47 protein-coding genes and 5 tRNA genes (1 of these 52 running past the window's edge) are annotated in these 57,671 nt (G+C 63.3%); 15 read left to right on the top strand and 37 right to left on the bottom strand.

Annotation, left to right across the window (positions count from 1 at the left end; genetic code table 11):
- Positions 1–187 carry the beginning of an ABC transporter ATP-binding protein gene (locus HMPREF1136_RS08245; protein WP_009648883.1) on the bottom strand. 602 nt of this gene lie to the left of the window's left edge, so the window shows 187 of its 789 coding nt (coding positions 1–187); its start codon is at positions 185–187; the stop codon falls past the left edge of the window.
- A 36-nt stretch (positions 188–223) separates the two neighbouring features.
- Positions 224–1,447 (bottom strand): glycogen synthase, encoded by a 1,224-nt coding sequence (gene glgA / locus HMPREF1136_RS08240; protein ID WP_009648892.1) that lies wholly within the window; start codon positions 1,445–1,447, stop codon positions 224–226.
- A 171-nt stretch (positions 1,448–1,618) separates the two neighbouring features.
- On the opposite strand from glgA, the gene HMPREF1136_RS08235 reads away from it, so the two are divergent.
- Both HMPREF1136_RS08235 and serB read left to right on the top strand, forming a co-directional pair.
- Entirely contained in the window at positions 1,619–2,854 is a 1,236-nt protein-coding gene (locus tag HMPREF1136_RS08235) for a glucose-1-phosphate adenylyltransferase (RefSeq protein WP_009648848.1), read from the top strand.
- A gap of 2 nt (positions 2,855–2,856) precedes the next feature.
- Positions 2,857–3,546, top strand: coding sequence for a phosphoserine phosphatase SerB (serB, locus tag HMPREF1136_RS08230; RefSeq protein WP_009648845.1), 690 nt, complete (start codon positions 2,857–2,859; stop codon positions 3,544–3,546).
- Between the two features lie 6 nt (positions 3,547–3,552).
- On the opposite strand, the gene HMPREF1136_RS08225 is transcribed toward serB, so the two are convergent.
- From HMPREF1136_RS08225 to HMPREF1136_RS08165, 12 genes are all read right to left on the bottom strand, one after another.
- Complete coding sequence (locus tag HMPREF1136_RS08225; RefSeq protein WP_009648870.1) at positions 3,553–4,080, bottom strand: NUDIX hydrolase; 528 nt, start codon at positions 4,078–4,080, stop codon at positions 3,553–3,555.
- Positions 4,077–4,925 (bottom strand): PrsW family intramembrane metalloprotease, encoded by an 849-nt coding sequence (locus tag HMPREF1136_RS08220; RefSeq protein WP_009648867.1) that lies wholly within the window; start codon positions 4,923–4,925, stop codon positions 4,077–4,079. Before HMPREF1136_RS08220 ends, HMPREF1136_RS08225 begins: the two co-directional genes overlap by 4 nt.
- Positions 4,926–5,013: 88 nt before the next feature.
- Complete coding sequence (locus tag HMPREF1136_RS10730; protein ID WP_083836277.1) at positions 5,014–7,374, bottom strand: PrsW family intramembrane metalloprotease; 2,361 nt, start codon at positions 7,372–7,374, stop codon at positions 5,014–5,016.
- A gap of 17 nt (positions 7,375–7,391) precedes the next feature.
- Positions 7,392–8,690 carry a PrsW family intramembrane metalloprotease gene (locus tag HMPREF1136_RS08205; protein WP_009648841.1) on the bottom strand — a complete coding sequence of 433 codons (1,299 nt, stop codon included), beginning with the start codon at positions 8,688–8,690 and terminating at the stop codon, positions 7,392–7,394.
- A gap of 1 nt (position 8,691) precedes the next feature.
- Positions 8,692–9,315, bottom strand: a complete 624-nt coding sequence (locus HMPREF1136_RS08200; protein WP_009648886.1) for a hypothetical protein — start codon at positions 9,313–9,315, stop codon at positions 8,692–8,694.
- Positions 9,312–10,493, bottom strand: coding sequence for a glycosyltransferase family 4 protein (locus tag HMPREF1136_RS08195; protein ID WP_009648893.1), 1,182 nt, complete (start codon positions 10,491–10,493; stop codon positions 9,312–9,314). The genes HMPREF1136_RS08200 and HMPREF1136_RS08195 overlap by 4 nt, the downstream gene beginning before the upstream one ends.
- Entirely contained in the window at positions 10,490–11,416 is a 927-nt protein-coding gene (locus HMPREF1136_RS08190) for a phosphatidylinositol mannoside acyltransferase (RefSeq protein WP_009648865.1), read from the bottom strand. Before HMPREF1136_RS08190 ends, HMPREF1136_RS08195 begins: the two co-directional genes overlap by 4 nt.
- Positions 11,413–12,039, bottom strand: coding sequence for a phosphatidylinositol phosphate synthase (gene pgsA, locus HMPREF1136_RS08185; protein WP_009648882.1), 627 nt, complete (start codon positions 12,037–12,039; stop codon positions 11,413–11,415). The genes HMPREF1136_RS08190 and pgsA overlap by 4 nt, the downstream gene beginning before the upstream one ends.
- Positions 12,039–12,614 carry an HIT family protein gene (locus HMPREF1136_RS08180; RefSeq protein ID WP_009648878.1) on the bottom strand — a complete coding sequence of 192 codons (576 nt, stop codon included), beginning with the start codon at positions 12,612–12,614 and terminating at the stop codon, positions 12,039–12,041. The genes pgsA and HMPREF1136_RS08180 overlap by 1 nt, the downstream gene beginning before the upstream one ends.
- Before the next feature lie 5 nt (positions 12,615–12,619).
- Entirely contained in the window at positions 12,620–14,653 is a 2,034-nt protein-coding gene (gene thrS, locus HMPREF1136_RS08175) for a threonine--tRNA ligase (protein ID WP_009648873.1), read from the bottom strand.
- A 71-nt stretch (positions 14,654–14,724) separates the two neighbouring features.
- Positions 14,725–15,750, bottom strand: a complete 1,026-nt coding sequence (locus tag HMPREF1136_RS08170; RefSeq protein ID WP_009648887.1) for a lipid II:glycine glycyltransferase FemX — start codon at positions 15,748–15,750, stop codon at positions 14,725–14,727.
- Between the two features lie 126 nt (positions 15,751–15,876).
- Complete coding sequence (locus HMPREF1136_RS08165) at positions 15,877–17,154, bottom strand: carboxylate--amine ligase (RefSeq protein ID WP_009648856.1); 1,278 nt, start codon at positions 17,152–17,154, stop codon at positions 15,877–15,879.
- Positions 17,155–17,225: 71 nt separating this feature from the next.
- Between HMPREF1136_RS08165 and HMPREF1136_RS11065 the strand changes: the two genes are divergently transcribed.
- Positions 17,226–17,810, top strand: a complete 585-nt coding sequence (locus HMPREF1136_RS11065; RefSeq protein ID WP_198002828.1) for a hypothetical protein — start codon at positions 17,226–17,228, stop codon at positions 17,808–17,810.
- Entirely contained in the window at positions 17,794–19,548 is a 1,755-nt protein-coding gene (locus HMPREF1136_RS08150; protein WP_009648880.1) for an alpha-glucosidase, read from the top strand. The genes HMPREF1136_RS11065 and HMPREF1136_RS08150 overlap by 17 nt, the downstream gene beginning before the upstream one ends.
- 91 nt (positions 19,549–19,639) lie before the next feature.
- Here HMPREF1136_RS08150 and HMPREF1136_RS08145 read toward each other — a convergent pair whose 3' ends face one another.
- From HMPREF1136_RS08145 to HMPREF1136_RS08120, 6 genes are all read right to left on the bottom strand, one after another.
- The gene (locus HMPREF1136_RS08145; RefSeq protein ID WP_034505476.1) at positions 19,640–21,304 is read right to left on the bottom strand and encodes a DUF5979 domain-containing protein; all 1,665 of its coding nucleotides are present in this window, start codon (positions 21,302–21,304) and stop codon (positions 19,640–19,642) included.
- Between the two features lie 1,610 nt (positions 21,305–22,914).
- Positions 22,915–22,989, bottom strand: a tRNA-Val gene (locus HMPREF1136_RS08140).
- Position 22,990: 1 nt separating this feature from the next.
- Positions 22,991–23,061, bottom strand: a tRNA-Cys gene (locus HMPREF1136_RS08135).
- A gap of 34 nt (positions 23,062–23,095) precedes the next feature.
- Positions 23,096–23,168 (bottom strand) — tRNA-Gly (locus tag HMPREF1136_RS08130).
- 52 nt (positions 23,169–23,220) lie between these two features.
- A tRNA-Val gene (locus HMPREF1136_RS08125) sits at positions 23,221–23,292 on the bottom strand.
- 1 nt (position 23,293) lies between these two features.
- Positions 23,294–23,366 (bottom strand) — tRNA-Gly (locus HMPREF1136_RS08120).
- Between the two features lie 154 nt (positions 23,367–23,520).
- Here HMPREF1136_RS08120 and glgX point away from each other — a divergent pair.
- The 3 genes from glgX to HMPREF1136_RS08105 all read left to right on the top strand — a co-directional run bounded on the left by glgX (position 23,521) and on the right by HMPREF1136_RS08105 (position 27,546).
- Complete coding sequence (glgX, locus tag HMPREF1136_RS08115) at positions 23,521–25,632, top strand: glycogen debranching protein GlgX (protein WP_009648842.1); 2,112 nt, start codon at positions 23,521–23,523, stop codon at positions 25,630–25,632.
- 129 nt (positions 25,633–25,761) lie between these two features.
- The gene (locus HMPREF1136_RS08110; RefSeq protein ID WP_009648858.1) at positions 25,762–26,301 is read left to right on the top strand and encodes a DUF3000 family protein; all 540 of its coding nucleotides are present in this window, start codon (positions 25,762–25,764) and stop codon (positions 26,299–26,301) included.
- Entirely contained in the window at positions 26,302–27,546 is a 1,245-nt protein-coding gene (locus tag HMPREF1136_RS08105; protein ID WP_009648853.1) for an HRDC domain-containing protein, read from the top strand.
- Positions 27,547–27,643: 97 nt separating this feature from the next.
- On the opposite strand, the gene dxs is transcribed toward HMPREF1136_RS08105, so the two are convergent.
- Positions 27,644–29,545 (bottom strand): 1-deoxy-D-xylulose-5-phosphate synthase, encoded by a 1,902-nt coding sequence (gene dxs / locus HMPREF1136_RS08100; RefSeq protein ID WP_009648850.1) that lies wholly within the window; start codon positions 29,543–29,545, stop codon positions 27,644–27,646.
- Between the two features lie 132 nt (positions 29,546–29,677).
- Here dxs and HMPREF1136_RS08095 point away from each other — a divergent pair, with 132 nt between their 5' ends.
- Positions 29,678–31,678 carry an alpha/beta hydrolase family protein gene (locus HMPREF1136_RS08095; RefSeq protein ID WP_009648863.1) on the top strand — a complete coding sequence of 667 codons (2,001 nt, stop codon included), beginning with the start codon at positions 29,678–29,680 and terminating at the stop codon, positions 31,676–31,678.
- Positions 31,675–33,516 carry a chloride channel protein gene (locus HMPREF1136_RS08090; RefSeq protein ID WP_009648875.1) on the top strand — a complete coding sequence of 614 codons (1,842 nt, stop codon included), beginning with the start codon at positions 31,675–31,677 and terminating at the stop codon, positions 33,514–33,516. The genes HMPREF1136_RS08095 and HMPREF1136_RS08090 overlap by 4 nt, the downstream gene beginning before the upstream one ends.
- Here HMPREF1136_RS08090 and HMPREF1136_RS08085 read toward each other — a convergent pair.
- Both HMPREF1136_RS08085 and HMPREF1136_RS08080 read right to left on the bottom strand, forming a co-directional pair.
- A complete protein-coding gene (locus HMPREF1136_RS08085) occupies positions 33,513–34,862 on the bottom strand; it encodes a class I SAM-dependent RNA methyltransferase (RefSeq protein WP_009648846.1) in 1,350 nt (449 codons plus the stop codon). The two genes, HMPREF1136_RS08090 and HMPREF1136_RS08085, sit on opposite strands and share 4 nt — an antisense overlap.
- Complete coding sequence (locus tag HMPREF1136_RS08080; protein WP_232204198.1) at positions 34,859–36,928, bottom strand: APC family permease; 2,070 nt, start codon at positions 36,926–36,928, stop codon at positions 34,859–34,861. The genes HMPREF1136_RS08085 and HMPREF1136_RS08080 overlap by 4 nt, the downstream gene beginning before the upstream one ends.
- Before the next feature lie 109 nt (positions 36,929–37,037).
- Between HMPREF1136_RS08080 and HMPREF1136_RS08075 the strand changes: the two genes are divergently transcribed.
- Together HMPREF1136_RS08075 and HMPREF1136_RS08070 are read left to right on the top strand one after the other, a co-directional pair.
- A complete protein-coding gene (locus tag HMPREF1136_RS08075; RefSeq protein ID WP_156791870.1) occupies positions 37,038–37,688 on the top strand; it encodes a potassium channel family protein in 651 nt (216 codons plus the stop codon).
- A 2-nt stretch (positions 37,689–37,690) separates the two neighbouring features.
- Positions 37,691–38,389 (top strand): potassium channel family protein, encoded by a 699-nt coding sequence (locus tag HMPREF1136_RS08070; protein WP_034505466.1) that lies wholly within the window; start codon positions 37,691–37,693, stop codon positions 38,387–38,389.
- Here the strand turns inward: HMPREF1136_RS08070 and HMPREF1136_RS08065 are convergent.
- The 4 genes from HMPREF1136_RS08065 to HMPREF1136_RS08050 are packed head-to-tail and all read right to left on the bottom strand — an operon-like array spanning position 38,329 to position 40,332.
- Positions 38,329–39,006, bottom strand: a complete 678-nt coding sequence (locus HMPREF1136_RS08065; protein WP_034505464.1) for a DUF3159 domain-containing protein — start codon at positions 39,004–39,006, stop codon at positions 38,329–38,331. The genes HMPREF1136_RS08070 and HMPREF1136_RS08065 overlap by 61 nt on opposite strands.
- A complete protein-coding gene (locus HMPREF1136_RS08060) occupies positions 39,006–39,386 on the bottom strand; it encodes an OB-fold nucleic acid binding domain-containing protein (RefSeq protein WP_009648891.1) in 381 nt (126 codons plus the stop codon). Before HMPREF1136_RS08060 ends, HMPREF1136_RS08065 begins: the two co-directional genes overlap by 1 nt.
- Position 39,387: 1 nt before the next feature.
- Positions 39,388–40,020 (bottom strand): DUF3710 domain-containing protein, encoded by a 633-nt coding sequence (locus HMPREF1136_RS08055; protein ID WP_009648872.1) that lies wholly within the window; start codon positions 40,018–40,020, stop codon positions 39,388–39,390.
- Between the two features lie 9 nt (positions 40,021–40,029).
- Positions 40,030–40,332: a DUF4193 domain-containing protein gene (locus tag HMPREF1136_RS08050; protein WP_009648860.1), complete on the bottom strand. Its 303-nt coding sequence runs from the start codon at positions 40,330–40,332 to the stop codon at positions 40,030–40,032.
- A gap of 164 nt (positions 40,333–40,496) precedes the next feature.
- Here HMPREF1136_RS08050 and sepH point away from each other — a divergent pair, with 164 nt between their 5' ends.
- Positions 40,497–41,759 carry a septation protein SepH gene (gene sepH / locus HMPREF1136_RS08045; RefSeq protein ID WP_034505461.1) on the top strand — a complete coding sequence of 421 codons (1,263 nt, stop codon included), beginning with the start codon at positions 40,497–40,499 and terminating at the stop codon, positions 41,757–41,759.
- Positions 41,760–41,795: 36 nt separating this feature from the next.
- Here the strand turns inward: sepH and HMPREF1136_RS08040 are convergent, their stop codons facing one another.
- Both HMPREF1136_RS08040 and HMPREF1136_RS08035 read right to left on the bottom strand, forming a co-directional pair.
- Positions 41,796–42,944: an alkaline phosphatase family protein gene (locus tag HMPREF1136_RS08040; RefSeq protein ID WP_034505458.1), complete on the bottom strand. Its 1,149-nt coding sequence runs from the start codon at positions 42,942–42,944 to the stop codon at positions 41,796–41,798.
- Positions 42,937–43,473, bottom strand: a complete 537-nt coding sequence (locus HMPREF1136_RS08035; protein ID WP_034505455.1) for a DUF5998 family protein — start codon at positions 43,471–43,473, stop codon at positions 42,937–42,939. Before HMPREF1136_RS08035 ends, HMPREF1136_RS08040 begins: the two co-directional genes overlap by 8 nt.
- A 67-nt stretch (positions 43,474–43,540) precedes the next feature.
- On the opposite strand from HMPREF1136_RS08035, the gene HMPREF1136_RS08030 reads away from it, so the two are divergent.
- Positions 43,541–46,015, top strand: coding sequence for a DNA gyrase/topoisomerase IV subunit A (locus HMPREF1136_RS08030; protein ID WP_009648894.1), 2,475 nt, complete (start codon positions 43,541–43,543; stop codon positions 46,013–46,015).
- A 139-nt stretch (positions 46,016–46,154) separates the two neighbouring features.
- Here the strand turns inward: HMPREF1136_RS08030 and HMPREF1136_RS08025 are convergent, their stop codons facing one another.
- The 5 genes from HMPREF1136_RS08025 to HMPREF1136_RS08005 form a co-directional block, all read right to left on the bottom strand.
- Complete coding sequence (locus HMPREF1136_RS08025) at positions 46,155–47,105, bottom strand: PfkB family carbohydrate kinase (protein WP_034505452.1); 951 nt, start codon at positions 47,103–47,105, stop codon at positions 46,155–46,157.
- Complete coding sequence (locus HMPREF1136_RS08020) at positions 47,098–48,564, bottom strand: sugar porter family MFS transporter (protein WP_009648874.1); 1,467 nt, start codon at positions 48,562–48,564, stop codon at positions 47,098–47,100. The genes HMPREF1136_RS08025 and HMPREF1136_RS08020 overlap by 8 nt, the downstream gene beginning before the upstream one ends.
- A gap of 219 nt (positions 48,565–48,783) precedes the next feature.
- The gene (locus HMPREF1136_RS08015; protein ID WP_009648877.1) at positions 48,784–49,806 is read right to left on the bottom strand and encodes a GNAT family N-acetyltransferase; all 1,023 of its coding nucleotides are present in this window, start codon (positions 49,804–49,806) and stop codon (positions 48,784–48,786) included.
- Between the two features lie 17 nt (positions 49,807–49,823).
- On the bottom strand, positions 49,824–50,762 hold the full coding sequence (locus HMPREF1136_RS08010) for a GNAT family N-acetyltransferase (RefSeq protein ID WP_009648868.1): 939 nt from the start codon (positions 50,760–50,762) through the stop codon (positions 49,824–49,826).
- A gap of 186 nt (positions 50,763–50,948) precedes the next feature.
- Positions 50,949–53,069: a DNA gyrase/topoisomerase IV subunit B gene (locus HMPREF1136_RS08005; RefSeq protein ID WP_009648849.1), complete on the bottom strand. Its 2,121-nt coding sequence runs from the start codon at positions 53,067–53,069 to the stop codon at positions 50,949–50,951.
- Positions 53,070–53,326: 257 nt separating this feature from the next.
- Between HMPREF1136_RS08005 and HMPREF1136_RS08000 the strand changes: the two genes are divergently transcribed.
- Positions 53,327–53,542 carry a DUF7455 domain-containing protein gene (locus tag HMPREF1136_RS08000; protein ID WP_009648862.1) on the top strand — a complete coding sequence of 72 codons (216 nt, stop codon included), beginning with the start codon at positions 53,327–53,329 and terminating at the stop codon, positions 53,540–53,542.
- An 880-nt stretch (positions 53,543–54,422) separates the two neighbouring features.
- A complete protein-coding gene (locus HMPREF1136_RS10940; RefSeq protein WP_156791867.1) occupies positions 54,423–55,322 on the top strand; it encodes a hypothetical protein in 900 nt (299 codons plus the stop codon).
- 30 nt (positions 55,323–55,352) lie between these two features.
- Here HMPREF1136_RS10940 and HMPREF1136_RS10935 read toward each other — a convergent pair whose 3' ends face one another.
- The 3 genes from HMPREF1136_RS10935 to HMPREF1136_RS07985 form a co-directional block, all read right to left on the bottom strand.
- Positions 55,353–55,496, bottom strand: coding sequence for a hypothetical protein (locus tag HMPREF1136_RS10935; protein ID WP_156791866.1), 144 nt, complete (start codon positions 55,494–55,496; stop codon positions 55,353–55,355).
- Positions 55,497–56,244: 748 nt separating this feature from the next.
- On the bottom strand, positions 56,245–56,523 hold the full coding sequence (locus HMPREF1136_RS07990; RefSeq protein ID WP_009648869.1) for a hypothetical protein: 279 nt from the start codon (positions 56,521–56,523) through the stop codon (positions 56,245–56,247).
- 101 nt (positions 56,524–56,624) lie between these two features.
- Positions 56,625–57,671: AAA family ATPase (locus HMPREF1136_RS07985; protein ID WP_034505443.1), on the bottom strand; the 1,047-nt coding region annotated here is incomplete at its 5' end.

The raw sequence follows: 57,671 nt of genomic DNA, 5'->3' as shown, positions 1-57,671 counted from the left end.
CGCTCACCTCGCCCGAATTGGGCGAGACCCGGCCAGAGACAACGCGAGCGAGGGTCGTTTTGCCCGCTCCGTTGGGACCAACGATGACCCAATGCTGGCGCGGACGCGTCGACCACGAGACATCGGACAGGATCTGTGTGTCTCCTCGTCGAAGCGACACATGAGAGAGATTTAGGACGTAAGTCATGCATCTAGCCTAGTCGTGTTGGACACCGCGCGCGTCTCAGACGAGCGAACGATACAGATCAGCGGTCTTGACGCCGATAGCTTCCCAGGAGAAGTGTTCACGTGCGCGCACGAGGCCCGCCTCGCCCATGCGGCGGCCAAGCTCGGGATCATCCAGGACGCGGACGAGACGGTCAGCCATGTCGCGCTCGAAGGTCTCCGGGTCAAGCGGAGTGCCCGTACCATCCTGCACCTGTTCGATGGGGACCAGGTAGCCGGTCTCGCCGTCGACAATGACGTCGGGGATACCACCGGTCGCGGTGCCAACGACGGGCAGGCCGAGCGCCATGGCCTCGAGGTTGACGATGCCGAGGGGTTCGTAAACCGACGGGGTGATGAAGACCTGAGCGGCGGAGAGGATTGCCGCGACCTCGGGCTGTGGGAGCATCTCGGAGATGAGCACGACGCCAGAGCGGGTGGCACGCAGCTCAGCAACCAGTCCCTCGACCTCAGCAGCGATCTCAGGGGTGTCCGGGGCACCGGCACACAGAACTAGCTGAACGTCGTCGGGCAGCAGGCGGGCGGCACGCAGGAAGTAGGGCAGGCCCTTCTGGCGGGTGATGCGGCCGACGAAGACAACGGTGCGGCGGGTCGGGTCGATACCGTGCTCGGCCAGCACGCGAGCGCGCAGCTCGTCACCTGCCTCGCCCTCGGGCGCATGCCACTTGTTCAGGTCAATACCATTGTGGATCACGTGCACGCGCTCGGGATCAACAGACGGGTAGCAGCGCAGAATATCGTCGCGCATGCCGTTGGAGACGGCGACAATAGCGCTGGCAGCCTCGTAAGCGGTCTTCTCCACGTAGGAGGACAGGCGGTAGCCGCCGCCGAGCTGCTCGGCCTTCCAGGGGCGCAGGGGCTCGAGGGAATGGGCGGAGATGACGTGTGGGATGTCGCCGAGGAGCGAGGCGACGTGGCCTGCGAAGTTGGCGTACCAGGTGTGGGAGTGCACCAGGTCCGACCCCTCACACGCGGCGGCAATCTCAAGGTCAACGCCGAGGGTACGCAGCGCTGCGTTGGCACCCTCCAGCTGGGGCAGGTCCGAATGGCCAGTCACCCCCGGATCGGCTCCGTCGGTTCCGGGTTCACGAGGGCCATCGAAGGCCTGCACTCGCAGATCATCGACGAGGCCGCGCAGCACCTTGGCCAACTCGAGAACATGGACACCGGCTCCGCCGTAGACGTGGGGCGGGTATTCGCGGGTGAGCAGATCAACGCGCATGATGTGGTCCTTCCGACAGTGGCGACGCGTGTAACACATAGTATCCGAAATCACGGGGATCGAAATCGAAACGAGACGGTGTAGCAATCGATGCACATCTGTAATACAGTGTGACCACACCCACGGACCTGCGTCGATGCGGGTCTCACACGACCAACGAAGAGGTGCCGTATGGCAAAGAACCACGTTCTAGCTATTGTTCTTGCGGGCGGTGAGGGTAAGCGTCTGATGCCGCTGACAGCGGACCGCGCGAAGCCTGCCGTTCCGTTTGGAGGTCATTTCCGTCTGATCGATTTCGCGCTGTCGAATATCGTGAATTCCGGATACCTCAAGATCGTTGTGCTGACTCAGTACAAGTCGCACTCTCTTGACCGCCACGTCACGAAGACCTGGTACACCTCTCCCCTGCTCGGCAACTTCATTGCCCCTGTTCCGGCCCAGCAGCGTCGCGGACCCCACTGGTACCTGGGCAGCGCGGACGCGATTTACCAGTCGCTCAACATCGTCGACGATGAGCAGCCCGAATACATCGTCATCATCGGCGCTGACAACATCTACCGTATGGACTTCTCGCAGATGGTCCAGCACCACATCGATTCGGGTCTGCCGGCCACGGTCGCAGGCATTCGTCAGCCGATCGAGCTTGCTCCCGCACTGGGTGTTATCGACGGTGAGGGTGGTGTCGTCAAGAACTTCCTGGAGAAGCCCCAGCACGCCGAAGGCCTGCCGGACGATCCCACGAAGGTCCTTGCCTCGATGGGCAACTACGTCTTCACCACGAAGGACCTGGTCCACGCGCTGCGTGAAGATGCTAAGGACCCCGATTCGAAGCACGACATGGGTGGCAACATCATTCCGTGGTTCGTGTCGCGCGGTGAGTGCGGCGTCTATGACTTCCAGGACAACGACGTGCCGGGTTCGACCGACCGCGACCGCGATTACTGGCGCGACGTTGGTACGCTGGACGCCTACTACGAGGCGAACATGGACCTGATCTCGGTGCACCCGGTGTTCAACCTGTACAACCGCGAGTGGCCGACGATGACGATGATCGACGGCTCGCTGCCTCCCGCGAAGTTCGTCTATGGCGATCAGGATCGACTGGGTCATGCAATCGACTCGTTTGTGTCCCCGGGTGTCATCGTCTCCGGTGGCGAGATCGTGCGCTCGATTGTCTCCCCGCACACCTACGTCCATTCGTGGGCTCATGTTGAGGACTCGGTCGTCATGCACGGCACGCGCATCGGTCGCCACTCGAAGGTCGTCAAGACGATTCTGGACAAGAATGTCGTCGTCGAGGAAGGTGCCGAAGTCGGCGTGGATCCCGCCCGCGACATCGAGCGCGGCTACACGGTCACCGAATCCGGTATCACGGTCGTTCCCAAGGGGACGGTCGTCACCAAGTGAGCATGACTCACCATCTCGATGAGCCGGGTGCCCCGCTGCTGTTTACCAGCGGGGCACCCGGCCTCGTTGTTACTGACGTTGATTCGACACTGATCACCCAAGAGGTCATCGAAGAGCTGGCCGAGGTCGCGGGCACACGGGAGCGTGTCGCTGAGATTACGTCTCGAGCGATGAATGGCGAACTCGATTTCGCTGAGTCGCTGCGTGAGCGAGTTGCGACACTGCGCGGTGTTCCCGATTCTGTGTTCGGTGATGTTCTCGCGTCCATCACGCCCACGGAGGGTGCGCGCGAACTCATCGACGCCGTGCACGCCGCCGGTGGGCATTTCGGTGTCGTCTCGGGCGGCTTCGAAGAGGTGGTCGCTCCCCTCGCGGCCTCCCTCGGCATCGACTTCTACGCCGCGAACCGGCTGGAGGTCGAGGACGGCGTTCTCACGGGCCGCGTGCTGGGGCGTATCGTGACCTCCCAGGTCAAGGTCGAATGCCTACGTGAGTGGGCCTCGTCCCTGGGTGTGCCCATGGCGCGCACGGTCGCAATCGGAGACGGGGCGAACGACATCCCCATGATGGACGAGGCCGGGGTCGGGATCGCTTTTTGCGCGAAGCCCGCGGTACGTGAGCGGGTGTCGGTCCAGCTCAACGTACCTGACCTGTCGCTCGCGATCACTCCGCTGGGACTCTCCCGCGCCTAGGTCGCCTTAGGGTTCGCGGGTGTCGGTCAGCTCGATGAGCTGGCCGTCCCAGCCGTCTTTCCAGACGCGCGCAAACTCGAGGATCTGCGCGGGGTAGATTTCCCCGTCGATGGTTGCCGTGGCCTCGTCGATATCCCACCAGCGTTGCGTGTCAATGACGGAACGTTCCAGCTCGGTCCACCCATCCCGACTGAGAGTGGTTGAAGGGGCGTGCGCGATGAAGAACCACTCGTCTTGGCGAGCGGTGACGGCCAGGAAATCGAACTCAGCGGTCCGGTAGAGAACGGGACCGACCAGATCGGATGCTTCCAGACGAATTCCGGTCTCTTCGAACACCTCGCGCACGGCGGCTGCGCGGGGGTCTTCCCCCTCCTCAATGCCACCACCGATCGTGAACCACCAGGCACGCTCGGGCTGATCCTCATCGTGTCCCATGGCCAGCAAGACGCGTCCGTCGTCGTCAAAAAGGAGGACGCGGGCGGCCTCCCGATGGGGGTAGCCGTCCGCGTCCACAGGCCAGTCGAGTGCGCTCATGCCTCCAGCGTAGCGCGACGACGACGCACTCCCCAGACGAGGAGCGCGATCGCCACTGCTGTCACCGGCAACTCGATCGCACCGTAGGTGAGGTTCCACGAGTCCTCGGGCGCAAGGAAGCCCACTCCGTTCGCCTGCGCGTGCAGGAGCACGGCACCTACAAAACCACCACACACCGCAAGAATTTCGACGAACGCGTTTCTCGCGCGCAGGAGCGCCCAAGCCAGGAAGTAGGCGAAGACTCCGGTGTAGATCGCATGCCCAAAGCCACCCAGCACCCCACGGATCAGGAAGGCTTGCCCCAGTCCACCCGTGCCGTCTTCAAGCGCGCTCACGTAGTAGCCAATGTCTTCACCCCACGCGAAGCCGAGACCGACGAGTCCACCCAGAACAGCCCCCTGAGCGGGGTGCCGCAGAGCCCTGCGGGCTGCAAGGATCAACATGAGTGCACCGATACCCTTCGCGGTTTCCTCAATGAGTGGTCCGCTCACGACTGACGTCATGACATCCGTGGTCTCCCCGCCTAGCGACGTCGATTGAACGGCAGCGTCGGTCACGCCGTTGCCGATGCCGGCAATGATGAGCGCACCTCCAGTCCCCCACATGAATGCCGCAATCCACGACAGAACCGATGGAGCGAATCGCGCTAGCCACACGAAAAAGACGAGGCCGACGAACGCGCTCACGCACGAGGCACTCACAGCTAGCGCCGCCGTAGAGGTGGTGACACCATAAATCGCACCGATCACTTCGTGGGCCATCGTCGGGATCCCGACGATGATCAGGATGACCGAGCACACGGTGAGAGTCCGAGACGAGGCACGGACATGTTGAGCATTAGTCACGTATGTTTCCTTTCTGTCGGCGCAATCATGGCCACTCCTCCTGTGCATCCTCTGTGAGGAGCCGGTGAAGCGGCCATGATGCGGCACGTCAGAATCGTCGCATACCTGTGAGCTTCATGAAGATCTTGCGTTGTGAGGTTGCTTCCTTCGCGAGTTCTCTCGATTCTTCGATGCGCGCCTGCTCGGGACCACGATTCTTCATGACGACCTGGTGCAGGCCGAGTGTGGCGAGCGCGTACATGAACTGCTTCATTGCCTTCTTCGCCAACGGCCCACCGTTGGACGCCCAGGCCAGGGCGGCACGACGTGAGCGAGGATCGCACACCATCTGGATCTCACTGGGGACGATCCACCCCTGCGCCACGTAGGGCATGAGGCCCGCTGCGGCGTCGCGTCGTTCGCGCTTCATCGCCAGCGCGATGAACAGGAACCACAGGAGGAACAACGGGACGTGGATGAAGATGTAGAAGGTGTCGAACAGTTCATCGTCACCCCCAGACAGGACGGCAGTGCCGTTCCACGTCGCGTGCAGGAGCATACCCGTGAACCAGCCGAGGGCCACAGCTCCGCATCCGGCGGCAGCCGAGCGGGCGCGTGTGACCGCCCACCCCGTCGCCCACCCCATGCAGCTCGTGTACATGACGTGTCCGAAAACACCCATAACGACACGTTGGAAGAACGTCTGCCCGAGGTCACCGTCCGTCAAAACTGCTCTCACAAAGTAGGTAAAGTCCTCGACAACCAGGAATCCGCAGGCTGCAAAGCCAGCGTAGACGAGGCCATCGATGGCAGATGAAATGTGGGTACGACGAGCCCACACGATAACGAGAACGCCAAGACCCTTCAAAAGTTCTTCGACCACCGGCGCACCGACAACGACGGAGAAAATCATTCCTTGGACTTCGTCACCCGTTTGTTCAGTGACGGAATACTGAACATATTCATTTCCCATGATTCCGAAGAAAATGGACACACCGCCGCCCCACGCCAGCGCGGCAAGCTTCATCCCCAGGGGTTCAGGTTCGAAGCGGTCGATGAACAGAAGCACCGAGACGACGATAGCGAGAGGAACGATGCACAAGATAGCGATGAAGACCGTCAAAATCGGGCCACTGGCCTGAAGGAAACCCAGCACACCGACGAGCATGAGCGCTGCTCCCGCACCAGCGACAACCGACTCAAAGATCGGCAGGGGTTTTTTCTTCGGCTTGGGCACCGACCACACCTGGGCGGTACGGGGCGCGAGCGTCGGATACTGGGCAGTCTTCGGCCCCGGCATCGAGGGGCCGGACTCGACAAAGGCCTGGAACCTGGGGCTGAATTGTCCCTCACCGGCAGCGCCCGTGGAGGGCGAAGAGACCGGGGTGTTCGATCCACTGCTCGGCGACGTGCGCGGCGTCGGGTTGGAGGGTGTCTCGGGGCCGGATTCCTTCGTCGCATCGGTGGCAGATTCCTGCGTTATTGTGGGTGCGGACGGGGTATTCGGAGCATCCTCGGGCCACTGCGGCCCTGTTTCGCCGAGAGGAATACTGCGATCCGTGTGTACGGAGGACGGGGCCTTCGTAGATTCATCTGCAGTGGTTGTCTGTGTGCCGACGGGAGATTCACGTGTCTGCCCCGGATGCTGCGGGAGAGGCTCCCCGAAGGGAAGACTCCGGGCGGCTCCCACAGGGGACGAGGCCGGGGCTTGGCCACCCGCAAAGGGGCCCTGCGGACCACCGACCGGACGCGGCCCCATACCCATCGGAGCCTGCGGACCACCAACCGGACGCGGCCCCATACCCATCGGGCCCTGCGGACCACCAACCGGACGCGGCCCCATACCCATCGGGCCCTGCGGACCACCAACCGGACGCGGCCCCATACCCATCGGGCCCTGCGGACCACCAGCCGGGCGCTGCGGTCGGATTTCAGGGTTCTGCGGCATGACTGTCGTCGCCTCCGAATCCGCAACCGAACGACGCGGCAACGGATCAGGACGCTGCGGCATGACCGTCGTCTCGGGCAGGAACGCACCAGAGCGTCCCGAAGCGGCAGTCGGGTTCTGCGGCATGACTGTCGTTGCCTCCGAATCCGCAACCGAACGACGCGGCAACGGATCAGGACGCTGCGGCATGACTGTCGTCGCCTCCGAATCCGCAACCGAACGACGCGGCAACGGATCAGGACGCTGCGGCATCACCGTCGTCGCCTGCTGATCGACAGCCGGGGATTGAGGAGCGGAAGGAACTCCACCGCCGCCGGGCACCGACGTCGCTTTGCCTGCACCCGTACGCTTAAGGCCAACGTTGTGGCCAAGGTCGCCTGCGCTTGGACGCCTACGCTCCGACAGCGGAGTCACGGCGCTTTCGGCGAAGCGCTGGGCAGCCGAGGCTGACAAAGCGACCTGCGAGTCGGGGGATTCGTGCTGAGCAGCCGATCCTTGGTCTGTCTCTCGGGATTCTGTCACGATCAGTCCTTCCGTACTCAGGCGTTCCGCGTGCGTGCGGTCACGGCTTGGGAGACAACATTTTGTTGATCGGCGATGGAGGTTAGGCGAAGGAATTCCCTTCGATTCTCCACTACCGTCGCAAGTTTCTGGCGGTCAGCATCGATACGCGCTGGGTCGGGTCCGTGCTGAGCCATGATGCACTGGTCAAGTCCGAGAGAAGCCAGGTTTGCCAGGAAGGAACGCATCGCGCGGGTTGCATCGCGCCCACCTCGCGTTGACCACTTGATGGAGGCCTTCTGCACGCGCTTATCTGTGGCCATCGTCACCTCGCCGGGGAGTACCCATCCGGTGCGTACGTAGGGGACCAAGCCCTTGCGGATTTTCGCTCGTTGCTGGCGCGTTGCTCTCAGCAGCAGGAGCGCCCACAGGATGAAGCCGGGTACATAGATGACACCGTACATGGTATAGAATCCCCGGTCGCCGAAATATGCTGCGCTGCCATTCCATGTCAGATGGATGAGCATGGCGCACACCCAAAAGATCGTGACGATGCCAGCCCTCATCCATCCGTTCTTGAACGAGAGCAGGGCCAGAGCCAAACCGATTCCGGTCATAGATGTTGCCATCACGTGCAAGAACGGACTCATCAGGCCGCGCAGAGCGACCAGCCACAGAAGGTGCGCCGTTCCCTCTGGTTCTCCGCGCAGGTAGTAGAGGATGTCTTCCGTGAACATGAAGCCGGCTGCTGACAATCCCCCGTAGATGGCACCATCGAGGACGGAGTTGATGTTGGTGCGACGAACGACGACGACGATGATTACGCCGATGGCTTTGAGGGTCTCCTCGACGAGGGGAGCAACGAAGGTTGTGGACAGAGCGTTCGCCGTATCAAAGTTGCCGAGTGAATAGTCTAGGTTCTTGCCCAGCGCGGTATTCACGATGCCAGAGGAAAGTGTTGCGATGCCCGCGCCCCACAAAAACACTGCGACCTTGGTTTTCCATGGCTCGGGGGCCCACCGGTCCAGGCGGTGCAGGAACGCGAGGACGATCCCCAGGGGAATGAGAGCAAGCAGAGTAGTTTTCACGAGCGCCAGATAGCTCGATGCCACCGGCGAAAGGAAGAAAACGGTGAGGCCGATCAGGCCGATAATCCCGGCAGCGGTCAGGACGATTTCAAGCCAGGGGAAGGAATGCTGAGCCTTCGGTGTCTGCCACACGGGAGCAGCTTCGTCGGGGGCGGGCGACCCAATGCTGCTGGCCTCACCGATGGCGGTGGCACTGAGCTTCTTGAGCCGGTAGTCTTCGCCCGGCCCTCCCCAATGGGCGCGTCGCATATCAGTATCCTCGTCCGCCAATGTGAGTATCGTCGTCAAAGTCGATGGGTTCCGGTATCGGAGCGCGCCCAGCGAGCCTGAGCAACTTTACCATTCGTGCGGAACGCAGGGCCCGAACCCCCGCGACGTCAACGTTGTGCACATTTCGCGTCAATTCGATGCGGTAGCAGGTCGCGTCGAGAGCCTCGAGGCGAGCGGCGGCCTGCGGATCCGAGGTTATTGAGCAACGTACCTCAGGAGTGAGTGTGTCACGGATGGCGCGTGACAGCGCCGACGCTCGCTCCAACCGTGCCGCGACCTCCACACGATCACCCCTACGCGAGGCCGTGGTTCGTCGGTCGAGGCCATCGGTCGTTAGCTGGTCACCGTCGTCGTGGATGGAGGCGCGCGCGACGTCACGCATAACCTCGGCCCCTCCCCCATTGAAAGGAGCAGTCTGTGCCAGGAGTGAGGCCTCGGAGGCACGGCGCAGCAGCAGACGTGAGAGCGCTTCACGCGAGGCGATAATGCGCTGGTGCAGACGGTCGAGCCTGCGTGCCCGACTGATCGCTGCTCCGACGCTGATTGCGAGCGCGACGACGACGAGGACAATGGCGACAAGAACCCAAGCGGACAGTGAGATCACGACAGCGATTCTCCTCGCTTTTTACGACGACGGAACAGATGACGCGTCCGGCGCGGACCGGAGGTGGCGGGACTACCCATGTCGATGGCCAGTTTGTATACCTCGAAAACCTTGTCTGCGACGACCTCCCAATCGTATTGAACCGATGAGCGCTGGCCGGCGTCGGCCAGCGCGTCGAGCCGCGCCGGATCCCCCAGCAGGTCAATGAGGGTAGCCGCCAAGGCTTCGGAGCTGCCCGTCTCGAAGAGGGCACCCGCGCGCCCATCCTCCAGGACCGCGCAAAAGGCCGGAATGTCGGAGGCAACAACTGCGGTGCGCGCGGCCATCGCCTCGACCAGAACGATGCCGAAGGACTCGCCTCCCGTCTGCGGAGCGACGTAGACGCTCGCGCCCGCCAACAGGGATTCCTTCTCCTCGTCGCTAATGCCGCCCAGGAAGGACACTGATTCGCCGAAACGAGCCACGGCCTCGCGACAATCGGGGGCGTCTCCCCGGCCAGCGATCAGGAAACGCGTACCCGGGAAGCGCTCGAGGACAGTTTCGATTGCTCCGGCGAAGATGCTTAGTCCCTTACGCGGTTCGTCGAGACGCCCAAGGAACACGACGACAGGACTCTCCTCGGTGGCGGCCCACTGAGGAAGGGGCGTCGCTGTGCGGAACGAGGCGGTCTCCACGCCATTCGGGATGATGACCGCGTCACCACCGTGGTGTTCGATGAGAGTGCGTCGCGCTTCCTCGGACACGGCGATGCGCACACCAATGCGCTCCATGTAAAGCCTCATCGGGGCCGAGGCAATGGCGCGGGAAACCGAACGACCGAGCGCCGCGTGGAACGTGCCGACCAGCGGGGCGCGCGAGATCATCGCCGCAGCCATCGACACCGACGGCACAACGGGTTCGTGCACGTGGACAACGTCAAAGTTGTTCTCCTCCAGCCAGCGCCGCGTGCGCGTCATCGTCGTTGGCTTGACCGAAATGTTGGCAACAGAACCGTTGAAGGGAACCGACACCGAGGAGCCTGCGGATGTGATCCACTCGGGCAGGTCACGTGACGTTGACGGCGTCAGGACGCGCACGTCGTGGCCGCGTGAGCGGAGTTTGAGCGCAAGGTCGCGAATGTGGAAACCCACTCCCCCGGGCACGTCCCACGAATAGGGGTTCACGATCCCGATCTTCATCGATTCTTCCTCTCGTGCTCGGCCCGGGCACGGGCTAGGCGCTGGGGGTCCAAGTCGTCGATGAACACCCGCTGCATCATGTGCCAGTCTTCGGGTTTATCCGCCATCATCGCGGCGAACGCGCTGACCCACGCCTGTGTCAGCGCCTCCACGCGGTTGACACCGGGGGCAAGGTCGGCTGGGACGGCGATAGGACCCACGCAGCGCACGCGAACGTCCGCCCCCGTCGGCGACTCGTTCTCGTAGGTAATGCACGCCGCGAAGAGTGGGCGTTCCAGCTTCAGAGCGAGGGCTGCGGGGCCGGCTGCGACGAGCGCGCGTCGCGTGCCTAGGTCCACTTCGATGCCAGAGCCGGAAATATCCCGGTCGGCCAGGAGGGGCACAATGACACTGCGTCCGCGTACGCGCTCGACGAGGGTAGCGAACACCGAGTCACCCTTGCCGACGCCGATGACTTCCATTCCCAAACCCTCGCGCAGGGCAACGAAACGCTGGAACAGCGAACGCGGCTCAACCTTCTCAGCCACCGTGACGATTGGTCGCCCGTTCGCACACACCCATGCTCCCGCGCGATCCCAACTGCCCGAGTGTCCCAGGGCCAGAACGACCGGGCCGTCGACGCTGGCTGCGACGAGTTCCCCGAAGCCTTCGAAAGTGATGCCCTCTGCCAGCGGTGCCCCACGTCGCGAACCGAGCATGAGTTCCTCGGCGTAGTTGCGAATATGCGAGCGAACAGCGGCAACGACCAGTTCCTCCGTTGGCTCGCTACCAGTGAGCCGAGCCACATTGGCACGCAGACGTGCGATGGACGCTCCCCCACGCCGCGCCGCGATCCCAGCTCCGACATGGGCCGCGCGCATGACGAGGCCGAGCGGAAGGCGGGGAGCAACAGTGAAAGCTACGGACAGGAGGGAAAAGGTCACGAGGCTCCCTCGTCGATGTGACGCGCAGTGAACCAGATGCGCTGGCAGACGGTCACGAAGGATGCGAACGCCACCCAGGTCAGGCCGACGGCCAGCACCCACTCGGGCGCCCCGAGGCTCATGATCATCGCCGACCCCATACCAACGATCAGGCGATCCGTGCGCTCAGCGATGCCGAGTTTGGCGACGACACCGACCGATTCCGCGCGTGCGCGCGCATAGGGCACAGCAGCCGCACCGATGATCGAGCAGATGCCCGCGATGATCACCCATGTACGCACAGGGGAATCAGCCATGCGGAAGACCGCGAAAGCAGTCAACGATCCGAAGACCGCGCCGTCGGCGAGCCGGTCAAGCGTCGAATCCAGGAAGGCACCGAAGCGCGTTCCGCCGGTCGTCATACGCGCCAGCGTTCCGTCGACCGAATCGCCGAACATCACGACCGCCAGGGCGATGCCTCCCTGCCAGATCCAGCCCCGCGGGATACAGATGACCGCGACGGCCACGGACGCGACCGTCCCAGCCACCGTCACCATGTTCGGGGTCACGCCCATGCGCGCGAGCACGCGAGCCAGGGGCGTGAACACGGCCTTGGTGATCGATCGTCCGTGGTTGCCGAGCATCAGCCCTCCTTCGGCCAGGCGGCGGCAAGCCGGGCGCGCGCGTCCTCAAGTAGTTCAGGCACAGCCTTCGTGCGCGCGATGATGGGGAGGAAGTTCGCATCCCCCGCCCACCGGGGCACGATGTGCTGGTGAAGGTGAGCGGCAATGCCTGCACCCGCGACCTCGCCCTGGTTCATGCCCAGGTTGAAGCCGTGGGGTCCGGCCACCTCGCGGCTGACCCGCATGGCGGTGGCCGTCAGATCTCCCAGCTCCACGCGCTCGGCGTCGGTCAGCTCCGTGTAGTCGGAAACGTGACGGTACGGGCACACCAGCAGGTGGCCTGAGTTGTAGGGGAACAGGTTCATGAGCACAAAGCAGGTGGCCCCTCGGTGAACGATGAGTCCCTCATCGTCGGCCTTGCCCGGCGCACTGCAGAACGGGCAGGTCCTGTCGCTCGCATCGGCTGGTTTGCCTTCTCCGTGGATGTAGGCCATCCGGTACGGGGTCCAGAAACGACCGAAGCCGTCCGGGACGCCCGCGAGTTCGCGGGCGTCCTCGGTGGGCAACGGTTCGGGGTGCGTGCCCGGCTCCGTCATGGTGCTCACGCCTCGTCGAGGCCGTCGATCTGGTCGGCGTTGTTGCGCTGCTCGATGTGCGAGACGATCAGCTCGACGGCGCGATCAACGGCGACGCCGTTATGCTGCGAGCCGTCACGCAGGCGGAAGGACACGGCCCCGGCCTCGACGTCCTCGCCGCCGGCGATGAGCGTGAAGGGGATCTTGTCCTTGGAGGCGTTGCGGATCTTCTTACCGAAGCGGTCATCCGACAGGTCGGTCTCGACGCGTACGCCACGCTCGCGCAGCTTGGCGGCAACGTCCTTGACGTAGTCGTCGAAGGCCTCCGCGACAGGGATGAGGCGGACCTGGACGGGCGAGAGCCACGCCGGGAACGCGCCCGCGTAGTGCTCGGTGAGAACGCCGATGAAGCGCTCGACGGAACCCAGCTTCGCGGAATGGATCATGACGGGGCGCTGACGAGTGCCGTCGGCGGCCGTGTACTCCAGGTCGAAGCGCTCGGGCTGGTTGAAGTCGTACTGGATCGTCGACATCTGCCAGGTACGACCGATGGCGTCCTTGACCTGCACGGAGACCTTGGGGCCGTAGAAGGCGGCACCGCCCGGATCGGGAACGAGGTCAAGGCCGGTCGCAGCACACGCGTCCTCCAGAGCCTTGGTGGCGGCCGCCCAATCCTCGTCCGAGCCGATGAACTTGTCCTTCTTCTTGCCGTCCTCGTCGCGCGTGGACAGCTCGAGGTAGAAGTCCTTCAGGCCGAAGGCGGAAAGGATCGAGAGGAAGAACTCGATCTGGCTACGGATTTCTTCGGAGGCCTGCTCGGGCGTGCAGTACGTGTGCGAGTCATCCTGCGTGAAGCCGCGCATACGCGTCAGACCGTGAACGACGCCGCTCTTCTCGTAGCGGTAGTCGTGGCCCAGCTCGTAGAAGCGCAGGGGCAGCTCGCGGTAGGAGCGGCCGCGCGAGCGGAAGATGAGGTTGTGCATCGGGCAGTTCATGGCCTTGAGGTAGTACTCCTGGCCCGCCTTGGTGACGTTACCCTCAGCGTCGCGTTCCTCGTCCACGAGCATGGGCGGGAACATCGTGTCCGCGTAGTAGGGCAGGTGACCCGACGTGTGGAAGAGTCCGCCCTTGGAGATCTCGGGGGTGTGCACGAAGTCGAAGCCGGCCTTCTTGTGGCGATCGGTCACGTAGGACTCGATCTCGTGGCGCAGGATGCCGCCCTTGGGGTGGAAGATGACCAGGCCGGGGCCGATCTCCTCGGGGAAGGAGTACAGGTCCAGCTCGGCTCCGAGGCGACGGTGGTCGCGGCGCTCGGCTTCCTTGATACGCTCCTGGTAGGCCACCAGGTCCTCCTTGGAGGCCCAGGCGGTGCCGTAGATGCGCTGGAGCTGGTCGTTCGACTGGTCGCCCTTCCAGTAGGCGGCCGAGGCCTTGGTCAAGGCGAAGCCGTTGCCGATCAGCTTGGTGGAGGGCAGGTGGGGACCGCGGCACAGGTCCTTCCAGGCAACGGAACCGTCGCGGCGGACGTTGTCGTACATGGTGAGGGTTGCGCCGCCAACCTCGACAGAGGCGCCCTCGGCACCCTTTCCCTTCGTGGTGACGAGCTCGAGCTTGTAGGGCTGCTCGGCCAACTCAACCACGGCCTCGTCCTCGGAGACCTCGCGGCGCACGAAGCGCTGGCCTTCCTTGACGATGCGCTTCATACGCTTCTCGAGTTCACGCAGCAGCTCGGGGGTCACCGCGTCGATGTTGCCGAAGTCGTAGTAGAAGCCATCGGTGATGAACGGGCCGATGCCGAGGTTCACGTCGGGGAAGACGTCCTGAACAGCCTGCGCGAGCACGTGCGTGGCGCTGTGGCGCAGGATGTTCAGGCCATCCTCGCTGGCCAGGGTGATGGCCTCGACGGTCGTGCCCTCCTCAAAGGGGGTCGCGAGGTCACGCGGCGTGCCGTCAACTTTAATGGCGACGACGTCACGGGACTTTTCGAACCACGTCGTGCCCGTGGTCCCCGCTGGTACAGTCTGGTTTTCTCCGTCGATGACGAGCGAGATGTCGGGCACGGTGTCTCCTTTTTCGATTCGTTCGAGAGCTTTAGTCGCTAGTGGGATTCTATCCCTGCTGACCCCGCCGTTCAGGAGCGGGCGTGCCAGTCCTTGACGGCTTTGGCCGCACTCAAGGCGCGATAGGTGCTCTTCTTAATGGGCATATCCCAGCCGCCGGGCACGTCTGTGAAGTGCGAGGCAAAGGCACTCTTGTACTTGCCGACGCTGTAGAGTTCGGGGCAACGCGGCGAGTGCGCGCCCATAAGATCGAATTCGCGCACGCCGTCGCGCGCCAGGAATTCGGCTGCCAGGAAATCCAAAACGGGGGGCTGGCGCAGGCGTCGGCCGGCCTCCGTGGAAGCACCATATTCAGCCTGTGCGCGAATGCCCTCAACCAGACAGAAGTCCCAGCACAGGATATTACCGTCGGCGTCACGCATCGAGAAGATGCGCGCGTGCTTGGGGCCGAGAGTCGTGAGCAGGCTCATGTAATAGTCCTTGGGGTGAGGACGGAAACCATCGCGCTCGGCGGTCTCTTCCATGACAGCGTAGTACTCGTCGATGACCTCGGCGGCGTTGGCTGTGTCCTCATGGAAGGTGATGCCTTCGGCTTTGCCCTTCTTCAGGCCGGAGCGGATCGAGCGCTTACCGGACTTGGGCATGGTGGCCAGAATCGCGTCCTCGGTCTTGCCGGAGGTGTCGATAACGACGGTGCGGTCGTAGGAGATGGTCTGCAGCGGCATGACCAGGTCGGGGTGCTGGTAGATGGCGTGCAGGCGCACGAAGACGACGGACTTGTCCCGCTCCTTGATCTCGCGCACCAGGTCGGCGCGCAGCGCGGCCTCACGTTCCGGGCTGGCTTCCTTCACCCAGGCAGGACCCCACTTGGCCCACAGGTAGTGCACGCCGCGCACCGTGTACTTGTAGAGGGTGATGAAGGCTACCTTGGTGTCGTCCTCGTACCAGGCGTAGCGTCCCCACACGCCGTGTCCCTGCGACTTTTCGAAGGTCTCCCACACGCAGGTCTGTTCGATCGGCAGGGAGCGGTCCTGGAATCCGGAGACTGCGGCAATCTTGTCTTCTTGAGAGATGGGCACGAGTGAGGTGGTCGTCATGGTGTCCTCAGTTTGTTCTAAATGTCTGTCGCGTGTAGGTAGGTGGTCAGTGTAGCAGGGGCTGCTCCCCCGTTGACGAGGTCCTGGCCGGGTCTCGGGTGCAGTTCCTTGGGGCGGGTGACCGCCTCAGTACGAGGTTTCGGTGGGCTTCGGGTAGTAGCGCGCGAACTTGCGGCGGTGGTTTTGCTTCTGAAGCCACACGGTCAAGTTACGGCGCGGGTCCGTCTCAGTGGGGTTCAGGAGCAGGTCGAAGCGGCGTCCCTCGCGGATGATGCGCTTGACGCGCGCACGCAGATCGGTGTCGATGATGTAGCGCAGGAGCAGCGAGTCGGGAACCAGCGTGTAGAGGATCTCGTCCTTGGCCTGCGTCTGCTCGCAGGCCTGGCCGTCGATGAGGTCAGCAACCATCGGGATCATGGGGTTGGCACCGGCGGCGGCCATGTACCAGTTGTTACGGCCAATACGGGGGTTAACCTCGAAGAAAACGGCGCGTCCATCGCGCGGGTCGATCTTGACATCGAAGTTCGCGAACCCACGGTAGCCGTTCTCGGTGAGGAGCGTGCAGGCGTCCTTCCACAGCGTAGGGAAGTTCTCAGTGATCATGGCGACAGGGTTACCGATCATAGTCGGAGCGTGGTCTTCGAGGAGCACGCGGGCCGAGCCGATGAGCGTGACTTCACCGCGCGAATCCACGTAGGCGGTGATCGAACGCATCGCGGTGTTGTCCCCGGGGATCAGTTCCTGGACGAGGAACGTGTCGCGGAAGCCCGCATCCTTCAGAGTCTTCCAGAGCTGAGTCAGTTCCTCAGGCGTGTCGATGAACCAGATCTTGCGCTTTCCCTCAAACTCGAGGACGTCGTAGGGTTCGCCGTTAGCGGCCTTGGCCACCACGGGGAACGTAAAGGGGATCTCCGGGGCCGCCCAGGCCTCGTCCGTGGCGTTGGAGAAGTCCACCTCGACCGTACCGGGCGTGTCGATGCCGGCGCGCTCGCAGGCGCGCGCGAACTCTGCCTTGTCAGTGAGCCTCTCCATGACCTCCAGGTTCGGGAAGGGCAGCGCGTAGTGGCGCGAAAGCTTGTCCATGTTGCGGGCCACGAACGCGGAGAAGATGTCATGGTTCGCCATGAGGATGAGTTTCTTGTCGGGGAACTCCCCCGCGATCATCATGAGCGTGTCGAGGAGCTGGGCGTCGGTGGCGTGTGCGCTCACGTGGCGGACATCGAAAAAGTGTGACCGTGTGATCGATTCGGTCGGCTGGGACCCCACACAGATGCAGCGGCACCCGAAGGCTTCATTGAAACAGCGGCCAATTCCGTATACGCCGAAGTCCCCTCCGATGATCACAGGAAGGATGTCCTGGCGGGGAGAGAGCGGACGTGGCCGAGTCAGGTAGTCAATCGTCATGCCACCAGCCTAGCGCCTGGTAGGATACAGAACGATCCCTGAGACTTGACTCACCTACCCGAAAGTCCATCATGAGTGCCCAATTCCCGCCCAACAATCGCCAGCCGTATCCGCGCCAGCCGATGGGCGGATACCAGCAGCAAGGCGGCTACCAGCAGGGCGGATACCAGCAGGCACAGCCTCAGCAAGGCGGCTACCAGCAGGGCGGATACCAGCAGGCACAGCCTCAGCAAGGTAGCTACCAGCAGGGCGGATACCAACAGGGCGGATACCAGCAGGGCGGATACCAACAGGCACGACCCCAGCAGGGCGGCTATCAGCAAGCAGGCCCACAGCAGCGCGGGTACCAGCAGGGCGGCCAGCAACACTACGGCGCGCCCATGCCCAGGCAGCCTCGGCCCGCCATGGCACCGATGGATGATTCTTCGGGTGACACTACGAGAAAGATGATGATCGCTGCGATTATCGCTGGCGTCTTCGTCATTACGCTGGTGTGCGGCTATCTGCTGAAGGACTACTTCTTTTCCGAAGTTGTTGTCTCGGAGGGTTCCTCTCACCAGACGACATCGGAAGCCGTAGCGAGTACGCAGATACATCCATTCGTCGCCTTCACGACGCCTACTGCCTCCTCAGGATCCCATGTTCCTGCGCTCTGATCTTCTGCCCGCCGCTCGTGTTGATGCCGACCCGTGGTGGAAGAACGCGGTCCTCTACCAGGTGTACCCCCGCTCTTTCCAGGACACGAACGGCGACGGGATTGGAGACCTCGACGGTATCTACCGTCGCCTCGAGTACCTGGCGCGCCTCGGGGTCGACATCATCTGGATCTCCCCCATCTATCGCTCGCCGCAGGCCGACAACGGCTACGACATCTCCGACTACCGCGACATTGACCCACTGTTTGGCGACCTGGCAGCCTTTGACACCCTCGTTGCGCGCGCCCACGAGCTGGGTATGCGCGTGGTGATGGATCTGGTAGTCAACCACACGTCGATTGAGCACCCGTGGTTCGTTGAATCGGCGTCGGGGCGCGAGTCTGCGCGCCGCGACTGGTACTACTGGCGTGATCCGCGCCCGGGCCTCGAACCGGGCACGCCAGGCGCAGAGCCGACGAACTGGGAGTCTTTCTTCGGTGGTTCTGCCTGGGAGTACGACCCAACCTCGGGCCAGTACTACCTCCACTTGTTCGCCCGCGAGCAGCCGGATCTGAACTGGGAAAACCCGCAGGTGCGCGACGCGGTCTACGACATGATGAACTGGTGGCTTGATCGCGGTGTCGACGGCTTCCGTGTCGACGCAATCGACGTTATCTCCAAGCGCCCGGGCCTGCCCGATGGAGGCCCCGCCCGTGCTCCCTTCGGTGTCGGTCACGAGTGCTTCGCTGATGGCCCTCGCCTGCACGAGTTCCTCCAGGAGATGCACGAGCGCACGTTCGCGCTCCACCCCGGCACGTTCACAGTCGGCGAGGCTTCCAATGCCTCCCCCGAGTCTGCCCTCCTGTTCTGTGATCCGGCCAGGCGCGAGTTCAATATGCTCATCCAATTCGAGCACGTGAACCTCGGTCAGGAGAACGGGAAGTTTTCCCCACGTCCCCTGGCTGACGGCGAGTTGGCCGACGTACTGACTCGCTGGCAGGAGACCCTGGGCGAGCGTGGCTGGAACGCCCTGTACCTGGAAAATCACGACCAGCCGCGGGCGGTGGCGCGCTTCGGGGATCCCCAGAACGCCTGGTTCGAGTCTGCGACCGCCCTGGCAACCGCGTATTTCCTGCAGCGTGGTACACCCTTCATCTACCAGGGCCAAGAGATCGGCATGCTCGGCGGGCAGTTCACCCGACCAACCGATTTCCGTGACGTCGAATCCCTGAACTACCTGCGCGCCCATACCGGCGATGATGTGCCCGCCGGTCTGGCGGCTATCTCGCGCGACAACGGACGCACCCCGATGCAATGGGATTCCTCCCCTAACGCCGGGTTCACGAGTGGAACGCCTTGGATCGACGTGCCTGCCTCGGCCTCGCATATCAACGTCGAGGCACAGCTGGAGGATCCCTCCTCCGTTTACGCGTACTACCGCGCGCTCATCGAGGCACGCCACCGAGTGCCGGCACTGACGGTCGGCTCCTTCGAACGTATCGACGCTGGCGATCCTGCCCTGTTCGTCTATCAGCGCTCCTGCGAGGGGTCCGCTGTTCTCGTTGCCGTGAATCTCTCGGGACGCGCAATCGTCCCGTCAGGCGCTCTCATCGACGAGGCCTTCCCTTCTTCGCGCTGGAACCTGTACCTGGGAAACACAGCGGATTCCTGCTCCGACACCGAGCAAGAAACACTGAACCCGGCCCCGGCCTCGTCCATGGCCCCCTGGGAAGCGCGCGTCTACCTGGCAGCACGCTAAGCGCTGACGGGTACTGAAGACGCCGACACGAGTGGGTGGGAGGAACATTACTCCTCCCACCCACGTCAGTTGTGCGCGTGCCGCGCAAGACTCAGCGGTGGCGACGCTTGGCTGCCACGAACGACAGACCCGCGAACGCGACGATTCCCGCCAACACGCCCAGCCCAGCGGCGTCGGTACCCGTCGACGCCAGGTTCGGCGTCGGCGACGGTGTTACCGAAGGAGTCGGGGCCGGGGCGGAGGGCGTCATCGAAGGGGTCGGGGCCGGGGTGGAGGGCGTCTCCGAAGGTGTCGGCGACGGCGTGGGGGCCAGCGTATTCGTCAGGGTGAGCGCGAAGATGTGGTCATCACTCAGTGTGAAACTCGCCTCTCGGTTGTCAGCTGCCAGCGTGACGCCATCGGCGGTCTCAAACACACGACTCTCCGCATCATTCCAGGTGATCTCGGCAGCCTCGGGCAGATCCCCCTCGGACACGGTCACCTCGGTGCCCGGCGGCAGTGGCGCAGGGTAGGTGTAGGTTTCGCCAGCCTTGATGGTCGCCTTGAAGGTCTTGTCCACCGTGGGGTCAGCGGTGTTCTTCAGCGTGATCTCCAGCGTATAGTCGAGGTCCTTCGCAGCTTCCGGCAGGTCACCCTCAACCTTCTTCGTCACCGAGAACGTCTGGTGAGCGTTGGCGTCTGCGACCGCACCGTAGCGCAGCACCTTCGTAATCGGGTCGACCCTCTCGCCGGGAACGTTGTAGGTCACGGTGTTGGAAAACTCGCCAACGACATCACTGGCTCGCTTAGCCCCCTCAACGCGGGCCGGCAGCAGGATGATCGCCGACTGATTGGCGGGGATCTCGCCGAGCGCGACCGTCACCTTGGTGGGCGTGCACTGGATCTGAGCAGCCGCACCGAATGCGCCATTGGACGTGTCCTTGTCACGGCGCAGGCCCTCAGAGGTGGTCGGGTCGGTCACGAGGTAGGTGTGAGTCTTCGTGTACTCGTTGACCGTGTCGCAGTCAAAGCTCCAGCTGGAGTCGGCGGGTGCCTCGTCGACAATGGATGCACCCGTCACAGCCGTGTCACCCGCAGGCAGCACGACGCGCCACATGATGGCTTTGTTCTCATCGCCGTCCTCAGAATCGGACAGGTTAATCCAGCCGTCCTTCTGGTAGCGGGCTTCACCGGGGGTACGGCGCGTCATCTCGAGATGACGCGTAGCCTTTCCACCGATCTCGACGACGTAGGTCTCGCCCCCGGGGCCGGAATAGCTGGCCAGGCCATACGTCGTGACCGTGCCGTACCACTGCGCAGCGGATTCGACCTTGTCGTTAAAGATGACGGTCACCGTCCCATCAGTGGCCCAGGTTCCGCAGCCGACGGCGACGTTGTCGTGGGAGTACACCGTAAAGGCACGCGCAACATTCGGGCGCAGAACGGTCTCGCCCGTCGCCTGATTGACGACATTCGCGTTGTAGGTGAAATAGTCACCGGCCTTCACGCGTCCCTCGGTCTGCCAAGGAAGTTTCACTCCCAGATCCCACCAGTCTCCCACGGCGTGGACCTCGTGCCCCGCGTGATCAACAAGCTGGGCGTTGTCCCAGTCCAAGGTAACCTTGTCGCTCACATTCATCACCGGTGCTGGACAGGCCGGCGCGTCGGCATGTGCAGGGACCGACGCGGAGACGATTTGTGTGACGCCAAAGAAACTCAATACCAGTGCACATATGGCAAGAAGGGCACCAAAGTGACGGTGCTTCAACGCAACCATAGAAAACTCCTGTCAACGGGATGCGCGACGATGTCGCTTCACACCCCGTCAGTGTAGGCCATTACCCTGTAATTAGGTCAAGATACGGTTCAAACACCGTCCCACAACCCCCAAAATTAGGATTCGTAAGGCGTTTTATCCGTGTATTTACGCCATTTATATTGCTAGTGTCAATTTTGAAAGTTCGGGCGTGTCGAAACGGCGGGTGCCGACGCGCGACCAGCACGAATGATCAACGACCGGGCACACCTATTTGACTGTACTAACCGACTGATAGGATTTTAGCCTTTCAGTCGCTCACAGATGATGATTATCCGGAATAAACGCCCTTACCAACCCATCAAACAAGATGGCCCACACGAGTGCGCCGCATGTCATATTCGCCCATTGTGCAGCAGAAACACCAGTCAGCCAGTCCCCCTTCAAGCTCGCCACATGCACCCAAGTTGGACAGCCAGAACACCCGCACAACTACGAGTGGTATTCATCACCCCATACAGTGCTAAACACACCCGGGAAACCTAGGCGTGGCCACCCAGCCGCCAGCAGATGGGTTAACGAACGCATGTGCTGGTCGAACCCACCTGAGAGATCCTTGAAATAACGTTGTTGCAATTCCAAGGTTTGGGGCTATTGGACACGTGGTGTTGCCGTGTTGCATCGCTAGATGTCGGGTCCGCGCACGGTCTGGTGCTCCACTCGTTGTTTGCGCTGTGGCCACGGGGTATCAGCTTTGGACCTGGCCACCGTTGGGCACTGGAGCTGCGATCTCGTGCCCTGTGGTACCCGGTGTCTGGGTGATTTGGGGGTCGTGGTGGCATGAGAAGCATCGAATCGACGCATCACCAGCACGCGCGGCACTCATAAGGAGCATGCCGCCCAAAGTGCAGACCACCTCGCCGAAAAACGGCAAAAATGGGCTGTTCTGGGTGAGGTGGTCTGCGATTTGGGCAAATCCGGGAACACGGCAAACACGACCACCCACAACAGCGACTTTCCCGCGCAACACAGCCGACAAGTCACCACCCCAGCAACACGATGTGTCCATCCTTCGGCTTATAGGACATGTCGTGTTGCTGGGTTCGTACCTTGCGCGCCTTGGTATGCCCTTCTCGTCCGCACGTGGGCCTACTATTCCGAGTCTGGGCTGTCTCATCCTCACGTGGACCCGCTATTCCGAGTCTGGGCAACCCCGCCCACGTACGGAACAGCGGGTTAACGTGCGGAACAGACGGCCCACGTGCGAAACAGCGGGTTCACATGCGGGACGCGTTGGAACCCAGGTCGCTGTCGCACACGGCCAATCCATGACGGATCATGGGGCACCCACACACAGGCCCGCGATGCAGCATTCACAGGAACTAGGCAAACACGACCACCTACAACAGCGACTTTCCCGCGCGACAAAGCCGAAAAGTCACCCTGCTAGCAACACGATTTGTCCATCCTCATAGTTGGTCCCAACCAACTAAAACACCGACTTTCCCGCACCAGCACAACGAAAAGTCAACACTCCAGCAACACGTAGTGTCCTATAACCCGATAACCCCGCAACATCACGCAGCATGAGGGAAAATACGAAAAAACCGGACCCTATGGTCCGGCTAATATGGTGGGCGATACTGGGATCGAACCAGTGACCTCTTCCGTGTGAAGGAAGCGCGCTACCCCTGCGCCAATCGCCCGAGGTGGGTACGGGATTCGAACCCGTGTATACGGCTTTGCAGGCCGCTGCCTCGCCTCTCGGCCAACCCACCACGCCCAATGGGATCGTGTGGATTCCCGATTGAGAGCGGATGACGGGACTCGAACCCGCGACCCTCACCTTGGCAAGGTGATGCTCTACCAACTGAGCCACATCCGCGTGAACCGCTTGTGCGGCTGGGCTAATGCCCGATAACCCCAAGGGGTTTCCGTGGGCGATACTGGGATCGAACCAGTGACCTCTTCCGTGTCAGGGAAGCGCGCTCCCGCTGCGCCAATCGCCCGAGCGGATGACGGGACTCGAACCCGCGACCCTCACCTTGGCAAGGTGATGCTCTACCAACTGAGCCACATCCGCGTTGTCTCCGGAACGTTTCCGTTCCTTGCAACGGGTAAAACCTTAACAGACCTTCCGGCGAGAATGCAAAACGAAACCACAGTAATCCAAGTCACATGCTCATTTTTGCCCGGATTATCACCAGTTGTGCGGTGTTCATGCCACCCTTATTCGTATGGAAACTCGACCTGGTAAGGCGTACCCGCTGGGCGCCACCTTTGATGGAACCGGCACCAACTTCGCGATCTACTCATCGGTCGCCACCGCAGTCACGCTGTGCCTGCTCGATGACGACCTGAACGAAATGCGCATCCCCATGACGGAGGTGGACGCCTACGTGTGGCATGTCTACGTGCCGCAGGTGCGCGCTGGCCAGCGCTACGGCTACCGCATCGACGGACCATGGGATCCCATGAACGGTCTGCGCTGCGACCCTTCCAAGCTCCTACTCGACCCCTACGCTAAGGCTATTGAGGGCCAGCTGAAGGATTCCCTCTCCCTCCTCTCCTACTGTTCCGACGATCCCCTCGTCCTGAAGGGCGGGGATTCCGCCGCCGCCACGATGCACTCCATCGTCGTCAATCCCTTCTTCGACTGGCAGGGCGACCACAGCCCGGGTCACGACTACTCGGAGTCGATCATCTACGAGGCACACATCAAGGGCATGACGATGCGCCACCCGGACGTGCCAGAAGAGCTGCGCGGCACCTACGCCGGTATGGCACATCCCGCGATCATTGAGCATCTGACAAAGCTGGGCGTCACCACGGTCGAGCTCATGCCAATCCACCAGTTCACGAACGATACGACGCTCCAGGCCAAGGGGCTGTCGAACTACTGGGGCTACAACACGATCGGATACTTCGCTCCGCACAACGCCTACGCGGCCAGCCGCGAACCCGGCGCACAGGTCTCAGAGTTCAAGGCGATGGTCAAAGCACTGCACGCCGCAAATATCGAGGTCATCCTCGATGTTGTCTACAACCACACAGCTGAGGGCAACCACATGGGTCCGACGCTGTCATTCCGCGGCATTGACAACCCGTCGTATTACCGCCTCGTGGATGGGGATCGCCGCCACTACTTCGACACGACGGGAACGGGCAACTCCCTGCTCATGAGTTCCCCTCAGGTCCTCCAGCTCATCATGGACTCCCTGCGCTACTGGGTGACCGAGATGCACGTCGACGGCTTCCGCTTCGATCTAGCCTCCACGCTTGCCCGCCAGTTCGCTGAGGTCGACCGACTCTCCGCATTCTTCGACCTTATCCACCAGGACCCGATCGTCTCGCAGGTCAAGCTGATTGCTGAGCCCTGGGACGTGGGCGCGGACGGCTACCAGGTGGGCGGCTTCCCTCCCCTGTGGTCGGAGTGGAACGGGAGATACCGCGACACGGTGCGTGACTTCTGGCGCGGCGAATTCTCCTCGTTGCCCGGCTTCGCGTCCCGTTTGGCGGGTTCCTCGGACCTGTATGGGACGACGGGCCGCAAGCCGATGGCATCCATCAACTTCGTCGTTGCCCACGACGGCTTCACGCTGCGCGACCTCGTGTCCTACAACGAGAAACACAACGAGGCGAACGGTGAGGGCGGCGCGGACGGCGCGAACGATAACCGGTCGTGGAACTGTGGCACCGAGGGCAACACGGATGACAAGGACATCATTGAGTTGCGCTACCGCCAGCAGCGCAACTTCCTGACGACCCTCATGTTCTCCCAGGGCGTACCGATGATCGCCCACGGCGATGAACTAGGTCGCACCCAGCGCGGCAACAACAACGCGTATTGCCAGGACAATGAGCTGTCGTGGATCGACTGGAACCTGGACAAGCACGACCACAAGCTCCTGCAGTTCACGCGCGACCTGATCCATCTGCGCCGCGATCACCCGGTCATGCGCCGCCGCCGCTTCCTCGAAGGGCCTGCCAAGCGTGGCGGCGAGTCTGAGCTGGGTGAGATCGAGTGGTTTACACCCGCTGGCACGCACATGACGGAAGAGGAATGGAACCAGCCGTGGGCGCGCTCAACGATGGTCTTCTACAACGGGGATGCGATTCGTGAACCCGATGCCGACGGACGCCGGATCCTCGACGACGATTTCCTGCTGCTGATCAACGCTGCGCCGGAAGCGGTTGACTTTACACTCCCCGACGCAAAGTATGGGTCCCTGTGGCACACGGTTGTTGACACGGCGGGCGACGATGACCACCGAGACTACCGCTCGGGAGACACCGTCCATGTCAGGCCACATACCGCCTTCATTCTGCGCAATCCGCGCGGCCTGTAAAACCTAGGGGTCATCTCGATACGTTGCAGGAAACACGTACCCGCTACTTATCGAGATGGCCCCGCGCGGCGCGTCTGTAACAAAAGACAAGATGACACCCGTACGATTTCAATCGTGAATGAGAACGCGGTGCCCGAGGACTTTGTTCGGGCCCTGCTGTCCCTGCGACAGGCCTCCCACCTGCCGCATATCCTCCTCGAGGAGGTGCCACCGCCTCGGCGGCTGGCTCCTTTTACAGCTGCGCTCGCGATGCGCACGATCGATGAGGACAGCGCTGGACAGCCTTTGTCGACTGGCCGCATGGTCGTGTTGCACGACCCTGTGGGCCAGCTCGGCTGGAATGGCACGTTCCGCATCGTGTGTCAGATGCGCACTCAGGTGGATTCCATCATGGCCGTCGATCCGATGTTGTCGGAGGGCGTGTGGGGGTGGATGCTCGATTGTCTTGACGGCGCGGGCGCTGGTTTCCACGACATCACGGGCACGGTCACTCGTGAGATGAGCGAGGCGTTCGGTGGACTGGAGCTGCGAGGCTCGTCCCTGTTTGTCGAGGTCCGAGCCTCGTGGACGCCCAATAGCGAGTATCTTGGGGAGCATCTATTCGGGTGGGCGGACGCCATGCGCAAGACGGCCGGCATCGTTCCTACCCGTCACCTCGAAGGAGTTTGAGTGCTGGTAAACAATGGCGGTGGCTTGCCGCAGGGCGATACGGATAACCCGGAGCTTATCGCTCAGCCACGTGGGGGGACCCCTGCCGTCATTGATACCCGAGAAGGCCTCGAGAAGGCCGCACGCGCGCTGGCACAGGGTTCGACGCCGATTGCGCTGGACGTGGAGCGCGCGCAGGGGTTCCGTTATGGTTCGGACCCGTATCTGGTTCAGATCCGCCGCGAGGACGTTGGCTCGTTCCTGATTGACACCCATGCGCTGCCGGATCTGTCGGTGTTGCAGCCCGGTGTTGAGGACGTGTGGCTGCTGCACGATTGTCTGCAGGATCTGCCGAATCTGCGTCAGGTGGGTCTGCGTCCGTCCGCTCTGTTCGACACGGAGATTGCCGCTCGCCTCGTGGGTTTGGAGCGTTTCGGTCTGGCGGCGGTGGCTGAGCAGGTGTTGGGCTTGGGCCTCGTGAAGGATCATCAGGCATCGGATTGGTCGGTGCGCCCTCTGCCCAAGGAGTGGCTACGCTACGCGGCGCTCGACGTCGAGCTGCTCACGGAGCTGTATTACCGCCTGTCGAAGCGCTTGGATCAGATGGGGCGTTGGGAGTGGGCGCAGCAGGAGTTCGCGCACGCACTCAGCGTCAAGCCGCCGACCGCGAAGCCTGATCGGTGGCGTTCCCTCCCCGGGGCCGGCAAGATCCGTTCGCGCCGAGGTCTGGGTGTCCTCAAGGCGCTGTGGGAGACCCGTGAGTCAATCGCGCGTCGTATCGACATGTCCCCGGGGCGTCTGGTACGTAACGCGGCGCTCGTACGTGCGGCGTCGAATCCGCCTCGCAACAAGCGTGCCCTCATGTCCATCAACGAGTTCCGCTCCCCCATCGCCCGACAGTACGAGGATGAGTGGATGCGCGCGCTCGCGTCCGTGGCCGCTTTGACCGAGGACGAGCTGCCGCCCAAGCGCAAGCCAGTGCAGCCCGGCTCGATCCCGGAACCGCGCCAATGGGTTCGCATCGACGAGGCCTCGGCTGCGCGCCTGGGAGTCGTTCGTCGTGCGGTCGCCTCGGTGGCGGCCAGCGTGGGGCTGGCACCCGAGGTGGTGCTGGCTCCGCAGGTGCAACGCTACCTCGCGTGGGCGCCCCTGGATCCTTCGCGTCCATCCGGTGACGAGGTCGAGGAGCGTATGGTGACGCGCGGAGCCAGGGACTGGCAGATCGATCTCACACTCGACCCGGTGTGTGACGCACTCGGCGTCTGAGGGGTCCGCTCGACGCATGGGTATGTGTGCGGCGCGTGTGCGTCGAAGCCCCACCATTCGCTGATCCATTCGGGTCGGCTCGCCCGAGTAACGTGCGTCAGCGCGCTGCGACCACGCTCACGAGGCCGCGAGCCGTCGCCTCAATGCCGTCCGCGTCGTAGCCAAAGTCAGCGATCATCCGGGAACGTTCCCCGTGCTCGGGGAATCCCTGGGGGACGCCGAGGCAGCGCACGGGTATTCCAGATTCCGCGAGAGCGTCGCGCAGCGCCCAGCCGAAGCCGCCGTGCACGATGCCGTCCTCGACCGTGATCACGGCGTCGTAGTCGGCGGCCATGTCCACCAGACCGGACGAAATGGGGATGAGCCAGCGGGGGTCCACGACGGTGACGCTGATGCCGTCTGCGGCCAGTCGTCCCCCCGCCTCAATGGCGTCGGGCGCGCATGCTCCGGTTCCCACGATCAGTACTTTGGCGGGTGAGGACGGGCAGGCCTCGTCGAGGAGAACATCCACTCCCCCAACGCTGCGCAGCGCGGGCATCGGCTCAGGCAGGGCACCCTTGCGGTAGCGCAGGACGGTGGGCGCATCGCCGACGTCGAGTGCTTCACGCAGCTGGCCGCGCAGCGTGTCCTCGTCGCGGGGTGCGGCAAGACGCAGCCCGGGGATCAGCGAGCACATCGCGATATCCCAGACGCCGTTGTGGGATGCACCGTCCGCCCCCGTAATTCCCGCTCGATCAAGGACAAGCGTGACGCCCGCCTTGTGCAAAGCAATGTCCATGAGAAGCTGGTCGAAAGCGCGGTTCAGGAATGTCGCGTACAGGGCGACAACGGGATGCGCACCCTCGTAGGCCATGCCTGCAGCGGAGGCGACCGCCTCAGCCTCCGCGATGCCCACATCGATCACGCGACCCGGGTAGGCCTCGTGCATGGGACCCAGACCAACCGGCAGCATCATCGCGGCAGTAATCCCGACGATATCCGTGCGCGTCGCGGCCTGGGCGCAGATCTCGTCCGCGAAGACGCCGGTCCAGCCAAAGCGTTCAGGGGCGACGGGCAGGCCCGTCTCCGGGTGAATCGGGCCAACGGCATGGAAGCGATCAGCGATGTCTTTCTCGGCGGGCTTGTAACCGCGTCCCTTCTCCGTGATGACGTGAACGATAACGGGTTCTTCGAGCATCCGCGCACGACGCAAAGCTGTCTCCACGGCGGCGATATCGTGCCCATTCACAGGACCGATGTATTTGAGGCCCAGATCCTCGAACATGACCTGCGGCAAGAGAGCATCCTTGAGTCCAGTCTTCAGGCCGTGCAATGCATCGTAGGCGGCGCGCCCCGGCGTCCCATGGCTGAGAAGATGTTGCTTACCCCACGCAAGCGCCTTCTCGTAGCCGGCGGAGGTGCGCAGCGCGTCCAAGTGGTCAGCGAGGCCGCCGATAGTCGGAGCGTAGGAGCGACCGTTGTCATTGACGACGATGACAATGCGACGGTGCTTCGAGGCCGCGATGTTGTTGAGAGCCTCCCACGCCAAGCCACCCGTGAGCGCGCCATCACCGATGACACCGACCGTCCACGTGCGTTCCCCATGTCGGTGTTTCTCGCGTGAAATCCCGTCCACCCACGCCAGCGACGCCGAGGCATGGGAGGACTCCAACACGTCGTGCTCGGATTCGGAGCGCGACGGATAGCCCGACAATCCGCCCGGGCAGCGCAGCGAGGAGAAATCCTGGCGCCCCGTGAGCAGCTTATGCACGTAGGCCTGATGCCCCGTGTCGAAGACGATCGTGTCCTGGGGGGAGCGGAACACGCGATGCAAGCCAATCGTCAGCTCGACGACACCAAGGTTCGGGCCGAGGTGACCGCCCGTGCGCGACACGTTGTCGATCAGAAAGGCGCGGATTTGCGCCGCCAACTGATCCAGCTGTTCCCGCTCGAGGCGACGCAGCTCCCGAGGGGTGGTACAGCGCGACAGCAAGTCACGCGTGCTTAGTGCTCCAGACATGGCTTCTAGTGTAGATGCCCAGCGTCTCACCTACAGATCAAATTATTCGCGCACGGGTCCCGATGCACGCAGGCCCCTAGCGGGCGCATTAAGATAGGAGTATTGGCTCGCCATACCGCTCAAGGAGGCACTATGTCCGTTACCGTCGCACCCCACGGCGTCTGGAAGTCCCCGATCACGGGCAACTCGTTCACTGCTCGATCCGTCACTCTATCCCAGGTTCGCGTGGACGGGCCAGATACCTACTGGGTGGAGGGTCATCCGCTTGAGGGCGGGCGTGGCACACTCCTGCGCCGTCGGAGCACCGGTGAGACGGGAGAGGTCTTGCCGCTGATCGACGGTGTGCGTCTGCCAGACATTGGCACCCGCGTCCATGAGTATGGCGGCAAGGCGTACGCGGTGCACCACGGCGTCATTGTTTTCTCGGATCGCACCGACGGACGCGTGTACGCCTTTGATACGGCGGAGCCGCGCCGCGGCATACGACCGCTGACGACCCTGTCTCAGGTTCGTTACGGCGACTTCTGGATTGCCGACGTGCGTGGCCTCGTCTACGCGGTGGCCGAGGATCACTCGGGCGAAGGCGAACCCGTCAACTCCATCGTGGCAATTCCGCTGGACGGTTCGGCGGCCCGAAATAACGACGCCATCATTCCCGTCTTCGGCGGGACCGACTTCGCGCAGGCTCCAACGGTGTCCCCGGATGGCACGAAGCTGGCATGGATCTCGTGGAACCACCCGAACATGCCGTGGACCTACTCGCAGCTGCACGTGGCGTCCCTGACTTTTGAGGGCACCATCGACCAGGAGGTCGTCCTCGTCGATCAGCCGGGCGTGTGTGTCTACGAGCCGCGTTGGACGCTCGACGGCGAACTCATTCACGTGGATGATGCCTCCGGCTGGGCGAACCTGTACCGCACCCAGGGCTTCACGTGGAAGGACGGCGAGGACCCGAACGCGTGGACGTCGCGTCTGCGTACCCGCGCCCTGCACCCAGGCAAGCGCGCGTTCTCACACCCGCACTGGCATCTCGGCCTACACTCCTACGACAACTTCGATAACGACTACCTGGTGTGCTCGTGGGCCGAGGACCAGGTGTGGCACATCGGTACCGTGCGCATCGACAACGGCATGACCGAGGAATGGGCGACCGGCTGGTGGCCCATCGGTAACGTCGCTGCCGCTGACGGCCGCGTCGTCTTCCTGGCTGACTCCGCCACGCACACGCCGGCGATTATTGAGGTGTCGCGCGGCAAGACGAAGGTGCTGCGTCCTTCTTCTGAGGCCGAGGTTCCCACCGCCTTGGTCTCCACCGCTGAGATGATCACGTGGAAGACCTCGGACGGTGAGGAAGCGCACGGCTTCTACTATGCGCCCGTGAACCCCGACTTTGAGGCTCCCGAGGGCGAGCTGCCCCCGCTCATTGTCAACGTGCACGGTGGCCCGACCAGCGCGGTGCGCCCCGGCCTGCAGATACCTTTCCAGTACTGGACTAGCCGCGGTTTCGCTGTCCTGGACGTGAACTTCCGTGGGTCGACGTCCTTTGGTCGCCCCTACCGTGAGCGTCTCAACGGAAATTGGGGCGTCATGGACGTTCAGGATTGCATTGACGGCGCTCAGTACCTCATCGACCTGGGCCGCGTCGATCCCCGACGCATTGCTATCCGTGGACGTTCGTCCGGCGGCTTCACCGTGCTCAACGCGCTCGCCTCCTCCGATGTGTTCACCGCTGGCGCTTCCTTCTCAGGTATCGCGGACCTGGCGAAGTTGGCGGAGACCAGCCACAAGTTCGAGTCGCACTACGACGGTATTCTGCTTGGCACGTTCGACAGGTCGGATCCGGTGTGGACACAGCGCTCGCCGATCAACCACGTTGCGGAGATCACGGCCCCCCTGCTGCTCCTGCAGGGCACCGCAGACCCGGTGGTGCCTGCCTCGCAGGCACAGGAAATGTATGAGGCTCTACGCGCTAACGGCAGCGCTGTCGCCCTCAAGCTCTACGAGGGTGAGGGACACCGCTTCCGTTCGGCCGTCAACATTAAGGATGCGCTGCTGTCGGAGCTGGCCTTCTACCGGACCGTCTGGGGCATCGACACCGATAACCCCGTTCACGTGGAGATCGCGAACCTGTGACACTCTCATCGAAGTCCCCGCAGTCCGACCACTCGGCTGCGGGGACACGCGTTCGCGTCGGCCACACGGTCGCCGCCCATCGGTCCTTGCTCGGCGTGGCCGCCGCGCTCGTCGGCGCGGTTGTCGGCGCGGCAGCGGTCCTGTTTAACCTCGCGATTCGCGGGTGGACGTGGGTGTCGACCGGCTTCGACGAGTACACGACCCACATCGGGCAGTCGCACGGCGTCTGGGGCTGGGCACCGTGGCTGTTCCTGCTGCTGTCCCCCGCCATAGCAGGCTTCATCTACGGGCCACTTATCCAGCGCTACGCACCATCCGCGAAGGGCCACGGTATCCCCGAGGTCATGCTCGCGGTGCGCCGCAAGGGTGGGCTCATCCCCGGGCGAGTCGCGATCGTGAAGATCCTGGCCTCGGCCCTCACAATCGGCTCCGGCGGTTCGGCAGGCCGCGAGGGACCCATCGTCCAGGTGGGGGCATCGCTCGGCTCAACCATTGCCTCGTGGATGCGTATGCCTGTCTCCCGCGTCGTCCTTCTTGCCTCCTGCGGGTCGGCGGCGGGTATCGCGGCAACCTTTCATGCGCCCTTGGCGGGCGCGGTTTTCGCCCTCGAGGTCATCCTCGTCGAGTTCACGGCTGAGACCTTTGGCTTCGTCGTTCTCTCAGCCGTCACCTCCTCCATCGTGGCGCGCCTCCTACAGGGTGACGAGATGGTCGTGCGCGTCGCCGACAACCTAGCCTTCGCGTCCATGTCGGACATGTGGTGGGTGGCCCTCCTCGGTCTCGTTGCGGGACTCTGCGGCCTCGGTTTCTCGAAGATTCTCTATGCCTCCGAGGACGCCATTGACTGGGTATGGGCGCACACGCGCCTGCCCGAGTGGGCGCGCCCGGGCGTCCTTGGCTTGCTCCTGGGCGCTGGCCTCGTGGCTTTCCCGTACATGTACGGGTCGGGCTATCCGCTGGAGGAGGAGGCGATCGCGGGCAACTACTCGATCGGCTTCCTGTTGGCGCTCATGGTGGGGCGTGCGCTGTACACGTCCTTCACTATCGGCATGGGCGGCTCGGGTGGCGTGTTCGCCCCGACGCTGTTTATCGGCGCGATGGCTGGCGCTGCTTTTGGGGACGCGCTGTCGCCTGTGACGAATTCGCCAGTCGGCGTCTTCGCTGTGGTGGGCATGGGCGCGGCCTTCGCGGGTGCGGCCCGCGCGCCGATGACGGCGGTGCTCATCATCGTGGAGATGACGGGGCAGTTCTCGTTGATTCTCCCCATGATGTTGGCGGTCGTCATTGCGACGGGAGCCTCGCGTTTCCTCACCCGCGCGACGATCTACACGGAGAAGCTGCGCCGCCGCGGCGACGTTCTTGACGATCCTGTTGAGGGCACGCTGCTGGGTACGCGCGAGGCCTCGCAGTGGATGATCGCAGCCCCGGAGGTCCTGGCCTGCACCCGTTCCGTTGCCTCCGCGCTGTCGGCGCTGCGCCGCACGAAGGAGACCGCTCTCCCGGTCGTCGATAATGAGGGGCGCTTCGCGGGCCTCGTGTCCTCGCTGCGCCTGGCCGAACTCACGCAGGAGGGCGGTTCGCTCGACGCTCCCGTCTCGGATCTGCCTCTCATCGACGAGGCCGTGGCGGCCTCCGCTCCCCCATCCGAGGTTCTCGGGGCGCTGAGGTCCACCGGCTTGCAGGCGTTGCCCGTTCTGGATGAGGATCGCCGCGTGGTCGGTTGGGTGTCCGAGCGCGACCTGGTGGATCGCATGTACCGCGATCAGCGCCGCGCTATTGCTGCCCGCACGCAGACCTCGTGGGGGTCGCGCATACAGGAGCGCAGGAGGAGCCGCTAGCGGTGAAGGACCGACACCATCTCCACGTGGTGGGTGTGTGGGAAGAGGTCCCAGGCCTGCAGTGATTCGAGCTGGTACCCGGCCTCGGTGAGGGCACGCAGGTCGCGCGCGCCCGCCGCCGGGTCGCACGAGACGAGCACGACGCGCGGAGTACCCGTGGCCGCGATGGCCTGGCAGACCTCGGCACCAGCACCGGCGCGCGGCGGATCAGCCACGACTACATCGGGCACGGCTCCCAGCTGGCCCGACAGGTCGACGACGCCCTCGTGATCCACGTTCCCGGCGAAGGCATCCACCCAGTCGAACGCGGCGAGGTTCTCTCCGGCGTCACGCACGGCACCCTCCTCGCCCTCAAGCGTCGCAACACGACCGGTCTCGCCGACAGCGCGCGCGAGCGGCACGGAAAACAGGCCCGCGCCCGAGTACAGTTCCATGACCGCGCGACCGACCCCGGCCTCGTCGACGCCGAACGCCGCAGCCAGAACGGCGTTCGCGAGCACCTCGGCACCGCGCACGTGCGTCTGCCAGAAGCCGGAGGGACGCACGTAGTAGGACTCCTCCACGCCACCGACGGGCACGTTCCAACGCAACACATCGGCGTCAATACGCACGCCGTCGGCTGCGTAGGTGTCCTCGCCGATCAGGACAACGGGATCGCCGCCGGAAGGGGCCACCGCGCGCACGCGGTCCCCCGGTTTCCACAGGCGTCGCCACGGCGTCCCTTCATCGAACAGGCCGAGTTCACGGATCGCTGGCACGGCCAGCGGCATGTCCTCGAGTGCGATCACGCGTCGGCCGCGGAACTCATGCATGCCGGCGCGGCCCGCCTCGTCGATGACGACGTCGATGCGCGAACGGCGACCGACCAGCTTATCGTTCGGATCCTCATCCCCTGGCGCGGGCGCGACACGCACTCCCCCGAGGGCATCCACGGCCTCGGCCAGGGCCTCGCCACCCACGCGGCGTACCTGCCCGGCGATCACGCGGGACTTCCAGGCGCGCTGGGCGACCGGAGTCAGGTGCGCGAGTTCACCACCGCCGACACCTCCGGGACCTGCCTGAGGCCAAACGGACTCCACGCGATCTTCGGAGGCGGAGAGGACCTCGACGGCATCCGCCCATGCGAGCTTCTTCTGGACGGCGGTCACGCGCGCACGAACGATCTCGCCGGGTGCCGCGTGGCGTACGAAGACAACGCGTCCGTTCTCGTCACGGGCGACGCACGCGCCGCCGTGCGCGGGTTCACCGACGGTCAGCTGGAGGATCTCACCGACCCCCTCGCGGGGCTGCGTGTTTGCGGGGCGACGACGCTGAGAAGAGCGGCGACGGGACGGACGGTGACTCATGAGGACTCCTCAGCGGTGTCATGCGCATTAGCGGGCTGCTCAGCATGGGCATTCGACTCAGACGAGGTCGGTGCTCCCACGCGCAAGAACGGATCGTTGACGCGCTGACGCCCCTCCACGACGTCGTCCTCTCCGAGTTGCCAGGGCACGATCGTAATGACCACGCCGGGCACGTCCAGGAGAGCGGCCCGCAGGCGCAGACCGGACTGGTTGTGAACCAGGTTCTCCCACCAGTGGGTGACGAGGAACTGGGGCATGTAGACGACAAGCATCTCGGTGGGCATCGCGCGACGGCGACTGCGCACGTACTGCAGGATCACCGAAGCGATGTCACGGTAGGGCGCAGACAGGAGAGTCAGCGGCACGGGCACTCCCGAGGCACGCCACTGACGCAGCATCCTGTTCTCTTCCTCGTCGTCGGCGACGACCGAGACGAGTTCAATGGACGTCGGTGAAGAAGCTCGGGCGGCCGCGATAGCGCGCATCGCGGGGCGAGACAGGGAGGAGACGAGGACGAGGGCGCGCACGCGGGTCGGAAGAGCACGGCGCGCGTGCCAGTCATCAACCCGCAGCTGCTCACGGACAGTCTTATAGTGGCGATGAATCGAGATCTGACCACAGAACGCAACGGCGATCATCAGCAGGGTGATCCAAGCACCGTGCGTGAACTTGGTAGCCAGAACGATCAGGAGAACCGCGCCCGTCATCATGAAGCCGACGATGTTGACGGCGCGCGAGCGCAGCACACTCATGCGTTCCTGACCCGACTGGCGCGTACGCAGCTGCCTATTCCAGTGCTTAATCATGCCCAGCTGCGAGAGCGTGAAGGAGATGAAGACACCGACGACGTAGAGCTGGATGAGGCGTGTGGTCTGTGCCTGGAAGCCGACGATCAGCGCGATCGCCGCGACGGTGAGCACGACGATGCCATTGGAGTAGGACAGGCGGTCGCCGCGACGCACCATCTGGTGAGGCAGGAAGGAGTCGCGTGACAGGACCGAGGCCAGGGTTGGGAAGCCGTTAAACGCAGTGTTTCCAGCGAGCACCAGAATGAAGCCGGTGACGACGGTGACCAGAATGAACAGCACGGATCCGTGCCCGAACACCGCGGAAGCGATCTGTGAAATCGCGGGGTCAACAGGGGTCTTCTCAGGGACAGGGGCACCGTCGAGAGTCAGCTGCGCGGCCGGGTCTTCGACGATCTTGACGCCCGTGGCGCGAGCAAGCACGAGGATTGAGATCATCATGGAGGCCGCGATCATGCCCAGCATCGCCAAGGTTGTCGCGGCATTGCGGGATTTCGGGCGACGGAACATGGGCACGCCGTTCGAGATAGCTTCGACGCCGGTCAGGGCCGCACAGCCCGAGGAGAAGGCACGCATGAGCAAGAAGGCACCCGCCAGTCCGGCCAAGCCGTCGGCATGTCCGGGGGCCGCCACGAGATCGTAGGCAGCCGTGGGGGCAGTACCTAGATGGCCCGTCGCCATCTTCGCGAAGCCGACGACAACCATGAGACCGATAGAAAACATGTACACGTACGTGGGCACAGCAAAGGCGCTGCCCGCTTCACGGGTACCGCGCAGGTTGAGCGTCGCCAAAATGATGACGAGAGCAACCGCGATGGGGACCTCATGACCGAGCAACGATGGCACGGCTGTGGTGATGTAACTGGCACCCGAGGAAATCGAGACGGCGACCGTCAGGATGTAGTCGACCAGCAGAGCCGAGGCCACAAGTAGTCCCCAGGAACGCCCGAGGTTCGTGGTCACAACCTCATAATCGCCGCCACCCGACGGATAGGCGTGGACAGTCTGCCGGTAGGAAGCGACCACGACTGCCAGGACGAGGGCAACCACAACGCCCACCCACACGGATTGGACGGCTGCCATGCTTCCGGCGAGCGCCAGCGTTAAGAGAACTTCATCGGGTGCATAAGCAACCGACGACAGCGCGTCCGAAGCAAAAATCGGGAGGGCAATGCGTTTGGGGAGAAGCTGGTGACCCATCGCGTCCGATCGCATCGGGCGCCCGATGAGCACGCGCTTCGCGTAAGCCAACAAGTTCATCACGAATGTTAAGCGTAGTCCACCTGACCCGCGTCTGGGAAAGACACATGAGCACGCGTGGCCATCTGGCGTGCACCGGAGTAGTTTGGTTCTCGTGCACTTTGTGATCATGGGTTGCGGGCGCGTTGGTGCCCGCCTGGCATCAACGCTCGACGCAGTGGGTCATTCCGTGGCCATTATTGACCAGGATTCCAAGGCTTTCGCGCGCCTGTCCCCCGACTTTTCTGGCCGGAGAGTCACGGGCGTAGGCATGGACCGCGACTGCCTGCGTCAAGCGAACATCAAGGACGCGTACGCCTTTGCGGCGGTCTCTTCGGGTGATAACTCGAACATTATCGCCGCGCGCGTCGCACGTGAGGTTTTCCACGTTGAGCACGTGGTGGCCCGCATCTACGATCCCACGCGCGCCTATCTCTACGAGCGCCTGGGCATCCCCACGGTGGCCTCCGTGCAGCGCACCGCCGAATCCGTCCTTCGCCGCATGCTTCCCCCGGATGCCTCACTCATCTGGTCCCACCCAACCGGCGCGGTCGGCCTCGTCAACGTGACCCCCTCCCCCCACTGGTATGGCCTGAGCTTCGCAGTCGTCGAGGAACTCACAGGATGCCGGGTCATCTTCACATCGCGCCTGGGTTCGATCCGCACGGCCGAACCCAGCTTCGTTGTGCAAGAGCACGATCAACTGTATTTCGCGATCAACGGGACGGACACGACGCAGCTGCGTGACCAGCTGGCGAGTCCGCCCAAGACGGAGGAATGAGCATGAAAATCGTCATCGCGGGAGCGGGTTCGGTGGGCCGCAGCGTCGCCCTGGAGCTGCTGGCGCACGGCCACGACATCACACTCATCGACAACATGCCGGAGAAGCTGCGCATCGCGACCGTCGCGGACGCGGACTGGGTGCTTGCGGACGCTTGCTCGCCTGATGCTCTGCGTGACGCCGGCGTGGAGGAGGCGGACGTCGTTGTCGCAGCGACCGGCGACGACAAAGCGAATCTGGTGATTTCGCTGCTATCCAAGACAGAGTTCGCCGTCCCGCGTGTCGTCGCACGCCTGAACAATCCGAATAACGAGTGGCTTTTCGATCAGGCATGGGGTGTCGACGTATCGGTGTCGACGCCGCGTATCATGACCGCTCTGGTCGAGGAGGCTGTCTCCATCGGCATCCCGGTGCGTCTCTTTTCGTTCAATACCGCTGCTGTGTCCATGCACGCACTGATTCTTCCCGAGGATTCGCCCGTGGTCGGCAGGCGCGTGCACTCCCTGGAGTTGCCCCCGCGCTCCGTCCTGGCTGCGCTACTGCGCGATGGGCGTCCGCTCACTCCCAGCGCCGATGACGTATTCGAGGCCTCGGACGAGCTGTTGCTGCTGGTGCCGGATTCGGATGCGTCGGCTCTGGATCAGCTGCGCGAGGCCGTAGCGTCCCCGTCCTCGGAAGAGGAGACGGAGGACGAGGAGTAGTCGCGCAGGCCCCACCAGGTGGCCCAGGCACCGAGCGCGAAGAGCGGCAGACCCAAGGCGAGCTTGGCGATGCCGAGTGCCGCGACCGCGCCTGCGGCCCACAGGGGGGCTTGGACGGCGACGCGCAGGCCAAACAAACCCGCCCACATCCACGTGAGCAGGGCGCAACGGCGGCGGAGGGGGCGCAGGGAGGGGTCACGCTGCCAGCCCGTTGGGAGGCCGGTAAGCATCGCGTAGAAGAAGCCGACCAGGGAACGCCGCGCGAGGACTGACAGGGCGAAGGCCGCGGCCATGGCGAGGTTCGTGACGATCCCCCACGCAAAATAGTTTTCGCCACGCCCGGTCGCGGCGGCCAGAATAACGCCAACCGCGACGCCGAAAAACCCCGAGACGGCCTGTTGAGTGCTCTGACGCTGGATCAGTCGAATAATGCAGGCGATGACTGCGACGGCGGAGGCCGCGACGAGGGTTGGCACGAGGGCGTGGGTTGCGACGTAGACGATGACGAAGATCAGCCCGGGAGCGCTGGTCTCAATGACGCCGCGTGTGCCGCCCAGGGTCTGCGACCACGAGAATTTCTCGGAGGCAGCCTGGCTCATCCAGCGCGGCGCGGGCATCAGCCCTCCCCCGCGATGACATGGTACAGGGGATTGATGATGACCGTGCGCTCGCCAACACGACCGACGGTGCCCTCAACTTCGAGGCGCTGACCGACGCTCAGGCCCGGGATGGATGAGCGGCCCGGCCAGCGCAATTCGAGCGTGTCGGTTCCATCGTAGAGCGTGGCGACGAGAACACGCTGGGTACCCTCCTTCGGCGGGTAGGTCATACTCAGGAGGGTGCCGAACACCAGCGCGTGGCTGCGGTCGGTCACGTCGCGGATGGGTGTGACGCCGCGGGCGGCGCGCGCAGAATCTTCGTCGAGGGCGGCATCCAAGGAACGCGCGTCCTTATCCAGGCCGAGGGCCGCACCGACCCGAGAAATCCACGAGGCCATGTCAGTCCTCCTGGGCGCCTGCGGGCAGGTGAACGGGCAGTAGCTCCAGGCGCGTGCGCGGCTGCTCGTCGCGACGAATGACGATGCGGTCGATGACCTTTTCGATCTCGAGTCCGGACTCAGCGTTGGCGGCGGCGGGGCCGATGATGTCGATGCGCGCGAACCAGCGGTCGCCTTCGCGGCCCAGGATGCGCATGCGCGAGGTCGCGGAGCGGCCATCAGGCATCTTCATCGGCATATCAACGAGCAGCTCGGCACCGTAGCGCGTGCGGATGTCGGCAACCTTGGCACCCTGCTTCTCGAAGCCCGCACGGATTTCATCGCGCAGCTCATCCCAGACTCCGCCGGATCGCGGCGCGGCAGCGACGCTCATCTGGATGCCCGAGTTACCGAGTACTACGAGAATCTGCAGGACGGTGGTGCCGTCGTCGGCGACCTGGGTGCGCAGCTGCATACCCGGACGAGACGGGAGTAGAATGGCACCCATGTCGACGTAGCCTTCGGAGGTATCCACGTCCTTGTAGTTGCGAGGACCGGGCTGACTCCAGATTTCGGCGTCTTCGTCACTGAGGCGAGGCAGCGCCTCAACCTCGTCGAAGTCGTCGTTGTATGTCTTTTTCTTTCGTCCGAACATCCCTCTACCTTACATCGCGCACTCGGTGCACACAGGATTGCCGTTGGCATCCACGTGATCGAGCTGCGACGCATGGTGGACGAGGAAGCACTCCGAGCAGGTGAACTCATCATCCTGGCGCGGAACGACGTGAACGGTCAGCTCTTCCTTGGACAGGTCGGCACCGGGAAGCTCAAAGTTCTCGGCAGCCTCGTTCTCGTCTTCTTCGATCTCGGCTGAACCGGCATCGTTGCGACGGGACTTCAGCTCCTCAATCGAGTCCTCTGAGACCTCGTCTTCGTTCTTACGCGGTGCATCGTAATCGGTTGCCATGGTTCTCCCCTTTCACCCTCGTACAGTTTTATACGAGTGTCTATGCGCAGGGAGGATAACACTTGTGGAACGAATGTGCCATCGTATGTGTGACACGCGCGCCGTTACGCGACATTGTGCGCATAATTTGAGACGATTCCACCGTGACGTATGAGGAGGAAGCGATGATTGAGCTCGAATTGCTCGGGACCAGCTCCGACGGCGAGTCCCTGGTGCTCACCGACGCCCAGGGTGAACGCTATTCGATCTTGATCTCGGACGAGCTCCGCGGCGCTATCCGCCGTGACCGCCCCAAGGTGGATATCACGCCCTCGCGTCCTACTCTTGCTCCCCGCGACATTCAGGCTCTCTTGCGCGCAGGTGCGACCCCGGAGGAGATCGCATCCACACACGGCATGGACGTGAAGGCTGTTGAGCGTTTTGAGGCTCCCGTTCAGGCTGAGAAAGATTACGCGCTGTCTCGGGCCCAAGCGGTGCGCATCGGTGAGGGCGGCCCCACGATGGGCGACCTCGTGCTGGACCGTCTGGCGGCGCGTGGCGTCGAGCCGTCCTCCCTCGATTGGTCCGCGACGCGCGAGGCCGGGGAACCTTGGCAGATCATCGTCACCTTTGTGCAGGGAGCAGCCGAGCACGCGGCCCACTGGCATCTGTCGAACTCGGGCACGCTCGAGGCCATCGACCAGGAGGCCCAGTGGCTGACCGAACAGGTCTCTGCTTCCCCCTCCTCGTCGATTTTCTCTCCCATCCCCCGCCCCGCGCCGGCTCCTGATCCCGACGAAGAGGATCTACGCACCCGCGAGGCCCTGATCGATCAACTGAACGCTGCACGCGGCAAACGCCAGAAGGTCGACGTAGATCTGGGCGACGAGGAGGATGAAGAAGCAGAATACCTGGCCGCTATCGCGGGTGAGGATGCGGAGAACTCCGCCGAGCCTGAGCCGTCGAGCGGCCCGATCTCCGCACGTATCTACTCGTTGGCTTCCGCGCGCACCAAGATTGAGCAGGACGCGGGTACGCCCGCTTCCGGTGCCATCCCCCTGCCCACGCGCCGTCAGGTCACCGGTGCCATCCCCGTCGGTATCCGCTCGACGCGTGACGGTGCCCAGACCTCTTCCCACGCGCTGCCGTGGCTCTCTGACTCCGCCTCTCCTTCCGAAGGGACCGAGGCCGCGGCGAATTCAGAGGAGCAGCGCACTCCCGCGCTGCCCATGAAGGCCGTGACCGCTGGCGGCGAGTCCTCCGGCGCGGACAATGCTCCCACGACGACGGGGGCTGTGTCTGCTCTGACGGGAGGCGCGCTGACCGCAACCGGATCGATACCTGCGCAGGGTCTCTCAGGGAACCGCCTGACACGTAGCGTGTCCTCTAAGAAGGGGCGGCGCTCGGTGCCCAGTTGGGACGAAATCGTCTTTGGCTCGAAGCCGTAAACAGGTCGGCCCCCTGACAACAGGGGGCCGACATTGTTAGGAGAGCGTCACGACGGGGATACGCATCTCAGTCGGCGTCACCGAGCCATGAATGCCCGGCATCGCGATGGCCGCCGCGCTCTGTGTCCGCGAATCGACCACTCCCCCGCACCCGCGCGCAAGAACAAGCAGGTCGCCGATAACCGATGCGCCGCTGCCCTCGCCGATGAGCGCGGGCATCTGGGCGCGCGACAGCACCCAGGCGCTCTCCCCCAGCGTCTCACGCCAGCGTTCCTCAACCTCGTCGGCGCGTCCCTCCTCGGCGTGCACATGGGCCGCTCGCGTCTCGCCCGCGACGATTCGCACACCCTCACGCAGGGCGGGCGTGGAGGCCACGTCGATAATGCGGTCTGGTTCCACGTTGATCATGCCGTGATCGGCCGTCAGAACGACGCGTACGCCGCTCGGCAGGCCCCGCATGAGCATTGCCAGGCCCGCATCAAATTGCTCGACCTGTCCGATCCACGCATCGGAGGCCACGCCGTGAGCATGACCCGAATGGTCGATCTCGGACCAGTACAGGTAGACGACAGGCGTGCCCGCGCGCAGCTCGCGCAGGGCCGCGCTCACGCGCTGCTCAAGGGTATCGGCGGGCACGTGGCGCGCACCGCGCAGTGCTGCGCCCGTCAGGCCGGACCCGGCGAAGCGCGCGGGCGATACGACCGCTGAGGACACGCCCTCCTCGGCAAGACGCTCAAAATAGGTGGGGACCGGCTGCCACTGCGTGGGCGCGGGACCGCCCTCCATAGCGAGCAGGTTCATGACGCCGCCCCCGTAGGCGACGGAGAAGCCCACCATGTTGGTCGACCCCGGGCGCGCGCCCGTGCCAAACGCGGTGATCGCAGCCGACGTCGTCGAGGGCACAATCGTGTGGATCGAGCGGATGTCGGCCCGCATACGACGAAGCGTCGGCGTGTGCCCCAAGTGCTCTTGCATGAGTTCATAGCCAAAGCCGTCGACGAGGATGAGGAGCACCTGGTCAGCCCCGGCCTCGATCCCGAGCGCGCTGGCGGCCTCGGACGACGCGCCGGGCAGAGCCGGGTCGATGGCGGCGAGCGCGCCGGGGATGATGTCCGTGATCGACGGATCGGTGGTGCCCGGCAGGTCAGCGCCGGGCATGTCCAGTGTCATAACGCGTTCACTCACTGCGGGTCCCCATCAGCCCAGCCAGGCAATCAACGAACTCGACGGCCTCGTCCAAGGCATCCTGCCCGTCGGCAGCCGCCGACACGCGGAAGGTCATATCGTCCGGATATGAAGTACCCGTGTAGCCGTGGTCGGCCATGCAATTCGGGTCGTCGCAGCGGGCGGGTTCGACGTCAAGTCGGCGCGCCCCCTTCAAGTCCAGCGCGATGGTCATCTCGGACAGGCCGACGGCGTTCTCGGGGTCAGTGAAAACCTCCATCGTGGAATATCCGGCGATGTCGGTCACGCGGTGCACGGCCGTCGCGATGGTCGCGGATCCGCCGTCCATCTCGTCGACGTGCAGCTGGACGATTGCCCGCTCGGTCAAGGAAGCGACGGTGAGGTGACGGAACACGGAACCCCGGTCGAAGCCTGTGTCCACCTGACACAGCGTCGCGAGCGGTTCTCCTGTTCCCAGCGCTCGGCGTAGCGCACGCTCCACTGCGCGCGGGTAAAAGCCGCTTCGTTCTATGCGGGTCCAAGTATTCATCCCACAATTGTGCCCCTAACCTGCGTCCCAGTCGAAATGAGAGCGTTCCCGCGTCATAATTGCGCCTATGGCAAAAAAGGACCAGGTCGTCGACATTCCCGAAAAAGACGAAAATATCTCCGAGATCGACGTGTCCGATGAGATGCGTGGGTCCTTCCTGGAGTACGCGGTCTCCGTCATCTACGCCCGAGCGCTGCCCGACGCGCGCGACGGCCTCAAGCCCGTACAGCGCCGCATCATGTTCCAGATGGATCAGATGGGGCTGCGTCCCGACAAGGGGCACGTGAAGTCTCAGCGCGTCGTCGGCGAGGTCATGGGCAAGCTGCACCCGCACGGCGATTCCGCGATTTACGAGGCCTTGGTGCGTCTGGCTCAGCCGTTCAATTTGCGGGTTCCCCTGGTGGATGGACACGGTAACTTCGGGTCGCTGGATGACGGTCCGGCCGCAGCGCGTTACACCGAGGCGCGCATGGCACCCGCCGCGCTGGACCTGGTGACGGGCCTGGACGAGGACACGGTCGATTTCGTCCCCAACTACGACAACCAGTTCATGCAGCCCGACGTCCTGCCGGCCGCATTCCCGCAGCTCCTGGTCAACGGTGCCTCGGGCATCGCCGTGGGTATGGCGACGAATATCGCCCCGCACAATCTTTCCGAGACGATCACTGGTGCCATTCATCTGTTGGACAACCCGTCGGCGTCCGTCACCGACCTCATGCGCTACATTCCCGGCCCCGACCTGCCTGAGGGCGGCGTCATCGTCGGACTCGAAGGCATCAAAGAGGCCTACGAGACTGGCCGCGGCGCGTTCAAGACCCGTGCGAAGGTCCAGATCGAGCGTGTGACGGCCCGCAAGATGGGCATCGTCGTCACCCAACTGCCCTACATGGTGGGACCCGAGAAGGTCATCGAAAAGATCAAGGAAAACGCGAACGCGGGCCGTCTCAAGGGCATTTCGTCGGTCCAGAACTTCACTGACCGCGTCCACGGCCTGCGCCTGGTCATCGAGGTGAAGAACGGCTTCGTTCCCGAGGCCGTGCTCCAGCAGCTCTACCAGCGCACGCCGCTGGAGGATTCCTTCTCGATCAACGCGGTGGCGCTCGTGGATGGCCAGCCGCGCACGCTGGGCCTCAAAGAGATGCTGCAGGTCTTCCTGGATCATCGCCTGGACGTCACCACGCGCCGCAGTCGCTTCCGCCTGACAAAGTGTGAGGATCGCCTGCACCTGGTCGAGGGCTTGCTCATCGCGATCCTAGACATCGATGACGTCATCGCGATCATTCGGTCTTCCGATGACGCGGAGAGCGCGCGTGAGCGCCTCATGACGGCCTTTGACCTGTCCGAGGCCCAGGCGAACTACATTCTGGAACTGCGCCTGCGTCGCCTCACGAAGTTCTCCCGCATCGAGCTGGAGACTGAGCGCGACGAGCTGATGGCGACAATCGCTTCCCTGCGCGAGATCCTGGAGAATCCGAAGCTGTTGCGCAAGCTCGTGAAGAAGGAGCTGCGCGAGGTCTCGAAGCGTCTGGGCACGCCGCGTCGCACGCTGCTCATGGCCTCGACGGGCACGCCAGTGGGGGCTACGGTGGCTGCGGAGGATGCCGCCCTGGCAGCCTTGCCGTCGGTGTCGCGTTCGGGTGAGGGCCTGGAGCTGCAGATCCCGGACGACCCGTGCGTGGTCGTTTTGTCCTCCTCGGGCGCGCTTGCTCGCGTCGAGGGCGGAGAGCCGCTCGAGCCGGGTCCGCGCGCAGCCTCGGACGGCTGGCGGGTGCAGCTGGCTTCGACGGTGCGCTCGCAGGTGGCCGTGGTGACCCAGGATGGCATCGCGCACCGCATCGAGGTCGTGGACCTGCCGGCGCTCCCCCGCTTCGAGACGGGTCTGTCGTTGGCCGGGGCTATGCCGTCCTCGATGCTCCTGCACACGGATGTGCCCGCCGTGGGTCTCCTAAACCCTGAGAGCGAAGCCATCGTCGCGATGGGCACGGCCCACGGCACGGTCAAGCGGCTGCGCCCGGACGTGCTCCAGCGCGACGAGTGGGAGGTCATCACCCTGGAGGACGGCGACCACCTCGTGGGCTTCGATCAGTGCACGGACGACGCTGACCTGGTGTTTATCTCCTCGGATGCACAGCTGCTGCGCACGCCCGCGGCGAAAGTTCGCCCGCAGGGTCGCACGGCCGGTGGCATGGCGGGCATGAAGCTCAACCCCGGTGCCGTGGCCCTGGGCTTCTGGGTGATCGAGGCTCCCATCGATGCTGTCGTCGTGACGGTGGCCGCGGCGCTGGGCGCGCTGCCGGGCACGGGCCAGACGACGGTGAAGGTCACGCCTTTCGAGTGTTACCCGTCGAAGGGCCGCGGCGGACAGGGCGTGCGCTGTCAGCGTTTCCTGCGCGGCGAGGATCGCCTCGACATCGCGTGGGTCGGCACGAGGCCTGGGCGGGCTGCTGCCTCCGACGGCACCCCCGTGGAGCTGCCCGCCGAGGACGAGCGCCGAGACGGCTCGGGCGTGCCGATCACCTTCGCGATTGCGGCGATTGGCTGACGCTCTCCTGTTGTTACGACGGTGGGGTGGCCGGGAAAAATCCCGGCCACCCCACCGCTTTGTCAGGGTCACGCTGATATGGGTGTGGGTCCGGCCAATCGGCCGGGCCCACACCCATCAGTCGAGGATTGCTCCCCTGTCAGCCTCGCAGCGTCTTGTCTGCTGCCAGGATCTCGTTGACCTCCTCGCGCGTGGGCGAGTAAGCGCCCTGGTAGAGGATCGTGATACCCGAGGTGATGATGCCGCGGTGAATGGCGGGCAGGATCTGGTCCCACGACGCCTCGCGCAGGCGCTGCTTCGCCTCAGCCGAACCCAAAAGGTCCGCGTCGACCAGGCCGGAGATCAGGCCTGCCATAAGCGAGTCGCCCGCGCCCACCGTGTCCACGAGCTCGACATCGAGAGGATCGACGACCAGCATATCGCGCTCGGCGGCAGTCAAAATGTAGACGCCCCACGGGCCGCGCGTGCACAGGATCAGGGAGGGACCGGACTGCAACCACTCGCGCAGGACGTCCTCGATGGGACGATCCGGGTACAGCCACTTCAGGTCCTCGTCGGACGCCTTCACGACGTCAGCGAGGGCGACGATCGCCTCGACGTGCGGGCGGGCCTCATCCGGCGTCCCCAGCAGAGCGGGACGGATGTTCGGATCGTAGGAGACAGTGCCACGAATAGCCTGGCGCTTAACGGCAGCCAGGACCTTGTCGGCACCAGGTTCGACGACGACCACGTAGGAGCCGGTATGCACGTGTCCAACGCTTTCGGGATCCTCAACGGCGGGCACGTCCCACGAGAGATCAAACTCGTAGGTGGCATGGCCCTTCTCGTCGACTGCCGCATGGGCAACCGTGGTGAATTCGGCTCCGTCAGAGCCGGGAGTGAGGGTCACTCCCGCGGCCTCGGCGTGCTCGCGGACCTTGTCGCCGCGTGCATCGCGCGCGAACCAGGTCGCCAGCTCGGATTCGTGACCCAGCCGGGTCAGACCGGCTGCGACGTTGAGCATCGATCCCCCGACGACCTCGACGGGTTCACTGTTTGGGCGGGTGATCTCATCGATGAGAGCTTCCCCGATGTTCACGATTCTAGTCATTCGTCAACCCCAGCTTCTCTTCCATTTCTTCGAGCGGGATGCCCTTGGTTTCGGGCATAACCTTCAGGACCCAGAATAGCTGACCGACCATCGCGAGGAAGAAGATTCCAAAAGCGTAGCCACCACCGAGCTTATCGGTGAGCACAGGGAAGGCATAGGTGGTAATGAAGGCGAACACCCAGTGCGTGAGCGAACCCAGCGACTGGCCGCGCGCACGTACGCGGTTGGGGAAGATCTCCGAGATGAACACCCAGATGACCGAACCCTGACCGAAGGCGTGCGAGGCGATGAAGCCGAGGAGACCCAGGAGGATGAGCCACACGGGAGCAGCGCTGCCCTCCTCGAACCAGCCGCCCTCGTAGGCGAACATCATGCCGGCGAGGAAGCCCAGGGAGACCAGGTAGCCGATCGAGCCGACGATCATGAGCTGGCGGCGACCGATCTTGTCGATGACGGTCAGGGCAGCCATGGTCGCGATGAGGTTCATGAGGCCGACGATGACGGAGCCGATGTAGGGGAAGGCGTCGCCCAGGACGGCGGCACCGCCTGCGAGCTTCATGACCTTCGGCGCGTAGTAGAGGATCGCGTTGATACCGGAGAGCTGGTTGAACATCGCGATGCAGAACGCCATGAGAATGACCTTGCGGTAGCGGCGCGTGAAGAAGGCGACCTTACCACCCGCGGCGTCTTCGGCGATCTGCGCCTTGATCTCGTCGATCTGCTCGTGGCTCTCTGCCTGGGTGGCGGTGAGGCGCTCGGAGATCTTGACAGCGCGTTCTTCCTGTCCATGAGCCAGGAGCCAGCGCGGAGTCTCGGGCACAGTAGCCAGGAAGACAAGGAAGAAGACGGCGGGGACGGCCATGACGCCGAGCATCCAGCGCCACGCGGTCTCCTCGTGGGCGATCTCGCGGATCACCGCGTTGGAGGCGTAGGCCAGGAGGATACCGAAGACGATGTTGAACTGGACCAGGCCGACCAGGCGACCACGCACGCGAGCGGGCGCAATCTCAGCGGTGTAGATGGGCGCGACCACGGAAGACAGGCCCACGCCAACGCCGCCGAGGAAGCGGAACACCATGAAGAAGGTGATCGGGAAGGAGGACGAGGCCGACACAGTTCCATCCGCACCTGTGACCAGTGCGGGCAGAGGGGCCAGCGCGGTTGCCAGAGCACCAACGCCGAAGAGGACACCGATCCAGAACAGGATCGGCTTACGACCGAAGCGGTCGGCGAGGTTACCGGCGACGATGGCACCGCAGATCGTACCAATGGTTGCGATGGCGACGATCATGCCCTCACCCAAGGAGGACAGAGCGTACAGCTCGGTAAGTTTTTCTTCCGCACCGGAAATGACCGCCGTGTCAAAGCCGAAGAGCAGGCCGCCGAGAGAGGCAACGATGGCGCTTCGAATGACCAGAGGCGGAATGGATGTGTTTTGTGCTGACGACTTCGTAGTCATGCTGGCTCCGCACTGTGGAGATGGGGCGCGCGTGGCACCGAGGACGCTCACGGTCCTCCGCTGCGAGCCTAAAAAATTAATTGGTCAGACAATTAGGACTAAGGGAGCGATTCCCGCGAAAGTGCTCACAGAAACTCACTCCTCACAAGAAGCTTGCAAACGTGAAACACAACACACAATCGTCCTAGTTTGACACTGTTCCAGAATATGGGACGATTGTCACACTTCGATCGCATACAGCCGGGTCTGCCCGACCGTGCGAAAGCCCAGAGAGTCATAGACCGCCAGCGCGCCCGTGTGGTTGGCAGAACCGACGCCGGTGCCCGAGCGATCCATGCCGTCGCGCTCCTGCGCCCACATCGAGGCCAGGATCAGCGCGTCTGCAACGTGTGTCTCGCGCCACGCCGACAACACGCCCAACTGGTCGATGTAGCCCTCGCGCCACCCCAGCGCCGCCCAGTCTTGCTCGTAGCGCGAGGCCAGCAGGAAGCCCGCGACGCGCGGACGATCACCCGTGCGATCCACGGCAACAAAAGACCATTCGGGTGCAAAAGCGGTGCGCCCCTGCATCCACTGCTCCTGCGTGAGCGGGGGACGCCCCCACTCCGACTCGTTCAAACGGTTCGCAGCACGCAAGGCTGGTTCTTCCCACTGGGGATCCCAGGCCTCGATACTCATGTACGACCCAAGGTCCGGCATCGGAGCCAGGTCCTCCAGCGTCGCGCGCAACTCGTAGTAGGTGCGCGCCCAGCGGAAACCATGCACCTTCAGCTGCGCCTCAAGATCATCCTGCCCCGCCTCAACGTGACAGGTAATCTGCGCAGGACCGTCGCCCTCAACACCGGCGAGCATCTGGCGCGCCGTCCCCTCCTGCCAATCGACAATCGCATTACCGAGGCCGATACGCCGAAAGTCTGGATCCACTCCCCCGACGCACACACACTCCACGCGCCCAGGGAATCGCAGGACCACCTGCGCGAAGGCAACGAGGCGACCCGCGGCGATACCCCTGCGCGCAACCCCGACGAGGCCTCGCCAATGAGAGGCCGACGAGAGCATCTCCTTTACCTCGTCCGGGCTGGTGCGGTACGGCGGATTATCGCGAGCCTCCATGCGCGCAAAAAGCGCCGACAAGCCGACATGATGAGAAGCCGTCAGCGGCTCCCACTCGATGCCGTGATGCTCGCCCGGGAAGGGAACGAACTCAGGGGCACCGGCTCTCTGCGCGAGAGGAATGCTCATGCTCGACTCCTAGCGGACTACTGATCGATCGTGTAGTAAACCTCGGCGGCTTCGTCAACGAAACCAAGATGCTCATAAATACTATGCGCCCGATCAGGACTCGACATATCCACATCGAGCCCAATGCGTGACGCACCCGACGCTGATGCGGCTGCGACAGCGTTGCCCACGAGGGCACTAGCCACCGAACGACCGCGGTGTGCCTCGGCGACGCCGAGCAGATAGATATAGGCCTCCGGCCGACCGGTGGCAACCCAGCGCTGCGCAGGACGACCCGTCATCGCATAGCCGACGACCTCGCCCTCGCTGTCCACAGCCACGAACGACCAGCGCGGATCGAAGTGATTCATCGCGTCATCCCACCACAGGGCACGCAGCGGAGAACGGAACGCCTGCTGGAAAGCCTCCATGTGGATCGCGCGGATCTGTTCCTGCGGAACCTGGCTCCACGGTACGATGCGGTAGCCGTGGCGCGCCTGAGGGGCTACTTCGCCGCCCGCCAGATCGCGATACATGACACGGTAGATGCGCTTGGCAAAGAAGCCTGCCGCAATGTAGAGGCGGCGGCGATCCGTCATGTGCGCATCCACCAGGTTCGAGATTGACACAGGGACGTCCGATTCGGCACCGAAAGTCTCGACCAGCATCTGGCGAGCACGCCCGTCCTGCCAGTACAGAAGGGCTCGACCCACGCCGCGGCCTCGCCAATGCGGATGGATATAGGCGCTCACGATGGCAGTCGCCGCCTCATGGATGCCGCGCAGCACACGCACCGATGCGACCGCGCAAATATTCCGATTCGCATCAAGGCCGACAATCGTATCCACCCAATCGCGGCCGTTCTCCCCCTCCATCATGTCCGCGATGTCTTCCACGGAGGTGCGCCGAATAGCGTTATCGTCGTCTTCGATCAGGGAGATCAGCGCGTACACGGCGGGTGCGTCACGGCCAATCATGGGCCGCCAGCGCAACCCGAGGTGACTGCCCGGGTACGGGACGGACACGGGCGGCGTGAGTCGCTGCGCAAGTCCTGTCATGCGTAACATCCTAGCGGGTAATCGGGCCTTAAGTCACACTGACCTCGGATATTTGTGTGTTCATGATGAACGCTTTTTCAGAAAGTTGACAGCTTGTGCCCGAAATTACGCGTCAATCCGCATGCGATCAAGGCCGGCCGATTCAGTGACAATGAATTCTCTGCGCGGGCCAACGGTCGAACCCATGAGCAGCTCAAACACGTCCTCCGCCTGGCGCAGGGCTTCTTCGTCGGCCAGGGTGATTCGACGCAGCGACCGGTGGGCACGATCCATCGTGGTCTCCGCCAGCTGATCGGCGTCCATTTCACCTAGGCCCTTGTAGCGCTGAATCGGCTCCTTCCACGTACGGCCCGAGCGGCGCAGCGCGGCGAGCTTGCGGTGCAGCTCATCCTCGGAGTAGGTGTAGATGAATTCACGCTTCCTGCGTCCCTTGCCCGCGACCTCAATGCGGTGCAGGGGTGGGACGGCCGCGTAGATGCGCCCGGCCTCGACCATGGGTCGCATGTAGCGGAAGAACAGGGTCAGCAGCAGGGTGCGGATGTGTGCGCCGTCGACGTCGGCATCGGTCATGAGGATGACTTTGCCGTATCTTGCCTGCGGCAGGTCGAAAGTACGGCCTGAACCCGCGCCGATCACCTGGATGATATTGGCGCACTCGGCGTTAGCCAGCATGTCCGCGGTCGAGGCCTTCTGCACGTTGAGGATCTTGCCTCGAATCGGGAAGAGGGCCTGGTACTGAGAGTTGCGCGCGGCCTTGGCCGTGCCCAGGGCGGAGTCGCCCTCGACGATGAACAGCTCTGTCTCAGCCACATCCTCGAGGCGACAGTCCGCGAGCTTGGCGGGCAGCGAGGAGGTTTCCAGCGCGTTCTTCTTGCGCGAGATCTCCTTGTGGATGCGCGCAGACACGCGGGCCTTCATCTCGCCGACGACCTTCTCCATGAGGAGGGACGTCTGCTGCTTGTCGTCGCGCTTGGAGGAGGCGAACTTGTCCTTCAGCCAGTCGGCGACGACACGGCTGACGACGGCTCGGATCTGCGGGGTGCCCAACGTTTCCTTCGTCTGGCCCTCGAATTGAGGCTCGGGGAAGCGCACGGTGATGACGGCTGTCATACCGGCCTGCACGTCGTCCTTTTCGGGGCGCCCGTCCTTTGCACCGACCTTGAGCTTGCGCGCGTTCTTGTCGATGGCGGCGCGCAAGGTTTTGAGGACCGCCTGCTCGAAGCCGGCCACGTGGGTGCCGCCCTTGGGGGTGGCGATGATGTTGACGAAGGACCGGATAGCCGTGTCGTATCCGATGCCCCAGCGCAGCGCGATGTCGACCTCGCAGGTGCGTTCGACCTGGGTGGCGCGCAGGTGGCCGGTCTTTGAGTCGAGGGCCTGCACGGTCTCGTTGTAGGTACCTTCACCCGTGATGTGCCACGTGTCGGTGACGGGGCCATCGGAGGCCAGCCAGTTCGCGAAGTCGACGACGCCTCCGTCGAAGCGGAAGCTCTCACGCACTTCCTCGTCGCCACGCTCGTCGTAGCAGTTAATGGTCAGGCCGGGCACGAGGAACGCGGTCTGGCGGGCGCGCGCCAGCAGATCCTCCCAGGAGAAGGATGCCGTGGCCGGGAAAATCTGGAAATCCGCCCAGAATCGCACGCGCGTACCGGTCTGCGACTTCTTCACCTTACCGACGGTCTTCAGGATGGAACCATCCGTGAAGGGCGCGAAAGGCGAGTTGGGGGTGCGCTGCTTCGAGTCGTCGAACTCGCCGGGCTCGCCGCGGCGGAAGCACATCTCGTGGGTCTTGCCGCCGCGGTCGACCTGCACGTCGAGACGCGCCGAGAGAGCGTTGACGACGGAGGCGCCGACGCCGTGGAGGCCGCCGGAGGCCGCGTAGGAGCCGCCGCCGAACTTACCGCCGGCGTGGAGCTTGGTGTAGACGACCTCGACGCCGGTCAGGCCTTGGCCGGGCACGATGTCGACGGGGATGCCTCGACCGTTGTCGGCGACGGAGGCGGAGTGGTCGGGGTGGAGGCGCACGTCGATGGTGTCGCAGTATCCTTCCAGAGCCTCATCGACGGCGTTGTCGATGATCTCCCAGAGGCAGTGCATGAGGCCTCGGTGGTCGGTGGAGCCGATGTACATGCCGGGGCGCTTGCGCACCGCCTCGAGGCCCTCGAGGACGGAGAGGTGCCGTGCGTTGTAGTCGGATGCGTCGGTAGGAGTCACGAGGTGAATCATAGGTGGCTACGTGCTCATTTGCGGTCCGCTGGGCGTGTGGCGTGGGTTCTGGGAGGCTTTCCACGCTTGACGAGGCCTGGGCTATTTTGCGCTGATCGGCGCGGTTTAGCCGCTCGTCGCACGCGACATTCTCGCGGGCTTTTTTCTGCGTTATCGTGGCCCGTGAGGCGTTGTGTCGCGGTGTCGACGGTGGTCAGAGATTGCGCCCCCGGTGAACAGGGGTGCGCGGGGGTGACTCAATGGTGTGTGATGGATGCATGAAGGCACAGATTCTTGAACGCCCCGTACTGGACGAGCCGCAGTTGAGCGCGGCGAATCGTTGCGACGCCTGCGGCGCTCGCGCCTGGGTTCGTGCGACCATGCCGTCGGGCGGCCAGCTTTTCTTCTGCGGCCACCACGCGAACGAGCACCTGCCCTCCCTGGTGGGCGCTGGCGCACAGATCCTGGACGAACGCCACTTCATGAACGACTGATATCACTGCTCCCGCAGCGGCGGGACGCACAGCTTCGAGGCGCGGGCAGGGACAGAGGGTCCCTGCCCGCGTTTTCATACTCGAACCGCCGTTGCCATGAGGCAGCGGGCACTGCATTTTGCTGGCAAGGTGACTGTGCGGCATTATGCTGCGGCAAAGGCGCTATACTAGATCGTCACATGTCATCAGTGGAGGAAGCCCCTGCATCATGGGCGCGCGGCCGCCCGAAGATTCATTGCGCTCCGGTCTTAGGTGGTAGCACCTGGATAGTCGGCATTGCTCGTCAGCTTCGGGTTGGCCGCTGGCTGCTCGGGCGGTGACCGCGCGCAGCGTCTGGCAGCCAGACACCTCTATTGGCTGTGTTAACCCACTAGTGCGCAGCTAGACCCACCTAGCGGCAGCTGGCCTGTGCCACCTACACTCCACCGAACACCCTCACTCTTTTAGATAGGAAACGCAGTTCTGGATAGCTTATTAACCTATCCAGAAGCCCGCGTCCTATCCAGATCAAAGGTCAGCATTCCCGGCACCAATCTCACTCCACAACGAACGACATCACACAGCCTGGACATAAACCGCCTGACCAGACCATCAAGAATGTACTGACAAGCCCATCCCCTAACCAAATCTCCCTACCTCAACCCCTTCGCCTACAAATTCGACAACTACCCCAGCACCACCTTCGACTACCACCCCCCGAAGCATTCAACAAGCTCATTGCTATCACCCAGCGACGCCGCCACCCCTAGCCTCCTCGACATAGCTTGTTTACTAAACAGCATGCACCTCTTTCAAGTTGTACACTGACTACAATAATTCAAACATAAACAACCTCAATAACATCGGTCAATTTAGATCAGATCACACACCAGGAGAATACATGAAGGACAATATCCTTGCAATAAGCTCAATATTGGCTTTGATTATCAGCGCCACAACAGCCATCACAAATATCTCAATACGCGGAGAAGATAACTTCACCAAAACCTTGGACCTACTGAACGCGCATGCAGAATACAGAGACGACGATAGGGCCATTAGCAGGTTCGCCAACGACATAGTTTTAAGAAAAATTATTAGGAGACAAGTAGCTCGAGCATATAAGCCATTTAGCATTCTGACTTTCATATGGTTTATGATCAAATTCATACTCCTATACTCATTATCAATAATTCTTACACTGCTAGCAATCTCCCCTCCAGGCATAACTGACTTAGAAATACACCCGTGGGCACGAGCCATAATTGGGACACTCTCGCTTGCGACAATGATATGGTTGGCACACGTAATCATGCACGCTTCCTCCAGCGAATCAGTGATTATTGGCGATAACCTCGAACACATGATCTACGTACACTACCTAACGGAACTTGGTTTCAAACAAAACCCTCCTAGTCACAAGTTCAAGGGAACAAAATCTAAGTTTTCCTGGATTAAAGTCCCGATCCACTGGGTTAAAATCAAATCACAATTCTTTTCGATCCACGAAGTATCCCGACACTATACACAATATATCAAAACTGAAACGCAGCTTAAGACCCTACGCAATCTCAACCCATATCCTGCCGGTTCTCCCCGCCACCGCTCATGGTTGAAAGAGCACTCATGGATGAAAGATAGGATCGCCCAGACGGAAGAAGAGCTAAGAGAACTAAGACAAATACTCACCAAAAAATGGCCAAACGAATTTGATGCCCTTAAAGACTGGACAAAGTATACAAGGTCACTTGAACAAGAATCTATCGATGCCATAAGTCGCTCTTCACAAAGGCGGGTGTAGTTAGGGATTACCGCCGGTTTCGAAGAGTACTCAGGTGATGTCGCGGGTGAGGTTTCGCAAGGCACCGACACGACATTTGAGTATGCTCCCCAGCGTGAGGAGTTCAGTCAGGTAGCTCGGTGCACGCGTGGAGGCCAATGCGTTGATTTCAAATTGCATCAGGGTCTTGCCCACGCGCGTGTCGTTCTCAGCACCTATCGCAGAGGACTACACGCACCACGCTCGCCTTGCCCGCGCGCGCGTGGCAAGCTCGGCGGGCCGGGCCACTACGAGCGGGTGGACCGATCCTTGCCCGCGCGCGCGTGGCAAGCTCGTGGTAGCTGTCAGCCATGTTCTGGTAGACGCTCCAGATGACCTCTAGGGCGACATGCTCATCGCTGGCAAACAGCTCGAGTGGCTGCTGTTGCTGACGCTACGTGAGCGGGCATGACCTGGTATCTAGCGTCCTGCGTACCTTGTACGGGAGATCCCCGGCCCACACACCGATAGTGATGTTTTGTTGGATACATCTGCGGCACTCATCGACAGCAATCCCGTCGAGTCGCACAACGCATCAGGGGTCCATGCCCGCTCTAGCAATATGTCGTACCTCGGCGGCAGTACTCTTAAAATCGGTGATTCCGTCCATCCCAACGATTTCAATGCACTCACACCAGCATCGGGCTGAGAGGCCGGCCAGGTGTTAGATACCAATTTGTAGCGGATCGAGGTCGTCTTCAAGAGTCGGGAGGGACCACTGCGATTGCAAATGGCCGTAAAGTCCAAGACAACGGTGACGCACTTATCGCCGTAAGGAGTCACACGCCGCACATGCTTATCCACACTGATGACACTGCCGACTTCTAGAGGCCATGCGGATCCTGTAGAACAAGAAGCGTCTGTAACCGCACAGTGGCAGACGCCCTTCCTCGACCTAACGGATTCAGCACATCAAGCCGTCAGAAATGAAACGACACACAAGCTCAGTGCGGGTTTGTCCAAGTTCCCCTGCCGCCTTGTCGAGCTCCCGAACCAAGGATTCGGGCAGGCGCGTGCCGACCGGCATCGTGTCCTCGCCGAAGAGCTGCGGACGCCCCGGCAGAAGCTTCCACACTCCGTCGCACTCGCCCGCTTCGAAGCGCTGAGCATCTGCTTCAAGATCAGCGTCGGTAACGGTGATTCCTCCCGCAAGACGGTAGGTCCCCTCTTGTTTCTTGCTCATTGTCCTCCTCTCTCGGTTCCAAAAATCTCTGTCTTCATTTTCTTCGGTGGCGGTGTCATCGCGAGTAGAAGCAATGGCCTTTTCACGCGAGGACCCCTTCCCTAGTCCGCCAAGCGCTGGGACACCACCCTCGTGATTCCATCACGCATCGTGACGCCGTACAGGGCGTCCGCTATCTCCATGGTTCGCTTCTGGTGCGTGATAACAATGAGCTGCGACGTCTCCTGCAGCTCCTTGAAGATGGTGAGCAGGCGCGTCAGGTTCATGTCGTCCAGGGCGGCCTCGACCTCGTCCATGACGTAGAACGGAGACGGGCGCGCCTTAAAGATCGCGACCAGGAACGCGATCGCGGCCAGGGAACGCTCGCCGCCCGACAGCAGCGACAGGCGCTTCACCTTCTTGCCGGCGGGCCGGGCCTCGATCTCGATGCCGGTCGAGAGCATATCCTCCGGATCGGTGAGCACCAGGTCGCCCTGGCCGCCCGGGAAGAGCACACCGAACACGTGCTCGAACTGTTTGCGCGTCTCCGCGAACGCGGCCGTGAAAGCCTCCTGAACCAGGCGGTCCACGTCCTGGACGATACGCAGCAGATCCGCCTTCGACGCCTTGAGGTCCTGCACCTGATCGACCAGGAACTTGTGCCGCGCCGCCAGCGCCTCGTGCTCTTCGAGCGCCAGCGGATTCACGCGCCCCAGCTTCTCCAGGTCCTTCTGCGCTGTGGCGAGCGCGCGCTCCTGTTCGGCGCGCACGTACGCGCGTGGCTTGGCGGCTTCGGCTTTCTCCACGTCGTCGGGGTCGAGGGGCAGCGCCGGCACCATCACCTCCGGCCCGAACTCGGCGATCAGTTGCTCTGGCTCGAGCGAAAGTTCCTCGAGGGCGCGCCGCCGCAGGTCCTCGACGCGCACCCTCGTCTGTTCGGCCGCGATCTTGCCCTGGTTCGCTGAGTTCATCGCATCCGCCAGCTCCGCGCTCATCCGGTCCAGGGCGCGGCGCGCATCCGAGACCTCTCGAGACACCTGGGAACGTCGAGCGCTCAACCGGTCGCGTTCAGTGGCGGCACGGGACAGGGCACGCTCGGCGGCCTCCAGCGCGATGCGCGCGGCCGCCTCCACGTCCGAGGCCGTGGCCAGTTCCGTCTGTCTCACCGC

Origin of the sequence: Actinomyces sp. ICM47, from assembly GCF_000278725.1 — a bacterium.
In the GTDB taxonomy this organism is placed as follows: domain Bacteria; phylum Actinomycetota; class Actinomycetes; order Actinomycetales; family Actinomycetaceae; genus Pauljensenia.
This window is presented reverse-complemented; position numbering and strand designations above follow the sequence as displayed.

Coding starts and splice junctions, on each gene's coding strand:
- glgA (WP_009648892.1), bottom strand. CDS start 1,447: ATGCGCGTTGATCTGCTCACCCGCGAATACCCGCCCCACGTCTACGGC.
- HMPREF1136_RS08235 (WP_009648848.1), top strand. CDS start 1,619: ATGGCAAAGAACCACGTTCTAGCTATTGTTCTTGCGGGCGGTGAGGGT.
- serB (WP_009648845.1), top strand. CDS start 2,857: ATGACTCACCATCTCGATGAGCCGGGTGCCCCGCTGCTGTTTACCAGC.
- HMPREF1136_RS08225 (WP_009648870.1), bottom strand. CDS start 4,080: ATGAGCGCACTCGACTGGCCTGTGGACGCGGACGGCTACCCCCATCGG.
- HMPREF1136_RS08205 (WP_009648841.1), bottom strand. CDS start 8,690: ATGCGACGCGCCCATTGGGGAGGGCCGGGCGAAGACTACCGGCTCAAG.
- HMPREF1136_RS08195 (WP_009648893.1), bottom strand. CDS start 10,493: ATGAAGATCGGGATCGTGAACCCCTATTCGTGGGACGTGCCCGGGGGA.
- pgsA (WP_009648882.1), bottom strand. CDS start 12,039: ATGCTCGGCAACCACGGACGATCGATCACCAAGGCCGTGTTCACGCCC.
- HMPREF1136_RS08180 (WP_009648878.1), bottom strand. CDS start 12,614: ATGACGGAGCCGGGCACGCACCCCGAACCGTTGCCCACCGAGGACGCC.
- HMPREF1136_RS08170 (WP_009648887.1), bottom strand. CDS start 15,750: ATGACGACCACCTCACTCGTGCCCATCTCTCAAGAAGACAAGATTGCC.
- HMPREF1136_RS08165 (WP_009648856.1), bottom strand. CDS start 17,154: ATGACGATTGACTACCTGACTCGGCCACGTCCGCTCTCTCCCCGCCAG.
- HMPREF1136_RS11065 (WP_198002828.1), top strand. CDS start 17,226: ATGAGTGCCCAATTCCCGCCCAACAATCGCCAGCCGTATCCGCGCCAG.
- HMPREF1136_RS08150 (WP_009648880.1), top strand. CDS start 17,794: ATGTTCCTGCGCTCTGATCTTCTGCCCGCCGCTCGTGTTGATGCCGAC.
- HMPREF1136_RS08145 (WP_034505476.1), bottom strand. CDS start 21,304: ATGGTTGCGTTGAAGCACCGTCACTTTGGTGCCCTTCTTGCCATATGT.
- glgX (WP_009648842.1), top strand. CDS start 23,521: ATGGAAACTCGACCTGGTAAGGCGTACCCGCTGGGCGCCACCTTTGAT.
- dxs (WP_009648850.1), bottom strand. CDS start 29,545: ATGTCTGGAGCACTAAGCACGCGTGACTTGCTGTCGCGCTGTACCACC.
- HMPREF1136_RS08095 (WP_009648863.1), top strand. CDS start 29,678: ATGTCCGTTACCGTCGCACCCCACGGCGTCTGGAAGTCCCCGATCACG.
- HMPREF1136_RS08085 (WP_009648846.1), bottom strand. CDS start 34,862: ATGAGTCACCGTCCGTCCCGTCGCCGCTCTTCTCAGCGTCGTCGCCCC.
- HMPREF1136_RS08080 (WP_232204198.1), bottom strand. CDS start 36,928: ATGAACTTGTTGGCTTACGCGAAGCGCGTGCTCATCGGGCGCCCGATG.
- HMPREF1136_RS08075 (WP_156791870.1), top strand. CDS start 37,038: ATGGGTTGCGGGCGCGTTGGTGCCCGCCTGGCATCAACGCTCGACGCA.
- HMPREF1136_RS08070 (WP_034505466.1), top strand. CDS start 37,691: ATGAAAATCGTCATCGCGGGAGCGGGTTCGGTGGGCCGCAGCGTCGCC.
- HMPREF1136_RS08065 (WP_034505464.1), bottom strand. CDS start 39,006: ATGCCCGCGCCGCGCTGGATGAGCCAGGCTGCCTCCGAGAAATTCTCG.
- HMPREF1136_RS08060 (WP_009648891.1), bottom strand. CDS start 39,386: ATGGCCTCGTGGATTTCTCGGGTCGGTGCGGCCCTCGGCCTGGATAAG.
- HMPREF1136_RS08055 (WP_009648872.1), bottom strand. CDS start 40,020: ATGTTCGGACGAAAGAAAAAGACATACAACGACGACTTCGACGAGGTT.
- HMPREF1136_RS08050 (WP_009648860.1), bottom strand. CDS start 40,332: ATGGCAACCGATTACGATGCACCGCGTAAGAACGAAGACGAGGTCTCA.
- sepH (WP_034505461.1), top strand. CDS start 40,497: ATGATTGAGCTCGAATTGCTCGGGACCAGCTCCGACGGCGAGTCCCTG.
- HMPREF1136_RS08035 (WP_034505455.1), bottom strand. CDS start 43,473: ATGAATACTTGGACCCGCATAGAACGAAGCGGCTTTTACCCGCGCGCA.
- HMPREF1136_RS08030 (WP_009648894.1), top strand. CDS start 43,541: ATGGCAAAAAAGGACCAGGTCGTCGACATTCCCGAAAAAGACGAAAAT.
- HMPREF1136_RS08025 (WP_034505452.1), bottom strand. CDS start 47,105: ATGACTAGAATCGTGAACATCGGGGAAGCTCTCATCGATGAGATCACC.
- HMPREF1136_RS08020 (WP_009648874.1), bottom strand. CDS start 48,564: ATGACTACGAAGTCGTCAGCACAAAACACATCCATTCCGCCTCTGGTC.
- HMPREF1136_RS08015 (WP_009648877.1), bottom strand. CDS start 49,806: ATGAGCATTCCTCTCGCGCAGAGAGCCGGTGCCCCTGAGTTCGTTCCC.
- HMPREF1136_RS08010 (WP_009648868.1), bottom strand. CDS start 50,762: ATGATTGGCCGTGACGCACCCGCCGTGTACGCGCTGATCTCCCTGATC.
- HMPREF1136_RS08005 (WP_009648849.1), bottom strand. CDS start 53,069: ATGATTCACCTCGTGACTCCTACCGACGCATCCGACTACAACGCACGG.
- HMPREF1136_RS08000 (WP_009648862.1), top strand. CDS start 53,327: ATGAAGGCACAGATTCTTGAACGCCCCGTACTGGACGAGCCGCAGTTG.
- HMPREF1136_RS10940 (WP_156791867.1), top strand. CDS start 54,423: ATGAAGGACAATATCCTTGCAATAAGCTCAATATTGGCTTTGATTATC.
- HMPREF1136_RS07990 (WP_009648869.1), bottom strand. CDS start 56,523: ATGAGCAAGAAACAAGAGGGGACCTACCGTCTTGCGGGAGGAATCACC.